This is a genomic window from Micromonospora sp. PTRAS2 (genome assembly GCF_054052245.1).
Genome location: NZ_JBSWBU010000011.1, coordinates 57,324 through 113,804, shown reverse-complemented (window position 1 = coordinate 113,804; position 56,481 = coordinate 57,324). Strand labels below are relative to the sequence as shown.

The window sequence follows — 56,481 nt, the reverse complement described above, 5'->3', positions numbered from 1 at the left end:
GCGAACTCCTGGGCGTAGCTGAAGTCGGCCCCCAGCGGGTTGCCCTTGGGCGACTGGGCGTGCAGGACCGACAGGTCGAGCTGGTTGGGCCACCAGTCGCGGTTGGTGCGGGGACGACCGCCCGTCTTCGGCGTCGGCGAGTCGATCGCCGGGTTCTCGCTCTCGCTGCCCTGCGCGGTGACGGAGTCGTGCGCGACCGGGCAGCCGGCCGCCTCCTTCTTGTCCACGCCTTGGGCGCTGACGGGCGCGTTGTCCTGGGTGTCGCTCATCGGTTTCCTTCCGGACTGGCTGGTCACTGGGCGGTGCGTTGGGTTGGCTGGGCGGTGCGTGCGGTCGCGCAGCCGGGGCAGGTGCCCCAGTAGACGACCTCTGCCTCGTCGACGTCGAAACCGTGATCGTCGGAGGCGGTGAGGCAGGGTGCATGGCCGACGGCGCAGTCGACGTCGGCGATCGCGCCGCAGGAGCGGCACACGACATGGTGGTGGTTGTCCCCCACCCGGCACTCGTACCGGGCGGTCGCGCCGGCGGGCTGGATGCGCCGCACCAGGCCGGCGTCGGTGAGCGCCCGGAGCACGTCGTAGACCGCCTGGTGGGAGACCGTGGGCTGGTCGGCCCGGACCAGGGCGATCACCGTGTCGGTGTCGACGTGCGGGTGGTCGCGCAGCGCGGCGAGCACCGCCAACCGGGGCCGGGTCACGCGCAACGAGACCGCCCGGAGCTGGGTCTCGAAGTCGGGCGTCACCCCCCGAACCTAGCTCACTGTTCTGGAATCAATCAAGTTTTCCGTCGACTCAACCCGCATATTTCGCCGCAGATCCATCCGCCGGCCACCCGCCCCGCCACGACGGTGGCCCCCGCAGCGTCGCCGTTGCGGGGGCCACCGTCGTGGCTGCCGGGGCCCCGGCTCACCGATCGGCGATGCCGTACTGGTTGGCCAGGTGCCGGACGTAGACGAGCACCCCGACCAGGAGCCCGATGTCGTCCAGGTAGATCGGATCCGGCAGCAGGTCCAGCGGGCTGAGGGCATAGACCACGCCGGTCCAGAAGGCGATCTTTCCCTTGACCGGCATCAGGTCGCTGCGGATCAGCGATCCGACCCGGACCAGCTTCACGAACAGCACTATCGACACGACCAGCAAGGTGATCAACGTGATCGCCAGCGCGACCAGCAGCAGCACCATCGACGTCCGCACAGTCCCTCTCCCTCCGTGGGCTCCTGCGGCCATCCGATCCGACGCCCGGCTTCCCGCGAAAGGCGCGCCATGCTGCGATTCCGCTTCCGGCCCGCTTCCGATGGCCGGCGCGCCGGGCACCCGGGAGCCACCGCCCCCGGCCGCCACGCGGTCCTGCGCCGACCGGGTCCGGTGCTGCCGGCTCAGCCCGACGTCGTGCCCAGATGGATGAAGCCCGACCAGGCGAACGGCTTGACCCAGCGCGGTCGCATGCTCAGCTCGCGCAGCTTCGGGGGCATGGTGCTGGGGGCGAGACGGTCAGGGTCCAGCATCCACAGCTGGGTGGCCCGCAGCGCGGCGGCCGGGGGCAGCCCCCGGTCGCGGAGGAAGTGATGGACCATGAACATGGCGAGCGAGGTGGCGTCGTCGTAGACGGCCCAGAGGCTGCCGACCACCGACCGTGCGCCGGCCACCAGGAAGGCGGTGGCCAGGCTGAACGCCTCGTCGTAGTCGGCGCCGGTGAGGCCGGTCTCGCAGGCGGCGAGCAGCACCAGGTCGACCAGCGCCGCCCGGTCCCGGCCCAGATCGAGCAGTTGCCCCGCGGTGAGGTGCTCGCCACCGGCCAGCTGGAGCCGCGACTCCCACGGCTGTTCCACCTCGACCGTGCCGTGACAGCCCAGGTGCAGCAGCCGCCGCTGCCCGCCCGCCGGTCGGGCCAGCCAGTCCCGCAGGCGGGCGACGGAGGCGTCCGGCCCCACGTGCAGCGGCAGGCCCGGGTAGAAGGCGTCCCGGACGGCCCTCGCCTCCCCGCCGACGCCCTGGTCCCCACCCGGATCACCGATCATCAGGGCATCGGGGAGCCGACGGTGGTGACCACCGACGACCGGCTCCGCGCCCTGGCACAGCAGGCGGGCCGACGGGACGTAGGAGATCTCCAGATCCTGCACTGCGTAGCGCGGCACGCCCCGGTCGAAGCGGCGGGCGGCGTGCCAGGGCACCACCCCGAGCGGGCCCATCGGCACCAGACCGATCCGGGGCACCGGTCCGCCCCGCTGCCGGCGCAGGTGTCGCATCAGCGGGTCCATGGCGGCCCGCCACGCCCAGTCGCAGAGCGACTCCAGGTGGTCCCGCCAGCGGACGGCCGCCTCGGCGCTTCGCTCCTCCGGCGCGTTCTGGCGTTCGCGCAGCGCCCGCAGATAGTCCCGCAGTTCCCCGGCCCCGCTGCGCAGTTCCGCGCTGCCCAGCACCGTGACCGCACCGTCCGCCGGCACCAGCACCAGCAGCCCGTCCTGCCGGCCCGGGCCGGGGACGAGATAGGCCAACAGGTCGAGCCGCTGCGCGCGCAGGGCGGCGCGGATCTCCGTCAGGGACGGCGGGTCGAGCAGGGCCACGGCGGCGCCCGGCGGGACGCCCGGCCGGTGGGACCCGGCGACAACCTCGCTCCCCGCCGGTTGCTGGCCCGGCTCGATGCCGGTCAACACCCGTAGCACCTGGTGCCGCAGGTCGTCCGGGACGATCCCCGCGTCCGGCGCGCCCGCGCCCACGACAGCGGCTGCCGCGTCGGTCGCCCGGTCCGCCTCCTCCCATCGCCGGGCCAGGTCGCTCCGGCCGGCCGCCCGCAGCATCGCCGGCACGGACCGCGCGGCGGTGCTGGCGTAGAGCACCAGGCCCCGCCCAGCGTCCAGGGCCCGGACCGCGTCGTCGAGGGCGCCGTCGTGGACGCACTGCACCGCCGTGTACACCGCCTCCGCGGCGGCCCGCGCCGCGGCGGTGACGGCGTGCTCGGTCCGCGCCTGCAACAGGGTCTGCCAGGCGTACCCGCGCAGCACGGCCAGTCCCAGTTCCCGGGCTCGGCGGCGGTCCGCGTCAAACCCCCGGGAGCGCAGGCGCAACGCCTCGGCCAGCCGCCGGACGACGGCCGGCCAGCGGGCGGCGTACGGCCCGCCGACGACGCCGAGCGCCCGCTCGCTCTGGCGCACCGCTTCCGCGGCGTCGGCGCGACGCCGGGTGAGCCGGGCAAGGTCCAGTCCTATCTCGGCGAGCAGCTCCACGGCCGGTTCGATCACCGCCGTGCCGGCGGAGGGGTCGTCGAGCAGCCGCTCCACCTCGACGGCCAGCTGCCGCAGCACCGTGGGATCGCCCCGGTCGGCCGTCCAGCGGCCGATCACCCCCGACAGGACCATCAGCTGGCCGAGCACCGGCACGGCCGGCTGCGCGCTGGTGGCGGCGGGTCCCGCGTCGGTGTCCACCGGCGCGGTTCCGGCCGGCCGGGTAGCGCCGCGGGCCGGCGGCCCGCCCAGTCCCGGTGCGGGGCGGGCCGGCGCGCCCCAGATCCCGAGAAGCGACTCGAGCATGTCGACCAGCAGCCGGCTCTCCTCGTCGGCGGGATTCTGCTCCGCCATCCGCCGGGCGTCGTCGAGAAGCCGACGTACCAGTTCGGGGCTACGGTCGGCCCGGCGCAGGTCCGTGATCATGGCGGCCAGTCGACCGATGGCCGGGTCGGCGCTGTCGACCAACGCCGCCTCGGCCCGGTGCTGGGCCGCCAGGTCACCGGACCGGTGGGCGTCCAGCAGGACCAGAGCCGGCAGCACTTCCCCCGCCAGACCCGAGAGCTCCCGCCCGAGTTCGCCGGATTCGTCGGTGATGCCGGCTCGCAGCAGCCGGTCCAGATCGTTGGCGCCGGCGTAGGGATCAGGCTCGCCCGGGACGGCGCCCATCGCATCGAGCAACCGCTGCCCGGTGGCCAGGCCGAGCCGGACGTTCGCCGGCAGGTCCTTCGCCCGGCGGCCCTGGTCGTGCAGCTCCCGCCAGACCGACGGCGCGAACAGTGGACGCCGCTGGAACCAGAACGGGAGGGCCGCCAGCGCCAGCACGGCGGCCAGCCAGTCGCGCGGATCGGACGGCTTCGCCGCCCGCCACGCCTGGTACGCCTCGGTGACCGCGGCCGGCCGGGACCCCACCACCGTCTGCCAGTCGGGGCCCGAGAGCATGAGAGTCAGCCGCCGGAAGTGCAGCTCCAGGACGCCCCGTGGATCGGACACGGCGGCCTCGGCCAGCCCGGCCTCGGCCAGCCGGATGCCGGCCTCCCGCAGCTCCGGCCGGTCCGTCTGGCTGTGCAGCTCGCCGCAGAGCTGGGCCAGCGCCCCGGCGAACCACAACCGTTCAGCCGGCTCCATCAGCGTCACGGCCCGGTCGACCGCAGCCAGCAGCGTGGGGCCCTGCGGCGGAGCACCGGTCAGCACCAGCGCCCAGGCCAGCTGCGCAGCGCCGAGGGCGACCACCGGTTCCGGCGGCAGGGACCACACCGGGCCGGCCAGCAGCTCCACCGCCGAGCGCAGGTCCGCCGCCTCGGGTTCGCCCACGATCAGGGCGAGCCCGAGGTGGAGGGCGGCCATGTCCCGCTCGGGTCCGGCGGGCAGCGCGGCGCAGGCGCTGCGGTGTCCGAGCAGCTCCGCGCGGAGCGCTGCGGCCTCGGCGGCGTCGTCGTCGGCCAGGGCGACGTAGCGGTGGAACAGCTCGACCACCTCGGCCAGGAGGGTGGGCCCGGCCCGAGCCGGGCCGGTCACGGCGTGCCCGTCGAGGCGTCGGCGGACTGCACCACCTCGACGGCGAGCCAGACGGTGAGCGCCACCAGGGCGAGCAGGGTGAGGACCTGGACGACGATAAGCACGGCCCGGCCGCTGCGGTAGCCGGGTGGGATCGGTTCGGTGGACATGTCAGCTCCTGTGGTCGGTGCGGACCGGCCCTTGGTCGACAGAGGCCGGGCCCGCGATGGTTACCGTCAGGTCAGCGCGATCCGTTCCCGGCGCAGCAGCCAGCCGATCGGGGCCAGTGCTCCCTGCCGGCCGGTGTCCTTCGCGTTGATGCAGAAGTAGCGGACCTCGGCGAAGTCGCGTTCGGCGGTGAGCAGCAGGTTCTCCATCTGCCGGTCGACCAGCCAGCGGCGCACCGCGGCCGGGTCGTCGTAGCCCGGTTCGATGCTGGCGCCGACCGGCAGCTTGGCCAACAGGTCGCCCTTGGTGAGCACGAACGCGATCCGCTGCTGCTCGGTGGCCACCCCGTAGCGGCGCAGCCGGTTGACCGTGCCGTTGTAGGAGTCCTCGGCATCGTGCCGCGACGCGTTGGCCTGCCGCTCGATCTCCGGGAAGGAGGACAGTTGCTCGCCGACCTCCGGGATGGCGAACGGGTCGAGGACGAAGACCAGCGTGCGGGCGAAGTCCAGGTATCCGTACCCGGCGTTCCTGTTCGGGTCGGTCAGGTTCTCGCCCGCCGCGTCGAAGAGATGCAGCAGCGCGTCCCGGCCCCGGTGCTGCAGGAGCAGGGTGGTGGCGAAGGGCGCCCAGTCGGCGGGGGTCTTGCGCATCGCGGCGGTCCCCTCGACGATCTGGACGCTCTGCCGGTAGGTCCGCTCGCTGTCGCGGTCGGCCAGTTCGACCACGGTGTCCCGGGTGCCGGAGAGCGCGGTGAGCCCGACCAGGGTGCTCGTCAACAGTTGGGTCTTGCCCGAGGAGGTGGCGCCGAAGACCGGGATCCGGACGTCGGTGACCGCCGCCGCCCCCCGGTGCAGCGGATGGCCGCAGAGCTGGCACAGGGCCGTCAGTTGCTGGCTGGCCCGCCCCCGGGTGACCGGCAGCGCGGCGCCACAGGCGCAGGTGCGCCGGAGCAGGCCGAGCCGGCCGGGCCGCAGCGCCCGGTGCAGGTCGCCGCCCTGCGGGTGCGCGCCGGGGCAGCGGTAGGCCGGCAGCCGGGAGACGTGGTAGCAGGCCGGGCAACTCGCGGCGGCGCGCAGCCGAAGCTGCCGAAGCCGCTCGTAGAGCCGCAGCAGCCCGGTGGTCACCACGCCGAGCAGCAGCATCACCACGGTGGCGAGCAGGTTGGCTGCCACCGCCAGCACCACCCCGAGCGCCATGCCGACCCCGATCCCGATCGCGCCGAAGATCGCGAAGAGGGGCCAGAGCAGCAGCAGCTTCTTGCGGTTGCTGACGTCGAGGCGTCGCCCGGTGAAGCGCATCAACGGCAGCAGGTCCCGCACGACCCAGCGGATCGCCTCCCACTGGTCGATGAACACCTGGCCGACCCAGTAGCTGGGCCAGGCCGGGTCGACGGTGAGGTACGGCCTGCGCTGCCGACGCCGGGCGGAGCGGGCCGCCTCCCGGTCCGGGGTGAAGAGCGGCACCGGGCGTCGTCCCGCGAGCAACATGATCGTGCGGATGATCGCCCAGCCGGCCCCGCCGGCCATCAGCACGGGCACCGCCACGGCGGTGAACTGGAACAGCGCGAGGAAGAGCAGGGGGAGGCAGAAGAAGAGGTAGACGCCGACCGCCGCGAGGACCAGCAACCACTTCACGGTCTCCCCGTCGAGGAGCGGACGGCGGTAGAAGGGGTCGTAGGGGTCGTAGTAGTAGCCCATCGGTCACCCTTTCCGTTGCCAGAGTCGGGACAGCAGGCCCGGTTTGCGGGCGTCGGCGACCACTTGCTGCCACCGGCTGGTCAGCCGGGGGCGGCGCAGCCCCGTCACGAGTTCTTCGGCGGCGGCCAGCGGCCGCTCCTCGGCCCTGCCCAGCCAGCGCCGGACGCCCCGGGCCAGCTCGCTACGGAGGTCGGGGTCCAGCTCGGGCGGCGCGCCGGGGTCGGCGGCCAGGGCGAAGGCGACCGCCACGTGCCACGGCTCCCCGGGCCGGCGGACCAGGGCGGGCAGGCGCTGCGCGTAGGCCGCGGTCAGCTCCGGCAGCGCCGTCAGGTGCTCCAGCACCCCGGCCGGGTGGCGGTTCACCAGCAACGCGGAGAGCAGCTCGGCGTCGTGGGCACGGACCACGGCGCGGGGCAACGCGGTCAGTCGGGACCGCAACCGCCCGTCGGCTCTCCGCGCCCGGGTCAGGGCGGTTGCCAGTTCCTCGACGGCCTGGTCGGCCGTCAGCAGCTCGACCAGCTCCGGATCCGGCGGCAACAGCCCCTGGCGCAGCAGCCGCTGCCCCAGCGCCAGGTCCTCGGTCGGCAGTCGTTGGGCGGTCAGCAGGCTCTCGCGCAGCCCGGCGACCGCCTCGGCCGGCAGCACGGTGCCCGGCGGCGCCTTCCGGGCCAGCAGCCCCAGCTCGTGCGGGTCCGCCGTCGCCCGCCGGAACAGGATCCGGGCCAGCCGTTCGACGGTGTCCGGCCGCCCCCGCTGCGCCGCGCCGAGGAGGAAGTGGTCGACCAGTTCGTGCCGCTGCGCCGCCGGCAGGTGGCGGACGGCGGCGGCCACCACCGCCTCGTCCAGCCGGCTGTCGATCGCCGTCAGCCCGGGCTCCAGCACCCGCCACCAGGCGTCGGCGATCGCGTCGGCCTGGTCCGGGTCGCGCCGCACCCGCTCGCGCAACACGTCGTTGCGGAGGTCCACCAGGGCCTCCCCGTCCGGCCAGTCGCCCGGGTCGTACCCGTGTTCGGGGTGCTCGGCCCAGTCGACGGCGAAGGCGTGGGCCGCCGGGCGTACGGCCGGCAGCGGCACCGCGAGGCGGCAGCGGCGGGCGGCGCGCAACAGCGCCTCGAAGGCCGCCGGTTCGGCCCGGCCCAGCTCCTCGGTCAGCCGTCGCTGCGCCGTGTGCTGGTGTGCGCCGGTCCAGACCCGCGGCGGCAGCGGATCGAGCTGCCCCTTGGGCACCTGCCCGGTGTCGACGGCCCGGCGCAGCTCGGCGGCGATCAGGGCCTGCCGGACGGCGGCGACCCGGTCGGCGGCCCACAACGGGCTGCCCGGGTCGGCCCGGTTGCCGGTGTGGGCGATCTCGTCGAGCAGGGCCAGCGTCTCCGCCGGCCAGCGGGTCACCTCGGCGACGAGGGTGTCCAGCACCGGGCCGCCGTGGTCGCGTACCTGCCGGGCCGGGCCGCCGCGCAGCCAGCGGACCAGCGGTTCGGCCTCCTGCGGGGTCGGGGGTTGTCCCAGCACCGCCACGGCGGCCACCGCGGCGGCCTGCTCCGGCGGCAGCCCGGAGTCGGCGGCGACCTCGACGGCGTCGACCACGTCGTACGGGTCCGCGGTGAGGAAGAGCTCGGCCCAGCGGCGGGCCGTCGGAGTCGCCTCGACCGGGGTACGCATGTCGCGGGTCAGGTCCACCACCACGAAGCCCTGGTCGTTGTCGACGGCGGGGTGGGGGGTCTCCCACTCCGGATGCACGGCGAGCACCGGCTGGTTGGCGTGCATCGGCCGGGTGGTGAAGACCTTGAAGCCGATCGTCAGCGCCACCCGCTGTGGCAGCAGCAGGGTGGCGGCCGTGATCCAGCCCAGCACCAGCGCCGGGTCGGGGCAGACGAAGAGCACCCGGACGGCGTCGGGTCGGTCGAGCCGGCTCAGCACGGTGACCAGGTCGGCGAGCAGGTCGCGCCCGCCGGGGGTGGCGCGGACCAGGTCCCGGACCCGGGCGACGTCCAGCGGCCCCGGCTCCCATTCCTCGCCGGGCGGCGGGCAGCTCGTGGTGGGGGCCGGCTGCCGGGTCCAGCAGGAGGCGCCGAACAGTTGGGCGGGACGCACCGGCCCATAGGCGTCCGGGTCGGTGGTGAGCAGGGCGTGGGTGAGCTGGTTGCCCTCCCGGTTCCCGTTGGCCTCCCGGCCGAGATAGCACCCGGCCGCCGTGGCGTAGCGGTGGCCGTCGTGCACGTGGGACAGGGACGACGGGTACCGGTCGGCGGGGCGGCGTTCCCCCATCCAGTTCGTCGGGGGCTCGTAGAGCAGGTTCCCCTCGACCAGGGCCATGTCCTGCTGGTCGGCCCCGGCGGAGCGGGCCTGGAACTGGAGTCCGGCGGTGCCCTGCAACCCCTGGCCGGGACGGCAGTCGGTGTAGACGAGGGCCTCGAAGCCGCTCTCCGGCGGCGGACGGTCGGGGGTCATCGACGCCTCGTTTCACCACGGACCACGCCGAAGCGGCTCAGCAGCCACAGCAGCGGCTCGGCCACCCGGAAGGGGCGCACCCCGCCCGGGTCCACCTTCTGGTTGGCGTAGTCCGGTGGTGCGCCCAGCGCCGAGACCACGAAGTAGCGGAAGTTGGTGTAGTTGGTGCTCAGGTGGCTGTCGATCTCGTCCCCGCCGAACTCGTGCAGCAGCGCCCGGACCTGTTCGTGGGTGTCCCGACCGGCGGTCTCGTCGTAGTGGGCGGTGGACTCGTCGGGCACCTCGAAGAGCGGGTTGTCGCTGCCGAGCGCGTCGAAGAACGCGTCGATCTTGGCGAACGCCACCGCCACCGGCAGTCGGATCGGCTTGTCGCCGGGGATGCTCCGGCTCTCCCGCAGCGTGTCGGTCACGTTGCCGAGCACGGTCTTGGCCGATTCCCGCGTCCCTTCCTTGTCGTCGTCGGGCGCGACGATCCGGTCTGCCGCCTGCGGCAGGGTGAACGGGTCCAGGAGCACGATCAGCGCGTCGGCGGCGTCGAGGTACCTCAGGTCCCGGGACCGGCCCTGGCTGCTGAGGTCCTCACCGGCGGTGTCGTAGAAGGAAAGGTAGGTGGTGCGGAAGCGCAGCCCGGTCAGGGTCCGCCGGCCGGCCTGCCGCCACTCGAAGACCAACGCCTCCTGCCGGCCGGCGCTGCCCGCCGAGGCGGTCTGCGCGAACAACTGCCCCCGCTGGTAGACCCGGTTGACGTTCCTCTCCAGCCAGCGCAGCGGGGACTCGGCGCCGCCCTGGGCGTCACCGGTGAACCGCACGTCGGCGTGGAAACGACGGCGCAGCGTGGTGCGTAGCTCGTTGGCGAGCACGGTCAGGTACACCGTCTTGCCGGTGTTCTTCGCCCCGATCATGGCGATCAGCGGGCTGTGGGACCGGTCGAAGCCGACCGGGAGCGGGGTGTGGCAGCGGGGGCAGACCCGGATGCCGGTCGGCGACCCGCACCCCGGGCAGCTGGCCTGGCGGGGGAAGACCGGCCGCACCCGGTGCCAGCCGGGGCGGAAGGAGGGGCGGACGATCCCCTTGAACCCGGTCCCGGTCTCCCGCGCCTCGTCCCGGGCGGCCGGGCAGCCGGGGCGGTTCACCGAGCCACGGCCGTTGCACTGGTACCAGAGTCGTTTGGCGGGGATCCGGTGGTAGCAGTAGGGGCAGGAGGTCTTCCGGCGCATCACGTCACACCTTCAACTGGTCGACCGGCGGGTCCCGCAGGACCGCGCCGGAGGGGGGATCGACGAAACACCTGATCCAGTACGGGCGGGACAGCTCCCTGGGCAGGTCGAACTCGAACCGCCGGGTCTGCCCGGCCCCGAACTCCACGTCGGAGACGCGCAGCAGCTCGCGGCCCTGGTCGGGCCGCACCGGCAGCACCGGTCCGGCCCGCGCCACCACCACCAGGTGCGCGACGGCGCAGTCCCGCTCGGCGGTGACCGCGAGCGCCCGGCGCGGGGAGAACCGGTTGCGCAGCCCCGCGAGCCGCTCGACGGTGTACGCGAGGCGGCCGGGGCGGCCCGGCACGTCGCAGCAGACCGCCGGGGACCGGGACCGGCCGCCCGGTCCGACCGCGATGCCGACCACGCTGACCCTGGCGGGTCGGTCGTCGGCGGTCAGCCGGCAGCCCTTCTCGTGCAGGTAGCGGCTCCTGCTGACCTGGAACACCTCGTCCGGGCGGCCGTCGCGGGAGTGGGTCACCTCGGCCAGGCTCACCGTGTCCGGCCACACCCAGGAGATGCTCACCTGGTCGCCGGCGCGCTGCGCACGCAGCCGCTCCACCGGCGCGGCCGTGCCCTGGGTGACCGGCCGCCCGACGATCGTGCCCTCGCCGCCGACGGCAAGCGGCAGGTAGACGTGGAAGCCCTGGGGCACGTCGGCCTCCAGCACGCACCGTCCGTCGGCGTCGGCGGGTGCCCCGGTGACCTCGACGCCGTATCCGTCGAGCGCCGGCTCGTGCACCGTGGCCCCGACCGGCCACCGCGGCGGGGTGTCGGCCCGGCGGATGCGGACCCGGACGCCGGGCTGGGGCAGCCAGGAGAGCCGGACCCGGACCCGGTTCCCCACCGCCCGGACCGGTTCGACGGTGAGCGACTCGACCGGGTGGGCCCGGGGCCGCGGCGCGGCGGTGACCACCACCATCGCCGAGGCGACCTGCCGGCCGGCCGGGTCCCGGTAGACCGCGACCAGGCTGTAGTGGTAGTCGCGTCCCTGCTGGACCGTGGTGTCGGTCAGCCCGGTCGGCTCGGCGCGCAGCGGCACGCCGTCGTCGGCGGAGTCGGGGCGTCGGGACTCGGTCCGGCGCACCCGCACCGCGACCGTCGCCGGGTGCGGACGCCAGGCGAGGGTGACCTCGTGCGGGGTCGCCAGCACCGTCGCCTCCCCCACCGGCGGGGTGAGCAGGGCGGTCGCGGTCACCGCTCGGGACCAGGCGCCCGACTCGCCTGCGGCGAAGACCGCGTAGCCGCAGCGGGCACCGACCGGCGGCTCCGGGTCCGCCGCCGTCGGCTCGGTGGTCTCGGCGACCAGCGTTCCCGCCTGCGGGGTGGCGGGCGGGTCCCCGTCGCCGCGGACCACCCGGTAGCGCAGGTCGGTGCGTTCGGTGGCCGGCCGCGCCCAGCTCAGCACCGTCGGCGCGCCAGGATGCACCCGCAGGTCCTGCGGTGGCGGGGGGCGCAGCCGGCGCAGCCGGGCAGCGAGGGCGTCGTCGTCGGTGGCGACGGCCAGCGCCTGCCGCAGGAGCTGCTCCGCCGCCTCCTCCCGGTCGGCGGCCAGCGCCTGGTCGACCTGGTCCAGCAGTTCGACGACCCGCTGCTCGGCGGCGGCGATCTCCCGCCGCAGCGTCTCCCGGTCGGCGTGCTCGGCCGGTACGGCGGCCAGCCGCTGCGCGGCGGTGCGCAGCTCACCCTGGCCGAGCAGCTCCCGCACCTGGTCGGCCGCGGTGGTCGTGGCGGAGACGGTGGCCGGCATGCTGAGCACCAGCAGCTCGGCGTCCTCCGGGGTCAGACCGAGATCGACGGCGGTGCGGACCAGCAGCCGGTCCGCCAGCCCGGCGGCCCGGCCCTGCCGCACCTGCTCGGCCACCTGGAACAGCGCGATGCCGGCCAACGCGACGCCACGGTCGGCGGCGGTACGCAGCGCGACCAGCGCCGCCTTGCGGGCCCGCACCACAGGCGAGTCGGCGGCGGCGTTCTCGGCGGCGCTGCGCGCCCGCACCACCTCGGCGGTCAGGGTCAGTTCGGGTCGGCCGGGCACGGCGAAGCCGGCGCAGAGCCGGAACGGTTCCCGCAGGTCGGGGTGGAGCAGGTGCACGATGGTCGACGCCCCGGCGATGCCCAGGTTCTCGGTGAGGGTGCGGTAGGCGGTCCGCTCCATCCCGCTGTCGGCGGGCAGCTCCACCGGCTCGACCACGACCAGCTTGGCCTGGCGGACCGCCTGGTCGAGCTGGGCGTGGTCGAAGGTGGCCTGATGGTGGGCGACGATGGCGGCGAGCTGCCCCGGGGTGACCCGGCCCGAGCCGCCGTAGGAATCACGCAGGTCACGGACCAGCCCGTCGAGGGCACCCTGGGCGCGCTGCCGGTACGCCGTCGCCTGCTGTTCCCACCAGGCCGGGTCGAGCATGGCGCCGCCGGCGGTGCGCTTGAGCTCCTCGTCGGCGGCGAGCAGCCGCTTGCACACCCCGGTCGCCGCCTGCGCGGCCGGCCCGCTGGCCTTCTGGTTCCAGTAGGTGCGCACCTTCCGCAGCCGCTGTTCGAGGGCCGCCCGGTCCATGCCGGGCGCGACGGCGTAGCGCACCCGCAGGTCACCGTCGGGCAGCCGGCCCCGACGCCCGCGCAACGGGCCGATCACCTCCCGGTCGTACCGGGCCGGGTCGAATTCCATCGGCTCAGGACCTCACCGACATCGCCGACACCTTCGCCCGCAACTGGGGGATCTCCTCCTCGGGCAGGACGCTGACCCGGACGGCGATGGTCAGGTCCTTGCCGGAGGTGGGCTCGACGGCGTGCACGGTGAGCAGGCCGTTGTCGTCCACGGTCATGCTGATGTCGATCGGGGAGCCCTGCGGCAACGGCGGCAGCCCGGTAATGGTGCCCGCGCCACGGTCGACCGCCTTGTTGGCGAACAACTCGGCGCTCTCCACGGTGCCGGCCTGTTCGTAGACCTCGATCCTCAGTTCCTGCTGGTTGTCCACTACGGTGCCGGCCACCAGGGGGTGCGGCCCGGAGGGCAGCGGGTCGTCGGCGTGCACCAGGTGCTCGACGTAGGAGGCGGCCTCGGTGTCCTCCTCCCAGCCGGGCTTGTTGGTGTCGACCAGCTTCACCCCGAACGCCTTGGGCAGCACGGTGGTGATCCGCTTGTGGGAGACCGCCGCGATGGACTCGGCGCTGAGCCCGGTCAGGTTGGCCAGTTCGTTGACCCGCTCGGCCCGCTCCTCGGCGGTCGGGGCGGACTCGGCCGCCGGGTCGGCCGCCTGCCAGACCGCGCGGCTGAGCGCGTAGCGGGCCGCGCCCTTGGCCACCGCCAGGTCCGGGTCGTGCAGTTGCGGGCGCCAGCCGTACGCCTCGGCGAGCCGGGCCGTCACGGCGGGCATCTTGGTCGAGCCGCCGACCAGCAGCACCTCGTCGACGAGCTGTCGCGGGTCGCCGCCGAGCTTGTCGCGGAGCTTGTCCAGCGTGCGGTCGGTGATGGCGATGGTGTTGTCCAGCAGGTCCCGGGTGATCTCCTCGAAGGTCTGCCGGGTGATGGTGATCATCGCGGAGGCGCCGGCGAAGCGCAGCGGGACGGTGCGCGAGGTGGCCTGGGAGAGCTGCCGCTTGACCTGCTCGGCGGTGAGGTAGAGGTCCTGCATGAACTGGGCGTCCTCGGCCGGTTCCTCGGCCGGCGCGGCCGCGGCGACGAACTCCTGGAGCAGGTGCTGGGCCAGGCGGTCGTCCCAGTCTGCGCCGCCGAGCTCCTGGTCGCCGTCGGTGCAGATCACTTCCACGGCGTCCGCGCCGACCCGGATCACCGTGGTGTCGAAGGTGCCGCCGCCCAGGTCGTAGACGAGCACGGTCCGCTCGGCGGCCCCGTCCATCAGGTCGTACTGCAACGCGGCGGCCACCGGTTCCGGCACGATGCCGAGGACGTCCAGCCCGGCCAGGACCCCGGCGTTGCGGGTGGCGTCGCGTTCCAGCATCCCGAAGTACGCCGGCACGGTGATCACCACCTGCCGCACCTCGCGCTGGGTGTACTCCTGGGCGTACTCGGTGAGCCGGCGCAGGATCAACGCGGAGATCGACTCTGGGGTGTGCGTCTCGCCGAAGAACTCCCACTGCCGTTCCCGGCCCATCTGACGCTTGACCCGTTCGACGACGTGCTCGGGGTCGACCCGGGCCATGTTGCGCGCGTTCGCCCCGACGACCACGTTGTCGGCGCTCTCGAAGTAGACCACCGAGGGCATGGTGTCGCTCTCGGCGATGAGGTCCCGGATCACGGTCGGGCGGCCCGTCTCGTCGATGTAGGAGATCGCCGAGTAGGTGGTGCCCAGGTCAATGCCGAAGTAGGTGAGCTGCTCAGTCATCTCTGTCCCCTTTGTCCTCGAAGCCGTCGTGCGGGTGGTTCGCTGGTCGACGTCAGTGCGCCGGGTCCGCCGGGCCGCCCGGTGCCGGCGGCGTCGGGATGCGCACCGGCGTCGGGGTGGCGGACCGGCGGCACACGACGACCGAGGCGGGCAGCAGCACCCGGTCGGAGACGACGTCCCGGTAGCCGTCGGCGAGCGGCTCGGCCACCGTGCCGTCCTGTGCCGGGTCGTCCGTGCAGACCACCCGGGCCACCCGGTGGGATCCCGGTTCGAAGGGGGTCCCGGCCGTCGCGCGCAGCACCTGGACGCCGGCGCGTTCCAGGGTCAGCTCGATGCTGTAGGCGAAGCTGCCGAGCAGCTCTGCCACGGTCGGCACCGTCACGGGGTCACTCAGGGTGGCCGCCTGCCGCAGCAGGTCGTTGCGGAGGCTCTGCAGGTCGGTGACGAGCGGCCGGGTCACCGACCGGTACTCGCCGGACCGTAGCCGCAGGTTCTCCTCGTGCAGCCGGTCGATGACCCGCTCCCGGGCCGCCGCCCGTTCGTTCTGTCTGGCGAGCTCGTGCTGGATCGCGGCGAGCGCCGCGCTGATCTCCCACAACCGGTCGGCGGTGGCCTCGGCCGGCTCCCCGCCGGGCAGTTCCTCCTGCACCGACCGGGTCTCCTCGTCGCCGTCGGCGGTCGGCCGGGCGTCCGGCCCACCGTCCGCCGGGTCGCTGCTGTCGTACGGGGCTTGCGTCATGGTCTCCACATCCGTCTCGGAGGTCTCGGGTGGCCGGGCGGGGCGGGCGGCGGGTCGTCGATCACACCGTCGTGGACCGACGCGCGACGCCGATCCCCGCCGGCGGGTCCCGCGGGGCCGGGTTCGGCCCGTCGGCGTCGGTAGGCCCGGCGGGTCGCCAGGGCGAGCCAGGTCGTCAGGAATGCGCCGGGCACCAGCACGGCGGCCCATGCCCAGCCCGTCGGGACAACGTTGGCGAGCCAGGCCAGCCCGGCCCACAGGACGGTGGCGACCAGCGCGGCCAGGGCCAGGTGCTCGACGAGCGTGGTGCCGCCCCGGCGCGCCGAGGCCAGTCGGATGACGGCCAAAGGCAGATAGAAGGCGACCGCGCCGAGGCCGATGACCACCGCCGGTTGGACCCGGGTCGGCAGCGGCACCTGGTAGCGCAGGGCCTGGATCGCGGTCAGCACCATGAGGACCGCGCCGACGAGTGCGGTCTGCGCCAGGGTGTAGCGCTCCCGCCGGGCGGCCTCCCAACGCCGCACGGAGCGGTCGAGCAGCACGCCGACGCTGGTGGTGCGCGCCAGCGTCGCCCGCAGGTAGGTGAGGTCGTCGTCGAGCTGCTGGTCGAACCAGGTGGTCAGCGCGTGGTCGTCGGCGAACGGGCCGTCCCGGTGTGCGCCGGCCGGTGACGGCACGAGCGTGGCCATGTTGGTGGTGGCGATCTGCACCGTGCGACGCAGGCCGCTCAGCTCGGCGACCGCGTCCAGCAGTCCGGCCTCGTCCGCGACCAGCTGGCCGAGCCGGCGGGCGTACCGGTCCCACTGCGCCGGGTCGGGCTGGTCCTCCTCGGCGGCCTCGTCCAGCAGCGGCAGCAGCCGGGCCAGCCGGGCGTCGACCCGGTGGGGCAGCGACCGGGTCTGCCCGGCGGACCAGACCCGCAGCTCGTAGCGGGCCATCGCCGCGTACAGCAGGTACCGGGTCAGCGTCGCCGGTTCGGCCCGGCCGCTGCTCCAGACCCATTCGCTGAGCTGCTCCTCGGTGCCTTTCGGCGCGACGACCACGAGCCGACGCAGCCGGCGGTCGTCCGGCAGCCCCGACGCCTCCCAGACCACGAACCCGCCGGACGTCACGGCCACCCCCGGCGACGGCCGGTCGGCCCCGGGCGGCAGCCGCCGGCCTGACGCGCCCTGCGCCGGCCCGGGCCGGTCGGGTCCGTCCAGTTCGGCGCGCAGCGACGCGTACGCCTGGGCAGTCGCGCTTGCGGAACCCCACCGGGAGCGCCGGTGTCGGGCCAGGCGTAGCCGCACCTCGCCCAGCACCGCCGGGTGCTCCCCACCCCGGGCACGCGCCCAGTCGGCCTCCAGCGCCGGCCAGCTCGTCGCCTGCCCCGGGGCCAGCACGACCGACAGGCAGAGCATGTCGTGCCGGCGGTAGGCGAACATCTCATGGACTCCCCCGCCGCTGCGCCGGGCCGCCGCGACCGGGCCGTCCCGCGGAGGCAGGCCGTCGACATCGCCCGGCAGGTCGGTCGGCAGGCCGAGCGGGGTGGGCTCCACGATGGCCAGCAACTCCCGGCAGCGCCGCCACACCTGGGCGAGGTGGGCGTGACCGTGCGGGTGGTGCGGCCCGGTGAGCGGAACGAAGACGTGCGCCACCAGTTCGCGATCAGTCAGCGGTGCGGCGCGCATCCACCCGCCCCCCGTCGTCATTCCCCCGGCCGCGCCACTGGTCCGCCCGGTGGATGAGGATGGCGACCCGTTCGCGCAGCTGGTACGGTGCGGGCTGGCTCGGCTGGGTGCCCAACGGGGTGGCCCGCACGGCAAACGACGCTTCGATGAGGGCGGATTGCCGAGCGAGTTCGATCAGATCGCCGCAGGACAACGCCCGATCGGCAGCGATTACCAGCAACTCGATCCGCTGCCAACTGGCCATTGGCAGGAATTGCTCCAGCAGATCGGTCAGCACCCCCTGGAGTTCGTATAGAATGTGCTCCTCGTCGACCTCTCGACCCGCCACCACCACGCACCTTTCCGACCCGCCAAAACAGCCTTTCATCAGCAACATCAGCTGATCAGCGGCATCGCTTCCGCAACAAGTCCCGGACTGCTGAATGTCGGCTTACCGACCGCTTCCGGTTTGCTTCCGGTGAACGTGTTCTCTACCGTGGTGGCCTGTCGAAAATGGCCGGGGAGGGCGCGGATGGCAGTTCGGGTGCGACTGTTCGGGCGCACGACCATCGAACTCGACGGCGTCGCCACGCCGCTTCCACCCACCACCGCGACCGTATTGATCCGGCTGTTGCTGGCGGCCGGCGAGCCGTTGACGGTCGACGAGTTGTTTCGCGATGTCTGGGCGCCCCGGAGCGGGCCGGTCGACAGACCGGGCAAGATTTTCGTCCAGAAACGGATCCTCGAACTACGGAAGCTCCTCGACCCGCTCCGCCCCGGCGAACGGTCCGAGATCCTGCGCACGGAGCGTGGCCGGACGTCGGCCTACCGCCTGGTCATCGACCCGGACCAGGTCGACGTCTTCCGGTTCCGCCGGCTCGTCCACGGCTCGCACCACGCCGACCCGGCGACCGCGATCGACACCCTCACCGACGCGCTCGCGCTCTGGTCCGGACGCCCGCTCTTCGACGCGGAGAGCTTCCCCTTCGCGCGGCGGACGATCGAGCAGCTCAGGGAGGCCAGGGAGGCCGCCGAACGCGCCCTGCTGCACGCCTACCGCGACGTCGGGATGTGGGACCGGGCGTTCGAGTTCGGGCAGGGCCTCCTGGCCGAGCGGCCCGACGACGCCGCGCTCGCCGCGCTGATGGACCGCATCCGGCGCGAGGCTCAGGCGCTGCCCCGCAACGTCGTCCAACGGGTCTTCACCTCGCCGCGCACCACCGTACGGATCCTGACCGGCGACCTGTTCGGGCAGGAGGACGCGCATCTCGTGGTCGGGTTCAGCGACACCTTCGACACCTCGACCACCGGCGACATCGTGATCAACAGCGACAGCGTGCAGGGGCAGTTGCTGCGACGCGAATACGGTGGCGACCGCGCCTGGCTGGATCGGGAGCTTCGGCGGGCGCTCGCCGACGCGCCGAAGGTGGCCACGGAGACCCGGGCGGCCAAACGCCGGGGGAAGCTGATCCGCTATCCCGTCGGGACGGTGGCCGTGCTCCGTCAGCCCCGCCGACGGATCTTCGGCGTCGCGTACAGCCGGATGGGCAACGACCTCGTCGCCGAGTCCAGCGTCGCGGAGCTGCGGGTCAGCCTGGACCGGGTGTGGGACGCCGCCGAGCGGCACGGGCAGCTCGGCGTTCTCGCCATGCCACTGATCGGCTCGGGTCTGGCCCGGCTCCCTCCGGTCGGCCGGGAGGAACTAATCAAGATCATTCTTCGGTCCTACGTCGACCGGTCCCGGCAACGGTTGTTCTGCCCGGAGTTGCGGATCGTGCTCCGGCCGGCCGACGTCAGCCAGGTCGACATCCTCGACGTGGCGGCCTTCCTCCGCCAGCTGTGAGCCCGTGCCGGGCCGGGACGCCGGCCGGAGTCGTCGCGCGCCCGCCCGGCCGCACCGTGCCGGGCGGCCCGGGTCACGACCGGGCGTGCCGGTTGTACGCCTCCAGCCCGGCGAAGCGCCCGGGGGCCAGCCAGTCCGATCCCGTGTCGTCCACCGCGCAGCCCGCCTGCCGCAGCCTGGAGGCGATCTTGCGCTGGCAGTCGGGGCTGTCGGTGAGCCGAATGAAGTTGAGCCCCCCGAGGTCGGCCACCGGCCGGGTCTCCCCGACCTGGATCACCAGGGTCCGATCCGGATAGGTCGCCAACGCCATGCCCAGTTCCAGCAGCACGTTGGGGCGGGCCTGCAGGCCGGGCTGGGCCTCGGCGCTGGTGTCGGCGGGCAGTCTCAGATCCGGATGAAGGCTCACCTGGTCCTCGGGGGTCAGCAACACGACGGCCGCCTGCGCGTGGGTGACCCCCCAGCCCACCACGTCCCGCAGGTAGGGTGCGGTGCTGCCGGTCGCGGTGACCAGCGGCTCCCACTCCATCGGACGCAGGTCCAGCGCGCGGAGAAAGTCGAACATCCGGTCGCGGACCTGGTGGTCGCGGCCGTGCACGACGAAGACGCGGCGGGCCACCTCGGGGTGGGTGGCGGGGCCGCGCCTCGTCGCGGGGCCGGCCTCCCGGCCGGCGTCGGCGTGCCGACCGAGCGCACCGCTGCCCGCCGCCCCGGTTGCCGCGGCCGGGGAGACGGAGGCCGCGACGCCCGGTGCCGTCGGCGGCCCGGCTCCGGCCTGCAGCCCGAGGCCGATCTCGCCGACCCGGCGCGCCCGCTCGGCGTCCACGGTCAGGTAGGCGTCGTCGTCGGCGAGCTGCTCCGCGAACCACCCCGCCAGCGCGAGATCGTCGGCGAACGGGCCGTGCCCGTCGGCCCGTCCTGCGCCGAGCCCGGGCACGCTGGTCATGTTCGCCGTCGCCACCTCCACCGTCCGGCGCATCTGCCGGAGCGCGGTGCTGGTCAACACCGCCGCCAACTCCTCGGACCGGACCGCCGCCAGCTCGGAGCCGGCCAGCGGGCCGACCGACGCCGCGCCGCCCGCGGTCTCCGGGGCGCCCAGCACCCGCCGCAGCTCGCCGGCTGCGGCGGTCGCCCCGTCCGCCTGGCCACGCGGGTCACGGTCCCGCCGCCACACCCGGAGCTGATAGTGGATCTTGGCCGCGTGCAACAGATAGCGGGCCAGCGGCGGGAGCCACACCCCGCCGTCCGACCAGAGCCAGGCGCTGAGCGAGCCCTGGGCCCGCTCTTCCCCGACGATCAGGAAGCGCCGCCGGACGCGCCCGTCCTGCCTCGGTGTCGTCTCCCAGACCACCAGCCCGTCGTCGACCGGCACACCGCTCGACGGCCATCCGTCGTCCTCCTGCTCGGGGGGTAGGAACCGCGCCAACTGGCGGCCGAGCCGCTCGATGCCGGCCCCGTCCACCGGGACGGAGCCCGCGACGACCGCCACGCAGAGCACCGCTTCACCCAGCGCCGCCCCGGACCGGCCCGCGGTTGCCAGTTGCCAGCGCCGGTCCAGGTCGGCCCACCAGAGCGCCGGCTCACCCGCCGCCGGATCGACGACGACCCTGCCATCGGCGTCGACCACCCGCGGCGCCAGCGCCACCGACAGGTCGAGCACGTCGTGGCAACGCCGCAGGATCGCCTGATATCCGCTGTCGGGCCGTTCCTGCGCGGCGAGAGCGGCCTCCTCGGGCACGCCCCGCCCGGCGGCCAGCACCTCGGGCAGGTGGGCCGGCAGGTTGGTGCCGTGGATCGGGCCGGTCATCCCGAAGGAGCGTCGGCAGGCGGCCCACAGCTCGCGTAACTCCTCGCCGGCGGCCTCGGCCTGCGGACCGTCGGTCGGGAGGAAGCGGTGCACGACGATGTGTTGCTCAACAATGGGATGGTCGGTCACCAGCGGCCCCTCCGGCGCGGCCGCCGGACGGCGGCGACAACTGGTGCACGAGACGATTGAGTCGATCACGTAACCGCGGCGGGACGGGTTGCGGCGTCGACGCGCCTATCCGCGTGATGCGCACTTCCCCGGCCACTTCCAGAGTGTCGATCACCCGACGCAGAGCGGCGCCGTCCCCGCCAGCGAGGGCCTTCTCCACGTCCTCGACCAGGCGGCCCACTTCCTGCCATTTCCCGTCGGTGAGCCGCCAACCCTGCGCTTCCCGCAGCATCGAGATCAAATCTCTGATCATTCGTGGGTCGAGGCGCGCGGCGGACGCCTCCCGCTCTGGGCCATCCATCACAGCCCGATCCTAGTTCCGTCCCGCTCAGTCCAAGAAGGGCAGTCCGGGTCGGGAAATCGAATCGATCGGCCCGGAGGAAATGCCGTTGGATCGGCGCTCGACGGACTCACGGGAGCGGTTCAGCGGGCACAGGGCCGACCGACGTCGTCCGGCCCGCCGGGCGGGCGGCCCTCCCCCGAAGGCCGCCCGCCCCGTCACGCTATCGGCGGCTCCACTGCTGGTTGGTCTGGCCGGTGCAGGTCCACAGCACGAGCTTCGTGCCGTTGGCCGTGCCCACGTTGTACGGGTCCAGGCAGAGGCCGGACTGCACGCCGGTGATGGTGCCGTTGGAGTTGACGTTCCACTGCTGGTTGGCCCCGCCGTGGCAGTCGTAGATCGTGACCAGGGTGCCCGGCGAGGTGCCGTATCCGGCGGCGTCGAGGCACTTGTTGCCGTAGACCGTCAGCGCCTTGCCGGAGGTGTACGTCCACTGCTGGTTGGCGCCGCCGTGGCAGTCCCACAGCTGCACCTGGGTGCCGTTGGTGGTGGTGGAGCCGGGGACGTCGAGGCACCGCCCGGACAGGGTGCCCACGAGCGCGGTGCCCTGGCCGGTGCCGGTGCCCGGGTCACCGATGCTGCCCGGCACCGACTGCAACGCGGAATACCAGCGGGCGGCCATCTTGTCGTAGCCGCCGGCGGTGGGGTGGATACCGTCGATCAGGTCGGCGGTGGTGAGGGCGCTCTGCATGTCGACCAGGCGCACCCGCTTGCCGGCGTTCACCTTGCTCTGCACGATGCCGGGGATCGCCGCGTTGAAGGTGCGCGCGGCCGCCGCCTGGTTGCTGTTGGACAGCGTGATGATCTGCGCGACGAACACCTCGGCCGTGGGCACCGTGTTGGTGATCTTGTCGATCAGGCTGGAGAGCCGGTTCGGCGCGGTGCTCACGTTGTAGTTCTGCAGGATGTCGTTGGTGCCGATGTGCAGCAGGACGCTCTTCGGCCGCTGGGTGTTCAGCCAGCCGACGATGTTCGCGTCGATCTGGTCGATGCGCCAGCCGGGGTGCCCCTGGTGGTCGTGGTCACCCAGGCTCGCCGGCCCGTTGAACTGCGACCCGACGAAGTCGACCGTGTAGCGGCCTGCGGCGAGGCGCTGCCAGAGGCCGATGCGGTAGCCGCCCGGCACCTGGGTGCCCTCGGTGATGGAGTCGCCCAGCGGCATCACGCGCACCCCGCCGTTGGACTCCGCGCTGGCCGGGCCGGCCGGCGCCGCCAGCACCCCGGCGACCGCCACCCCGAACGCGGCGAGCGCCGCGAGCCACCTTGCCCTCGTTCGCATGGATTCCTCTCCCTGGATCAATCTCTGTCGTCGGTCACGGGCTGGTGCACGTCGCCGTCACGCACCGGTGCAGGTCGGCGTCACGGGCTGGTGCAGGTCGGCGTCGGCGCGGGTGGCGTGCCGGAGCCGAGGAAGCCGAAGGTCGTCGAGCCGGCGGCGGCGAGCGACCCGTTGTAGGCGACGTTGCGCACGGTCGCGGTCGAGCCGCTGGTGCTCAGGGTGCCGTTCCAGACCTGGCTGATGCTCTGGCCGCCGCTGAGGTCCAGGCGGACGGTCCAGCCGCTGATGGCGGCGCTGCCGGCGGTCACGATGACCTCGCCCTGGAAGCCGCCGGACCACGAGCCGACGGTGCGGTAGGTCGCGGTGCAGGCTGCCCCCGAGGGCGGCGGGGTGGTCGTCGGCGGCGGGGGGCTCGTCGGCGGGCCCGTGGGCGGCGGGGTGGTCGTCGGCGGGGTGGTGGGCGGCGACGTCGGCAGGCCCGGCGGCACCAGCGGGCAGGTGGAGTTGTAGCGCGAGACGCCGGTGCTGTCCGCCAGCGGGCAGAGGAACTGGGTGTACCGCGTGTCGTTGTCCAGGAAGATCTTGAGCCAGGGGATCAGGATCCGCGTCTCGGTGGGGTTCGGCCGGGTGAAGGAGAGGTGGTCGTTGCCGGCCAGCTCCGCCCAGGCGTGCTCCACCGAAGCCGGCAGCGTGTTGTAGATGCCCTGCACGTACGACGGCGTGACCGTGCCGTCGTTCTGCCCCGAGATGAGCATGGTGGGCACCTGGGTGGTGGACATGTTCAGGCTGTTGCCGGGCGCGCCGGGCGCGAGGCCGACGGCGGTCTTCAGCGACGGCCGGCGCAGCGCGGCGAGGAGGGTGCCGGCCCCGCCCGCGGAGTGGCCCATGACGCTCAGCCGGTTGGGGTCGACGCGGTCCCGAACCGGGCTGGACCGGGTGAGATAGTCCAGCCCCGCGAGCAGCTGGGTGGCGCGGGCGTCGGCCCCGTCGGTGCGGCTGTTGGTCTCGATGCCGAGCACCACGAACCCGAAGGACGCCAGCCAGGGCCCCATCCAGGCTTCCTCGTTGGCGAACAGCGCGGAATAGCCGGGGACGATCGCCACCGCACCCCAGGTGCCCAGGCTGGTGTCGGTCGGGTAGTAGACGTACCCGCCGTTGAAGCCGTTGCCCGGCGGCACGGTCGCCTGCGTCGTGGCGAACGGGCCCCGGCTGGCGGCCACGCTGGCCAGGGTCGGGTCCGGGCCCCGCTGGTACGGGTTGTCGGCGGCCGCCGCGGGCGGTGTGGTCATCGCCATCGTCAGGCCGAGGACCGCCGCGAGCCCGACCGCGAGCCAGGTGACGATGCCCGACCGGGGCAGGGAGCGCGCACGGGCCCCGCGTCCCTGCGGCGAGGGCGGGTCTGTCGGCAGCTTCACCGGCTCCTCCTTCGATCAGGCAAGGCCCGCACGCGAGCTCGCGATGTTATCGCTCACATTACGTCCGTGATTCATGTCGGTCAATTAATCCGCACGGTTTCGGCCGTTCGGGGCCCTGCCGTCAGCGCGGCGACGGCTCCGGGTGGGTCGCGCGCAGCGACGCCAGCAGCCGCAGCCGGTCCGCGTCGGCGCTGCCCGGCTCGGCGGTGAAGACCAGCAGGACCGGGCCGGGAATGCCCGGCAGCGGGTACGTGTCCCAGGCCAGGACGATGTCGCCGACCTCCGGCACCCGGAACGTCTTGGTGCCGCTGACCGACTCGCGCACGTCGTGCCGGGCCCACAGCCGACGGAACTCGGCGCTGCGGATGCTCAGCTCGCCGACGACCGCGGTGGCGCGCGGGTGGGTGGGGTCGGCGGCGACGGCGACGCGCATCATGCCGATGTAGTCGAGGGCCTGGCGCTCCCAGTCCGGGCAGCTCCGTCGCCCGGTCAGCGCGTCGTCGAACATCAGCAGCAGCATGTTGAGGCGCTCGGGCGGGTGGCCGCCGGGGTCGCCGAGCAGCGCCTGGGCCAGCGGGTTCCAGGCGAGCAGGTCGAGGTGCCGGCCGAGCACGACCGCCGGGGTGTCCAGCACCCGCAGCAGCCGCCGGGTGCCCTCCGGCACCCGCTCCGGGCCGTGGTCGGCGCGGGCGGGCACCGGCCGGCGGGCGGCGCGGGCCAGCGTGAACAGGTGCCGGCGTTCCCGCTCGTCGAGGCCGAGCGCACCGGCGATCGCGGCCAGCACGTCGTCGGACGGGCGCACCTCCCGGCCCTGCTCCATCCGCTGGTAGTAGTCGGTGCTCAGCCCCGCCAGCAGGGCCACCTCCTCGCGGCGCAGCCCGGTCACCTTGCGCCGGCCGCCCGGCTCCAGGCCGACGTCGCGCGGGCGCAGCCGGCCGCGCCGGGCGCGCAGGAAGTCGCCCAGCTCACGGGCGTACGGATGGCTCATGCCGCCAGTGTGGCGCGGCCCGGACCGCCGAGGGTAGGTCCGGCGAACCTAGGCAACCGGGAACGCCGGAGCCGGCCCGCGCCCCGCCTAGCGTCTGCCGCACCGACGCTTCGAGGAGCCGCAGATGACCGCATGGACCGCCGACCACATCCCCGACCAGCGCGGCCGGGTCGCCGTCGTGACCGGCGCGAACTCGGGCCTCGGCCTGGTCACCGCCACCGAGCTGGCCCGCCACGGCGCGCGCGTCGTGCTCGCCGTCCGCGACACCGCCGCCGGCATCGAGGCCGCCCGCCGCATCGGCGGCGAGACCGAGGTACGCGAGCTGGACCTGGCCTCCCTCGCCTCCGTGCGCGCGTTCGCGGCGACGCTGGTCGCCGACCACCCGCGCATCGACCTGCTGGTCAACAACGCCGGTGCGGTGCTGCTCGGCCCCCGCCGCACCTCCGCCGACGGCTTCGAGCTGCACCTCGCCACCAACCTGCTGGGGCACTTCGCGCTGACCGGCCTGCTGCTGGAGAGCCTGGCGGCGGCGCGGCAGGCCCGGGTGGTCAGCCTCAGCTCGCTCACCCACCGCACCGCGCGCCTCGACTTCGCCGACCTGATGTACGAGCGCAACTACCGGGGGTCGGCCGCCTACGGTCGGTCCAAGCTCGCCACCACGGTCTTCGGCGTGGAGTTGGACCGCCGGCTGCGCGCCGCCGGGTCGCCGGTCGTCAGCGTGCTGGCCCATCCCGGGCTCACCCGCACCAACCTGACCCCGCGCGCTTGGGCGCACCGGGGCCGGGCCGGGCGGGCGGTCGCGCGGCTCGGCCTGCTGACCACCCAGCCGGCGCAGCAGGGCGCGCTGCCGCAGTTGCACGCGGCGACGGCGCCGGGCGTGCGGGGCGGCCAGTTCTTCGGGCCAGCCCGGCTGTGGGAGACGTGGGGGCCGGTCGCCGAGGCCCGGCTCGGTCGCGGGGCCGCCGACCCGGCGGCCGGGAAGCGGCTCTGGGCGGCGGCCGAGGAGCTGACCGGCGTCGGCGGCCCGCTCGCCGGCCGGGACCGTCAGTAGCCGCGGAAGTTGTCCTTGCGGATCTGCTTGCGCCCGATGCCGAGGTCCTTGAGCGCGGCGCTCGTCTCGGCGATGAACTGCGGCACTCCGGAGACGTAGTAGGTGGCGGCGGGGGCGTTCGTGGCGACCTGCTTGAGGTCGACCGCGAAGCCCTCGCGGTCCCGGTGGTAGCGGGCGTCGCTGGCGAGTTGCTCCGTCTCGGTCTTGAACGCGTGCCCGTCCCCGACGTGCAGCAGCGTGCTGCGGACGCCGAGCCCGGCGGCGGAGATGTGACGCAGCAGGGAGCGGAACGGCGTGATCCCCACCCCCTGGGCGAGGAAGACGACGTCGTCGCCGGCCCCGTCCAGGGTGAACTTCATGATCGGGCCCCGCATCGTGACCCGGTCGCCGGGTCGCAGCGCCGCGAGCGCCTTCTTGAACCGGCTGCCGGATTCGAGCCTGGTGGCGAGCACGACCTGGTCGTCCTCCGGCGCCGAGGCCAGGGAGAACGGCTTGGCTCCCCCGCCCTTGACGGCGAAGAGGCCGTGCTGTCCGGCGATGTGCCGGAAGGGCCTGGAGGGAGTGAACGCGAAGACCGCCACGCCGTCGTCCTCCGTCCAGCGGTCGGCGAACTTGAGCGGGGTGGACGAGAGAAGACCCATGACTCCTCCTGGGGGTGCGGCAGGACGCCTTTCGTTCAACGTAGCAGATCGTTGAGGTTCCACAACTATCCGACCGCGCCGATGGTCAGCGGAATGGTAGCTTCGTGGCGTGACCTCCGCCTCGAACCCGGAGCCAGGCGTCCCCCTGCCGGTGCTGCTCTCGCAGGCCGGCGAACGGGCCCGGGAGCTCCTGCAACGCCAGCTCGCGTCGTCGCGGCTGCGGCCCCGACACGCGAACGTCCTGCTGCTCCTTGAGCGCCGGGGCGCCGCCGGGCAGCAGGAGCTGCTGGAGCAGCTCAACGTCGATGCCAGCGTGCTGGTGGGCCTGCTCAACGACCTGGAGGGCGACGGCATGGTCGAGCGCCGCCGCGACCCCGCCGACCGCCGCCGGCACATCGTCACCATCTCCGCGCACGGCAGGACGGCGGTCGCGGAGGTCCACGCGTCGATCGACCGGATGAGCGAGGCGCTGTTCGGGGCCCTGACCGACACGGACCGCGACCACCTGCGGCGGATCCTGACGGCAATGTCGGCCGGCAACCCGCCCACGGAGTCGACCTGCCCCGACCATCCGTGAGGCCGACCACCCGATGCGTGACGCGCACAACATGCAGTTGGTGAAGTCTTTGCACTGAGTGCAACATTGGCTGCATGACCAGGACCGAAGGACTACGCGAGCGACGCCGCCGTCAGACGCACCGCGAGATCCAGGAGGCCGCGCTGCGGCTCGCCCGCGAGCGGGGCTTCGCCAAGGTGACCGTGGAGATGATCAGCGCCGAGGCGGGCGTCTCCACCCGGACCTTCTTCAACTACTTCCCGAGCAAGGAGGCGGCGGTCATCGCGATGCCGCCGATGCCGCCCGACGACGACGTCGCCGCGTTCACCGCCGCCGGCCCCGCAGAGCCGGGCGACGTGCTCCTGGACCTGGTCGGCCTGCTCCTGCGCGACATGGCCCGCCACCCACCCGAGCGCGGTGGGCTGCACGCGATGTTCGCCCTTGGCCAGGAACATCCCGGGGTCCTCGCCGCCATGCTCGCCGGTTTCGAGGGATTCCAACGGCAGCTGGCCGTGACCGTCGCCGCGCGCACCGGCGACCAGCCGCAGGACGAGATGCCCCGCCTGATCGCCGGCCTCGCGATGGCCGTCGTCAGGACCGGCATGGAGAACTTCACCACCGGCGAGGACGACGACCCCGTCCCGTACGTCGAGCGCGCCGTGACCACGCTGCGCGCCCTGCTCGCCCGCTGACCTCACCCCTACCCGGAGACCCGGAGACCCCGATGACCGACACCGAAGCGCCCACAGCGACCCGGGAGCGTGGATCGTTCACCCTCCCGCCGCACTTCGCCCTGATCTTCACCGGCCTCATGGCCACCATGCTGCTCGCCTCGCTCGACCAGACCATCGTGTCGACCGCACTGCCCACGATCGTCGGCGAACTCAACGGCGTCAGCCACATGGCGTGGGTGACCACCGCGTACATCCTCGCCGCCACCATCGCCATGCCGCTGTACGGTCGCTTCGGCGACCTGATCGGCCGCAAGACCCTGTTCCTCAGCGGCATCGGCATCTTCCTCGCCGGTTCCCTGATCGCCGGCGCCGCCTCCAGCATGACCATGCTCATCATCGGCCGGGCGGTGCAGGGGCTCGGCGGCGGCGGACTGATGATCACCTCCCAGGCGATCATCGCCGACCTCGTCCCGCCCCGGCAGCGCGCCCGCTACATGGCCCCGATCGGCGCGGTCTTCGGCCTCTCCTCCGTGGTCGGCCCCCTGCTCGGCGGCTACTTCACCGACCACGCCGACTGGCGCTGGGCGTTCTGGATCAACCTGCCCGTCGGTCTCGTCGCCCTGGCGATCTCCGCGTTCGCCCTGCGCCTGCCGCGCCGGAGCAGCCAGGTCTCCATCGACTACGTCGGCATCACCCTGATGGCCGCCTCGGTCACCGCCACCGTCCTGGTCGCCGTCTGGGGTGGCACGCAGTACGCCTGGACCGACCCGCTGATCCTGGGCCTGGCCGCCGGCGCCGCGCTCGGCTGGGTGCTGTTCTTCCTGTCGCAGCGCCGGGCCGCCGAGCCGATCATCCCGCTGTGGCTGTTCCGCAGCCGGATCTTCAACCTGGCCACCCTGCTCAGCCTGATCACGGTCGGCGTCGGCATGTTCGCCGTCATCGTCTACCTGCCGACCTACCTGCAGATGGTCTACGCGGTGAGCGCCACCGAATCCGGCCTGCTGCTCATCCCGATGGTCGTCGGCATCATGGGCACCGCCCTGCCCTCCGGGCAGCTCATCAGCCGGACCGGTCGCTACAAGATCTATCCGATCATCGGCACCGTCCTGCTGGGCGTGGCGGCCCTGCTGCTGTCCACCCTCGACGTGCACACCTCCCTCTGGGCGGTCTGCTCCTACATCTTCCTGCTCGGCGCCGGGCTCGGCCTGATCATGCAGAATCTCGTCCTCGCCGTGCAGAACGACTTCCCCGCCGCCGCCGTCGGCACCGCCACCTCGGCGAACAGCTTCTTCCGGGAGATCGGTGCCACCCTCGGCAGCGCCGCCGTCGGGGCGATCTTCACCAGCCGGCTCAGCGACCAGCTCGCCCTCCGGCTCTCCGGCGGCGCGGCCGGCGCGGTCGGCAACACCGACTCGCTCACCCCGGCGGCCGTGCACTCGCTGCCGCCCGCGGTGCAGGAGGCCGTGGTGGCCGCCTACCAGCACGCGCTGACACCGGTGTTCGGCTACCTGATCCCCCTGTTCGCCGCCGGCCTGGTGCTGGCGCTGCTGCTGCCAGAGAAGAAGCTCGCCGCCACCCACACCGAGACGGGCGCGGACACCGCGACCGGCCCGGACGACGCCGCACGGCCCGTGGCGCCCGCACCGGCCCTTTCGGCCTGAGCGGGCGACCAGGGGACATGTCAACAAACGCTAGGCTGGCCGCATGGAGCACAACTGGCTGGACGAGCGCGAGAGCCGCGCGTGGCGGGGCTTCCATCACCTGCGCGCCGCGTTGACCGCTCGGCTGGCCCGGCAGCTCAACCAGGAGTGCGGGCTCACCGAGGCCGACTACGCCGTCCTGGTGAACGTGTCCGAGGCACCCGGCCAGCGGATCCGCTCCCGGGACCTGTGCCGCGCCCTGGACTGGGAGCGCAGCCGGTTGTCCCACCAGATCGCCCGCATGCAGGCACGCGGGACCGTCGAGCGGGCCCCGTGCCCGGACGACGCCCGGGGATTCGACGTGGTGCTGACCGCAGCCGGGGCCGCCGCCATCACGGCGGCGGCGCCGATCCACCTGGCCGCGGTGCGGCACTGCTTCGTCGACCTGCTGACCCCGGAGCAACTGGACGTCCTCGGCGACATCGCCGACGTCGTCACGCAGCACCTGGCCGCCGAGCACGGCGAGGCGACGGGCGACGACGACACCTGCCCGACCAACCGCTGAGCTGCCCCTTACACCGTGGGTGGCGGCCCCGGCCGCCACCCACGGTGTGTCGTTCGCCAACACCAGTTTTGTTGACGTATCACGGCAAGGTCCCTAGCTTTGTTGACATGACAACATCTCAGGTCGGGCTCTCCCCGGTCGTGGCGGCCGAGCAGCGGCGCATACCCGGCTTCACCTCGCTGCTCTCCGTCGACCTGGAGAAGCTGGGCGTCGCCGCTTCGCCGGTCGCCGTGCTGGACGACTTCCGGGTCGACGGCCTTCCGTTCTCCCCGCACCCGCACGCCGGATTCGCGGCCGTGACCTACGTGTTCGAGGACTCGCCGGGGGACGTGCGCAGCCGCGCCTCCTCCGGCGTGGACCTGCGCGTCGGCCCCGGCGGCATCGTCTGGACCGACGCCGGCAGCGGCGTCATCCACGAGGAGGTTCCGGCGACACCCGGCCGGGAACTGCACGGGCTGCAGATCTTCGTCAACCTGAGCGCCCGCAACAAGCTCTCCCCGCCCCGGGTCCACCACCTGCAGGGCGCCGACGTCCCGCAGTGGGTCGGGGACGACGGCACCCGGGTCCGGGTCGTGGTCGGCTCCTACGCCGGCGTCGCCTCGCCGCTGTCCCCCACCGAGCCGTTCACCCTGCTCGACATCCACCTGCGCGGCGAGATCCCGTTCGACCTGCCGGCCGCCCACCACGCGATCGCCTACGTGCTGGACGGGACCGTGACCGCCCGCACCGCCGACCGGGTCGTGCCGGTCGGGGGCACGCACGCCGTGGCGCTGACGGGCGCCGCTGGCCGGGTGACGCTGGCCGCCGCCGAGCCGGCGCACCTGCTCGTCATGGCCGGCGCAGAGGTGCGCGACCCCGTGGTCACCGCCGGCCCGTTCATCATGAACGACCACGCCCAGATCCAGGCCGCCGCAGCCCGCCACCGGGCCGGCGAGATGGGCCGCCTCGCACCGATCGCCGACACCGACCGCTAAGGAGAACGACATGACCAGCTCGGCCAACATCGACCTCGTCCGCGAGCTCTACGCGAACTCCGGCTCGCCGGACGTCGCCGCCAAGCTCATGGACCCCGACATCGTCGTCGACATCACCCCGGGCTACCCGTACGGCGGCGTCTTCCACGGCTACGAGAGCCTGATGGGCGACTTCTTCGGCCCGCTGTTCCAACTCTTCGGCTCGATGCGCGCCGAGGCCGACGAGATCTACGCGGACGACCAGGGCCACGTGTTCGTGCTTGGCCACTACCACGCCGTGACGAAGGAGGGCGTCGAGGTGACGTCGCGGTTCGCCCACGTCTGGACGGTGGAGAACGGCCGCCTCGTCCGGGAGTGGCAGACCGCGGACACCGCCGTGCTCACCCAGGCACTCAAGAACTGAGCTGGCGGCCCGGGAGCTGACCGGCGTCAGCCACCGGTGAACTCCGGGGCGTGGGCGGTGACCCACTGGCGGAAGGTGCGCGCCGGCCTGCCGAGCAGGTCGGCCACCGTGGAGGTGACGTACGCCGGTTGTCCCGTCGCGGCGCGCCACGCGGCCAGGAGCATGTCCACGGCCGGGCGCGCGGCCTCCGGGGCGGCGCGCCGGAACTCGTCGGGCGTCATCTCCTCGAACGTGAGCCGGCGGCCCAGCGCGTCGCCGACGATGCGCACCTGTTCGGCCTGGGTCAGCGACTCGGGTCCGGTCAGGACGTGGTCGCCGCCGACGTGGCCGCCCTCGCGCAGGATCCGCGCGACGACCTCGGCCACGTCGCCGTCATCGACCGGGGCGGTCTCGGCCGCGCCGTACGGCCACCGGACCACGCCGTCGCCCCGGATCGCGGCGGCCCACCAGGACAGGGCGTTCGACGCGAACATGCCCGGCCGGATGATCGTCGCGTCGAGCCCGGCGGCCGCGATGAGCCGCTCGTTTTCGGCGTGCAGCGCCGCCATCGGGTTCGGCTGCTGAAAGAACGGGTGCGGGGTCCGGTGCGGCGCCGACAGGTAGACGACCCGGCGCGCGTGGGCGGCCAGCCGGTCGACGACGGCCGGCGCGGTCTGCGGCGGGGCCGTCCAGACCAGGAAGACCGCGCCGACGCCGGGCAGCGCGGCGTCGAGCGACGCGGGCGCGGTGAGATCGCCGGTGACGACCTCGACGTCGGCGGGCAGCGTCGCCGCCGACTCGGCGCGGCGCACGAGGGCGCGGACCGGCACGCCCGCCCCGGTCAGCAGATCGACCACGGCGCTGCCGATGCGCCCGGTCGCCCCGGTGACGAGCACCGGCGGCCCTCCTGCGGATCTCACGTCAGCATGCTGTCCCATGCGCCCATTCAAACGTTACCAAGTTACAAAAGCAACCCGGTAACAAAGGTTACGCTGGCGCGGTGAGCGAGCCGGTCGGGCTGCGGGCCCGCAAGAAGGCACGGACCCGGGACGCGATCGCCGACGCGGCGATCTCGCTGTTCCTGGCGCGCGGGTTCGACCAGGTGTCCGTGTCCGACATCGCCGCGACGGCCGAGGTGTCGAAACCCACTCTGTTCCGCTACTTCCCCACCAAGGAAGACCTCGTCCTGCACCGCTTCGCGGACCACAACGGCGAGGCCGCGCGCGTGGTCGGCGAGCGCCGCCCCGGCACCGCGCCGATCGCGGCCCTGCACCAGCACTTCCGCGCCGGCCTCGACCGTTTCGAGCCCGTCACCGGCCTCAACGACCACCCCGAGGTGGTGGCGTTCCACCGACTGGTGTTCGGCACCCCGAGCCTGGCGGGACGGCTACTGCAGTACATGCGCGACGACGAGGACGCCCTGGCCGCCGCCCTCGACCCCGGCGTCCGAGGCCGGCTGCTGGCCGCCCAGGTGATCGCGGTGCAACGCGTGCTCGCCCGCACCAACTGGCAGAAGATCGCCGCCGGGCGCACCGCACGCGACGTACACCCGGAGGCGGTCGCCGACGCGGACCTGGCCTTCGCCCAACTGGGCCGCGCCACGAGCCACCTCTAAACGGCTCCCGGGGAAGGAGGGCGGCAGCCGGGCGGGCCTGGTGGCGGTCGCCCGTGCCCGGCCTGCGGCCCATCAGGTGGCAGGAAAGTCGGCTCCTCGGGAGAGCGCGGCGGAGCCGCGGATGTCGTCGAGGGTGCCCTCGAGCGTGGTGACGACCGCGTCGAATCCGGCACTGCCCAGGACAAGTCGGCGCGGCGGGGTGTCCTGACCCATCGCGGCGATCACGGCGCGGGCTCCGCGCCGCGGGTCACCGGGCTGCTTCCCGTCCTGATCGATCATGGCGGTGCGGACCTTCTCCAGCATCGGCAGGTACGCCGGGATGCTCTCCTCGACAGCTTCGTCGGCGAAGCCTGCGTAGGCGCGGGTGCGGAACGCGCCCGGCTCCACCGCCATCACCTGGATGCCCAGCGGGGCGACCTCTGCGCGGAGCACCTCGGTGACGGCTTCGAGCGCGGACTTGGCGGCGCTGTAGTACCCGAATCCCTCGACACCGCGCAGCCCGGCCACCGAGGACATGTTGACGATCCACCCGCTGCCTCGGGTACGCATGCCGGGAAGGACGGCACGGATCACGGTGAGGACGGCGAAGAGGTTCAGCTCGAAGATGCGTCGGACCTCGGCGTCGGCCATGCCCTCGATGGAGCCGTACCAGCCGCGGCCCGCGTTGTTGACCAGCACGTCGATGCCGCCGAGGTGTTCTTCGGTGGCACGCACAGCCTGCTCGACGGCCTTCTGATCGGTGACGTCGGTGGTCAGGATCAGGACGCGGTCGCCGTACTGCCGTGCCCACGACTCCAGTTCTTCGGGCCGTCTCGTCGTCAACGCCACCCGGTCGCCGTCGTCCAGCGCGGCCTCGGCGTACGCCATGCCGAACCCACCCGGGGTGCCTCCGGTGATGAACCAGGTCTTCATGCTCGTTCCGTCCCTCGTCCGGCGCCTGCCTGTCTTCGTCCCACCCTCGGCCCTCTCCTCGGGAGAAGGTCCAGGGGCGGCGGCTGTGACCACGGTCGCCCCAGGCTCCGGTCCGGTCAGGATCACCGGACCGTCAGGCGGAGGCCAGGCGGAACACCGGCCACCCGAGTTCGGTCCGCCACCGCTCGGAGTGCCCCGTGTCGCGCGGCCCGACCAGGTACGTCTCGTGGACGGGCCCGTCGACGCCCAGGGCGTGGGAGGCGACCCAGGCGCCCAGGCGGCCGTAGGTGACGTCGATGTCGTCGTGTGGCCCCCGGTGGACCGCGACGGCGAGGTCGGCGGACGGCAACTCGACAACCTCGATCCGGCCGCTCGCGCGTGGGCTGCGAACCGGGCGGAAGACCGTCATGAGGCCGATGCCGTCGGTGAACAGCTCGTTGGCGTACCGCCCGCCGGGGGGCCCGGTGCGCTCGGCCGGCGGGAAGGCCTCGTCCAGCTCGGTCATCGCCGTGTCGAACCAGGCGAGCGCGTGCTCGTGCCGGACCTGGGCGCGGATGGCGACCACGGTCCGGGCGGGAACGGAACGCAGTTCGATCTCGAGCGCGGCGGCGTCCGGACGCAGCAGCTGGCGGAGCGACACGACGGCGGCCCGCGTGCGGTCCAGTTCGGCCTCAAGTCGCCGCAGGTGGCCCGCGACGAGTTCGGTGCGCCGTTGCGGGTCGTCGGTGGCGAGGATCGACTTGACCTCGGCCAGGGGCACGTCGAGCTGCCGGAGCCGGTGGATGACCTGCGCGGTCGCGATCTGCTCGGGTTGGTAGTACCGGTAACTCGTGTGCGGGTCGACCGCGGCCGGCGCCAACAGCCCGGCCTCGTGGTAGCGGCGCAGGGTCCGCACGCTCAGGTGGCTCATGGTGGCGAACTCGCCGATGGTCAGGCCTTTCCGCATCGTCACAGCATCCATCTCACACGACGTTCTGAATCTCCTGGTCAGTGGTGCTCACGGGGTTGCTTCCTTCCGACGTGGGGCTCACGGTTCGATCGTGAGCCGGGTGATCAGGGCGCCGTCCAGGACGAATCGGTAGCGCAGGTCCGCAGAGCCACCCGGAAAGTCACCTTCCAGATGCTGCACCACGTCGAAGCGTGCCTCACCCACCCGGTGAGCACCGACGAAATCCGTGGTGTACGTGTACCCACTACCCCCGTTGACCAGCCAGTTTCGGACCTCCTCCGTCCCCCGGTAGCTACGGCCCTCGTCCGTCACCACCGCGTCCGCAGCGAACGCGCCGGCCGCGGTCTCCGTCTCCCGGGCCTCATGCGCGGGGAGAAAGCCCCTGATCACCGCCGGCAGCTCCGGCCAGTTGATCGCGGTTCCTCGCTTCGAGTTCAGTTCCATGCCCCAACGATCAGGTCTCCCGCAGGGGGAGGGTCAACTCTCGGCGCGCCGGTCGGATCGGGTGTCATCCCCGGTCATCCGGTCTGCTGAGGGTCGTCCCGGTCCGGTGCGGCTGGCCGGGTTGCTGCACTTCGCTGCCGCACTTCCCCGGCGGCGTCGATGACGTTGCGGGCGGCGGCGGCCACGGCGCATCCCGATCTCCGGCAGATCGGGCAACGCCCGTCGGGCCCGGGTCGGTGCGCGCGCAGGACCCAGCGGGCGGTGAGGATCAGCCGGTTGCGGATCTGCGCCAGGGACAGGAACGGCGCGGTCATGCTCAGGTCACCCCGAGGGCGGCGGCGAGCTGGACGACCGTGGCCGGGGCGTGCGGGTCGCGGGCGACCTGGGCCACGATGTCGCGGGCGGCGGGGCGGTGGCGCACCTCCGCCGGCGCGACGCGCTCGGCCTCGGCCAGCGCGCGGGCGGCGCGGGCCGGGTCGTCGGCGTGCAGGTAGGCGCGGGCGGCGTCGAGCAGGTGCGCGGCCCGGTGCTCGGCGGGCAACCACCGCCACCCGTCGCGCGCGATGCTCTTCTCGTGCCAGGTGACGGCGTCGTGGGCGTGGCCGAGGTCGAGGGCGGCGACCACCCGGGCCAGGTCCACGGCGGTCGGCCCGAACGCGGTCCGATGGTGGTCGTGGCCGTCGCCGACCCGGGCGGCCATCGCGGCGGCCTCGTCGAGCAGGTCGGCGACCGTGCGGTCGTCACCGTGGCGGGCGGCGGCCAGGGCCCCCTGCACCAGCAACGTCCCGCACAACGACAGCTCCGCCGGTGACGCGTCGTCGGGGTCCGGCGGGGCGATCCGGTACGCGGCGGCCAGCGCCGTCGACAACGCCGACCGCACCCGCCCCGAGGCCCGCATGACCTGGCCGAGCTGCACCGTGACGGCAGCCACCAGCACCGGATCGCCGGTCGAGGTGAGCATCGCCCGGTCGGCGGCCAGCCAGGCAAGCTCCGCCTCGCCCAGCTTCACCAGCAGCGACGCGGTCAGCCGGTACGCCTCCACCACCGTCGCCCGACCCCGCCCCGGATCGTCGGCGTGGGCGCGCTGCGCGCCGGCCAGCAGCTCCGGCAGCAGCTCGGCCACCCGCGGATACCGGGCGTGCTGAAAGGTGATCCAGGCATGCCCGACATCCCGCGCCACCCGGTCCGCCGGCACCCCCGGGCAGCCGACCACCGGGCGTCCCACCGCAATGTCGTACGTCGACAGCGCCTCCCGGATCCGCTCCACACCCTCGATCCGCCCGGTCACCTCGGCGGGCCGGGCGTCGCGGCCGAGCAGCACCGCCGCCTCGATCCGCAACACGGCGGCGACGTCGTGCAGGGTCGACACCCTGTCCAGGGAGCGGACACCCCGCTCGACCTTGTCCACCCAGCTCTTCGACTTGCCGAGCCGATCGGCGAACACCTGCTGCGACAACCTCCGCCGCCCCCGCCAGTAGGCGACCCGCCGGCCGACGGGTAGCGACTCAAGACTGTCCACGACGCCACCGCCGGTCGGGTATCGCCTTGGTGGTCTCCTCGGCCGGTATCCGCTCGGCCTCGGCCTGCGCGAGGAGCCGTTGCTTGGCGGCTTCGTGCTCGGCCGCCTGGATCTGCTCACCCCGACTTTGCGCCGGCTTATCGTCCTGATCCCGCATCCCCACCTCCGTTGGTAGGGGCGCGACGGCAAGCTCTTGGAAGGACCGTCGCCGTCGCGCCCGGCGTCGGTGACAGCCATCAAGCAACAGCCGGTCACCTAGCTGTCACAGATTGGCGTGGTCGCTGGTGAGCACACAGGTGCGGTCAGTGCGAGGCGGAGATCGCAAACTATCGACTCGGACGCGCCGTACCAGTCAGCGCGCGCAGCCCATCAGGTCGACCAGGTTCGTCAACTCGTCCGTCATCGCCCGACGGCGACCCGCTGCGATCGACTCCACGATGTCCCGGGCGTACCGCTGTTGCCGTAGCCAGGTAGGCGCTGTGCCGCGCAATTGCGTCAGCACCGCTGTCGCCTTCCCGTACCGTCGCAGCTCTGCATACGCCCATGCCAGATCCAGCCGATGCCGCCGCCACGCCGACTTGCTGATGGTCGGCACGGGCGGAACCAGCGCAGACAACTCCAACACTCGCCCCGCATCGCCGGCCACGGCCGCCGCCTCCGCCCGCTGCATCTGCACCTTGGCGGTGTCGAACCCACCCACCAGCATCAACTGCTTCTCCGCCGGCACCCGCTCACCGATTCGAACCGCAGCGGCGGCGGCGACACTGATGAGGTCGGCCGCCTCATCCGGTCGGTTGTCCCTGGACCGCGCTGCAGCGGCACTCAGCAGTAGCCACCCCCATGCGGCCAGGTCAGCCGGAGTCGCCCGGGACAGTCGGGGCTCAACCTTGTCAGCAGTGACCACCGCCAGCTCCGCAGCCTCACGGATACGGCCCTGACGCATCAACAGCCAGCACATCGTCCGGATGACGGTGGCTGCCACCACCAAATCCCCCGACCGCTGCGCGGTGTCAAGCGCTTCCGACAGCGCAGTCTGCGCCAAGTCGTCGGAGCGCAGTTGGATCAGCAGACCTCCCGCCAAATGCTGGGCACGAGCGAGCAAGTCATACGCCTCAGCCCGCCTCTCATCACCAGCGAGATCGACTGCAGCGCGCATGTTCACCAACAACGGCGGCACGACCCGCAACGCGACGGCGTAGTCACCAGCGTTGTAGACCCGATCGGCAGCGTGCAGATTCCCCCGCAGCGCGTCAAGGCCGGGCGGCTCACCTGCCGGCATCATGAGCGGAGCACCATCGATCCCCCGCACAGGCGCAATCACCCGGCGAATCTCCGCCAACGACAACTGCCGATGACCCGGTTCTCCCTGGGCAGCAGCCTGCGACGCATCACCCAGAAGCGCGGACGTCGCCACCCCGAGGGCACGAGCGAGCGCATGCAGGGTGTCGAGTCGAGCCGTACCCCGGCTGCCCTGCTCCAGCTTCCGGATCACCTCGACGCTGACGCCGGACCGCTCGGCAAGCTGCTCCTGCGTCAGCCGCGACTCTCGGCGAATCTCCGCAAGGCGATCCCCGACGGTTGGCCCGGTCATACCATCTCCCGCTAGCGCATCCAGTGACCGCCCACCGGCATCACCCCGACGAGCTCCCACTTCGGACGGTACACCCGACCCAGATCGCAAACAGTGTCCCGACGCCTACGCGGCGATCAATTGGGCACGGAGCCCTTACGCCGTCCAGCCAGCCGTGAGGACCTCGGATGCTCAGTGGGCGGAAGCCGACGACGTCCGCCACTCCCGACTGATCAACCCGTACACCCACGAGTCAGTGGCGCGCTTGCCGACGGCTCACTGCGGTTCATCCTCATCCCCCTGAACAAAGGGAGGCTGGTTCATCCGCCTTAGGTCGTCGACAGATCGAGACAGCCGGTAAGCGTCGATCACATCACGACCTACCAAGATTGCCTCCGGTTGACGGCGGAGAAGCCGCCTCCACGGGCGTAAGCGCTTCGAGCCCGGAGCAGACTCAATCTTGCGCCACCGCTGATTGCCTCTCACTTGCCGGCCCGCTGCGGCCAGTCGCCAAGTGAGCCGCACTGCACGCGCCAAACCGTGACGACGTGCAGACCGCCATGCAGTTGCGAGTCGCTTCCGATCGTTAAGGCCATGCCCGGGAGGCGGATTGCCGAAGTCCTGAAAGCCTGCATCAAGATCACCTACTCGCACCCCATGGGCCAACAGGAGCGCGAGGAAGAGGTCAATCCTCTCCGCAGTACCTCGCGCAACATCGAGGAACTCGCCCCAGCCGATTCGACGTGCGACCTGCTCAGGCCCTAACTCCCGCCAGGTATCCCACTCCCAGTTCTCGGAGGCTGGGCAGTTCGATCCATGACCGAAGCTTGAGCGGAGCAGATTGGACAAATCGCCCTCAGCACGGATGACGTCCAGGCCGAATGCCTCGTAGGCGGCATGCAGAGAAAGCCGCCCACGTAGGACCAGGCTGGAGACCTGGGCAAGGTGAGTAATGATCCGTCGGGCCGCACTTCGGTAGGCGGCCAGCCCTTCTGCCGCCGACATCTGCTCTGCATGTGCCTTGTCAAAGTCGCCCGCGACCTCGCCGAGTGAGATGTCGCGATAGGCGACGGACGTCTCCCTGTAGCGCTCCACCGCGTCAAGGAACTCAGCCGCCTTCGCTTGCGTCACACCGAATCGGCCAACCGCGGCCGTACCGATGGTGGCAAGCAGAGCGAGATCCCAGCTGTCCGCGAGCTCAGCCCAGGCTTTCGCCTGCTGTCGATGCGCCTCGGCCTCCTGCAACTGGCCTTGGCGCCGCTGGACGCGCAACTGCCCCAGCACGATCAAGGCGCTTACGGTCGCTACGGCTGCCGCCGCCCAAGTCGCTAACGTCTGCTGATCCACGTCAAGCCTGTCTGGTGAGGGGTCCTCGGCTACACATGTGACTACACCAGGTACGCAAACCGCATCCAACGAGTCCCTGGAAGGCCCCTGCCCCGGTATCGGGGAGGGCGACGAGCAATGCAACGATCGCCATCCGCGACGCCTGCTGTCGGTACGCAGCCAGATTCGGCCGCCTCCTCCCAGACCCATCTCACTTGGCTAAAGGATGTCTCGTAACTCGGCGGCTGGTCCATGGTGGATCATGTTGTGGTGCAGGTGATCACGGCGTCCCGCTCGGAGTGGATCTTCCCGTTCACCGGGCTGCAGCCCGTCCAGTTCCGCAGGCTGGTCCGGGTGGTCGCCGAACGCGGCGGGGACACAATCGCTGACGGGCGGCCCGGACGGCAGTGGTCCCTCGACCTCGCCGACCGGGTGCTGCTGGTCGCCGCGTGATGGCGCACGAACCTGACCATGCGGCAGATCGGTCCGCTGTTCGGGGTGTCGCACTCCGCCGCTTACCGGGTCATCGACACCCTCGGCCTCCTGCTCGCCCTGGCGCCGGTACGCCGGCGTCGGGTCGACCAGATCGCGATCGTCGACGGCACCCTGATTCCGACCCGGGACCACCGGCTGGCCGCCCCGAGCAAGAACTACCGCTACTCGGCGAACCTGCAGGTAGCGATCGACGTCCACACCCGCCTGGTCGTCGCCCTGGGCGACCCGCAGCCGGGCAACCGCAACGGCACCGTCGTCTCCCGCGGCTCAGGTATCGGCCAGAGGCTGGCCGGACGGCCGGTCATGGCCGACGGTGCCTACCGCGGCAACCCCGAGGTGATCATCCCGTACCGCAAACCCATCGACGGCAGCGAACTACCCGACTGGAAGAAGGACCTGAACCAGCACCACCGCACCGTCCGGGCGCAGGTCGAACACGCCCTGGCCCGCATGAAGACCTTCAAGATCCTGCGCGACTACCGACGCGCCGCCCGCACATTGGCCGACACCGTCTCCGGCATCGCCCACCTCCACAACATCATCCTGCGTGGGTGACACCGACACCGCTGACCGGCAACGCCATCACCGAGTTACGAGACATCCTTTAGGTCGACCGTCATCATCAGACGACTTGCTCACCGCTACCCAGAAGAGCGCTAGGGATCCGGCCGCTGGCTACGGGTCAGGTCCGCTTGCGGCTCGCGATCTGGTCAGAGAGCTGCTGCACACGGGCGGGGTCCGCGTCCCGGGCAAGGGCGACGTAGTGGTCCATGACAGCCGGCCGGTAGCGCACGGGCAACGTCTGTCCTGGGGCGAGTCGGGTGAGCTCGGTGATCGTGAGGTCTTCGTCTGCGATACCGCGGAACGAGACGCCCTCGGCGGTCTCCACGTCGAACATCAGGACCACGCGAGGGTTGCTGTTCACCTCCCGCCAGTCGACGAGGACGCCGAGCGCAAGCGCCCCCGTGCGCAGTTCCGCATTGCGCTTCCGGGCATCACTGCTCAGGAGCGGGTTCGGGGCGACGCCCGGGAAGTCGGGCCCGACGCCGAGCGATTCCCGACTCAAGTCGGGCCTGAGCTGCGCCATCAGATCGTTGAGCTTCTTCGAACCGAACATCCTGGCCCCTCCCTCACACCGGTGCCGGAATCTCGGCCTGACGCTTCGCCCGCACCGCGACTGTACGTCACGGTCATTCTCGACCACCGTCGCAACGCCTCCGCCGATCACCGGTGCTGACCGCCACTTCGGGCACGCACCGCGCACGCCGGTCCGCCCGACTGGCAAGAAAGGCCCGCCCGGCAACGCATCCAAGCCCCTGCCCAAATTTACACAAAAGCCGATCATCGGATTATACGGATGTTCGACGCCTTACCCAAGAATTCACAGTTTTCGCCCGAGGACTACCTCAAGCTAAGCAGAATCAGCCTTGGAGAGCCATTGCAGGCTTTTCCGACTCCTCACAAGCCACTTACGTAGCGCTGGCCGATACCGCTGAGTAATCGAACAGGCGCCGTGGTCGACTAGTTGACCGCGTCAGCATCGTTGCTCACCAGATCTACAGTCCGGCCATGCATCGCCGACGGCCAAACCGAACCCTTCTGCGGGCGTTCTCGACGTTCGGTCTGGTGTTCACGACAGTGTTAGCGGCGCTAGCAGCATGGTCGATCGCAGACGAGCATCGGGGATCAGGGGCAGTCGCTGAGGTGCTGGACGTCGAACAGCGCGGAGCGAAGACGTTTCTGACAGTCCAGTTCAGTACAAATCATGGCGAGGTGTGTCAATCGCGCCTGCGCGTCGCAACCAGCGCGAACCGAGCAGTGAGTGCCGGCCAGCGCATTCGGGTCCACCATGCCAAGAGCGACCCATGCCTCAGGGTGCGGGAGGATGGCGATCAGTCCGGATGGTTGATCGTCCTGGTCGCGGTGGCACTTCTGATCGTGTTCGGCATCATGACCTACGTTGCATGGCGTCGACCCCGCCCACCGCTCCCACTCCGATACTCGGGCATGCCCTGACGAGACGGACGAGGTCGGCCCGCGCAAGTGAGCTGGGGTGGCTGACAAGGGGGAGGTCGAGCGGGTTGAGGCTGGCCGCGATGGTGGGACCTGAGGGCGGAACCGCGTTGGGCCGGTTGTTGACGCATCGATGGCCGGAGGTTGCCGCGACAGCGGGTTCCCTGCGGCCACAACTCGATGCTGTGCTGACCGGCGGCCCCGCCAGCCCTTCGTTGGTGCGAGAACTGGCGCCGATGCTTGGCATGCACGTGGCGGATCTGTTCGTGGTCGCCGGACTCGATCTGCCGCAAGACCTGACGCCTGCCAGCACCAAGCCTTGGCACGTCGGGACGGTGCTGGAGTTGGCTGCCAAGTTGGCACCGCAGTCACTGCGGCGGTTGCACGAGTTCGTCCGGTCGCTACCCGAACATCCACCAGCGTGGCCGCCAGAGCCGCGCTACAGCTCCCCGCCGGGGCCTGGCGAGATGATGTTGCGGCTACTGCGGAACCGCAATATCCGGCCGTACAGCCCGAAGGTGTTGTACCTCATCGGTGACGGGCCAATGGTGTCGAGCTCCACCGTGGCGATGCTCGGACCTGGTCGCACGAAGTTGACGCCGCAGTACGTGACCGCGTTCGCCACGGTCTTGGGCTTTCCCGCCGACGACTTGGCCGCCGTGGCTGGAGTTGCCGCGGCCACCGATCCACGTCTGCACCGCAGCCACGTCGAACTTGCCGGGTTGGCATGGGATGCCCGCCGCTTGACCGGCGACCAACTGTCCGAGGTGCTCAACCTGGCCAGACGGTTGCGGTAGCTGAGTTCACAGCAACCTGCCGCCATCCGAACATGGGTGAGGACCTTGATGCTCACCGGCGCGGTCGCCATCCCAGGCCAGCCCCATCGGACACCGTCACCGGATGGCAACGCTTCGCCGCTTTCCCGCTGCCCCCCGACCAACATTGATCGACAGAACGAGTCAAGGCCCCTCGATTGAGGGGCCTTGAGCTTGCCGTATTCAGTGTGGGCGATACTGGGATCGAACCAGTGACCTCTTCGGTGTGAACTCGCGGCACGCTGGTCGGGTCGGGTGTCATCCGAGGTCATCCGGTCTCCTGGGGTCGCCTCGGGTCGGGTTCGGTGGGTGGGGTTGCTGTACTTCGCTGCTGTACTGCTCGTCGACGAGGAACTGCCCGAAGTGGGCGCGTCGCTGTAGCCAGTGCTGGCGGTCGTCGCAGGGGTGGGGTCGGCCGCAGCGGCACAGGTCCAGGGCCGATTCGGCGTGCTTGGTCAGCAGGATGTCCGCGTGGGCAACCTGTGCTCTGGCGTACTCGCGGAAGGCCGCCGAGGTGTAGAGGGCTCCCACCGGTCACCGTCTCGGCCTGGGGGTGTGGCGGCGGTGCCAGAGGGCTTCGGCGACGGCGTCGACGGGGTCGATGTCCCCGGCCGCCAGGCGCTCGCGGGTGACGGCGATCCAGGGCGGTGAGGCGGGGGTGGCCTGACCGCAGGCGGTGCGCATTCCCTGCTGGGCGAGTTGGGCCAGGCGGCAGGGGTCGCGTTGGTTCTCGTGCCAGCAGCCGGCGACCACGCAGAAGCCGAAGCTGTCGGGTCGGTGGGCCTCCCAGAGGGCGCGGGCCAGTCGCCACAGCAGGCGGTGCTGGCATTCGGCGGGTGGTTCCACGGGCGGGTTGTCGATATCGAAGGACATGCGCTGACCATCCCGGCCGGCGGCGGCCGGTTCCATGGCCAGCGGTCATGTCACGGTGACATGGGACGGCTCGACCAGCGCGAACGGTCGCCCTAGGCTGTCGACCTGGACACCTTGAGTAGTCGGAACGCGACGCTGGGAGCTGCCGTGCTGCTCGATCCGCTCGATCCCCTTCGGATTCCGGAGGATGCGTGGTCGCACGGCGAGGTGCTGACCGTGCTGGCCGCCCGCGACATCGGCGGGCTGTTCCGCTGGATCACGAGTCTTACCGGGGCGAGTCAGAGCCGGATCGGCGCCGCCGTGGGGCTGGAACAGGGCTACGTCAGCCGGATCATGGTCGGACGCAAGGTCACCTCGATCGACGTCCTCGAACGGATCGCCGACGGATACCGGATGCCCGACCAGGCGCGTACCACGATGGGCCTGGCACCCCGGCAGACCGCACCACCAACCGACCCCGGGCGGCGCGTTCCCGGCGAGCCGCCGTCGCAGCGGACCTGGCGCGACGACGTGCGTAGTGCGGCAGAGCTTTGGCGAGGTGACGTGAACCGTCGAGACGTGCTCCGGCAGGTGGCCTTCAGCTCCGCCGGCTACACCCTGCCGGCGCTGCGCTGGTTCACCGCCCCCGACCCGGCCCCGGTCACCCAACCCGGACGCAGCGCGGTCGGGCAACCGGAGATTGACACCATCCGGGCGATGACCTCGACCTACCGCCAGCTCGACAACCAGTACGGCGGTGGGCACGCCCGCGACACCGTGGCCCGCTACCTCCACCAGGAGGTGACCCCACTACTCACCGACGGCCGGTACGACCACCCCACCGGGCAACGGCTGCTCAGCGCCGCCGCCGAACTGGCCCAGCTCGCCGGCTGGCAGGCGTACGACACCGCCGAGCACGGCATCGCCCAGCGGTACCTGACCCTCGCCCTGGACTTCGCCCACGCTGCCGGAGACGACGGCCTCGGCGCGGAGATCCTCGCCGCGATGAGCCACCAGGCCACCTACCTCGGCCACACCGCCACCGGCCTCGACCTCGCCCGCGCCGCCGGTCAGACCGCCCGCCGCGCCGGGGTACCCGTGCTGACCGCCGAAGCCCACGTCATGGAAGCCCACGCCCTGGCCAAGGCCAACGACGAACGGGCCTGCGCCGCCGCCCTGCACCAGGCGGAGCAGGCCCTCGACCGGGCCGACCGCAGCGCCGACCCGCAGTGGCTCAGCTACTTCGACGAGGCATACCTGTCGGCCAAGTTCGGCCACTGCTTCCACGCCCTCGGCCGCAACACCCACGCCGAACGCTTCGCCGCCCGATCCCTGCGGATGGACAACCGCTACGTACGCGGCAAAGCCTTCAACCTCGCGCTGCTCGCCAGCGTCCACGCCCAACAGGGCGAACCCGACCGGGCCTGCGCCATCGGCACGGAAGCCCTGACCCTGACTGCCGAGCTTCGCTCCGCCAGAGCCGTCCGCTATCTCCGTGACCTGCAAGCCCAACTCGCCCCACACCGGCTGCTGCCCGCCGTCCGGCACTTCACCGGCCGCGTCGACGCCACCCTCGGCCAGCGGCGCTGACCGTCACAGCTCCCCGCGTGCCCTCCGCGCGACCAGCTCCAGCACCGCAATCACCGTGCCGGCACCGACGATCTCACCCCGGGATACCAGCTCGTATGCCTCGTCGAGCGGGATCCAGGCGACCTGCTCTGCCTCGTTCACGTCCACGGGTGCGCCGATGTGCTCGGCCTGCCGGGCGAGGAAGAGCAGGTTCTCGGCGTCGGCGGTGCCGACCCAGGGTTGGAAGGACAACAATGGCTCGACCTTCTGGGGTCGCCAGCCGGTTTCTTCCTCGACTTCCCGTACCGCGCACTGCGCCGGCTGCTCCTGGTCGTCGACGTAGCCTCCGGGCAGCTCCCATACCCACCGGTCGAACACGAACCGGTGCCGCCGCATCAACAACAGGCGCTCCTGATCGTTGAGCACGGCGACCATGGCCGACCGGGGAGCCCGAATCACGTACTGCTCGAAGCGCACCCCGTCGGGCAACTCCACCTCGGCGATGCTCAGCCGCGCCCGGCGGGTGTCGTCCACGACCCGCTCGCCATGGATGGTCCACCGGGTCAACTCCGTCGCCTGCTCCTCCACCACCCCGCCAGTATCCGCGTCGAACCCCTCACCGTGCGCGAAAGGCGGCAGCCGCTGGCCGCACCACCCCGCTTCTGCCAAGTCGCCCGACCCCTCGCTTGTAAGTTCTGGGCGCTCCGTTCCGGCGGGGTCCGTCCACGTCTGCGACCTCGGGCGGCTGTCCGTGATCGGCCGCCGGCGGTTGCCCTCGTCCCGGCCGGTTGCTGTCAGCGCTGCTGTCGGTGCCGGGCCCCATGCCGGTCAGAGTGTCAACCTGCCGGCGGTGGGGGCAAATCTATGCGTCGGCAGGCAAGAGCTTCAACGCCGGGCGCGCTTCCGCCGATAGCCCTGATCGAGCTGGCTCGGGCCACTCCGGGAGATCGTTCAGGTCACCACCGAAGGCCAGCACCGTCTGGGCAGATAGATCGCAGGCGGCTTGGATGAAACCTTCTGCGCCCATGAGCCGCATCGAATACCCCCCGTTCGCCAGCGTCCACAGTGCGCCCGAAGCGTTCGACGCCGCCCGCGGGTCCCGACCGTGGCTGAGCAGGTCGCGGAGTTTCTTCATGTCCGCCAGGTAAGCACCGAGGGACTGCTTGCCGGCGAACACAGCCCACCTGGATCGATTGCCAGCTCCGGTTCCCTGGACCCGCGTCCGCACGCCCCAGTCGTTCGTGAAGAGCTTGACGCCATATAGTTCGCCAGCTTGGAGAAGCTTGTCCGGATTCAGCGGCAGCGCGCGCGGACTCGTGGGATCGCGGAGGACGTCGTTGAAGAACGCTTCGATGGCCGCATAGGACATGGTGAAGATCGCCCAGCGGAGCGCGTACTGCTTGGTGGAACGCCCCAGCCTGCGACCGTCGAGGCCGCTCAGCTCATCGATGTCACGGTGCAGTGTGACGAGCAGCGTCGGATTCGTCAGTCCTGCGGCAAGCGACTCCGCAGCTTTGATCACGAGGGAGAGGCGCGCATGAGCAGGCACGCCTTAACACTATCAACGACACCGGCACCCAGCCGGAAGCGCAGTCTCACGGTGATGAGGAACTGTCGTCGATCCTGCCTCCGCAGCCGCAGGACGATGACGGTGATCTTGACTGGCTTCCCGGGTTCGGGCAAGAACCGTCATAGTCCGGGGCACCAATCGCCATCCCGACGCTCCCATGGATGTCAAGCTTCGCCAGGCCGATTGTCGGCGGACCTTGACCGCCCCTGTGTAAAGGAACCACCACTAGCTGCAGAGCTGAGCGATCAGCTGCGCTGAGCCGGTCAAACAATCCAGCGACGTCCACCACCGTCCGCCGTAGCTCGTCGCCGTCGTCACCCAGTTCGTCACCCTGCCATGGCCTGAGCCCTCCTTTCCCGATGGAGCTCTGGCCCGTCGTGCAAGTCCCTGCGCCCGCCGTCCCCGCGCACAGCCAACGGGAGACCCAACTACTTCGATCAGTCTTCCTGGTATTCCTCTCGCTGCCCCTGAAAGTGTGCGTAGATCTTCACGTCCTTAAGAGGTGATTCAGGGAGCGGAATATCCGCGTTTCTGTTTCGCATCAATCGACCGTCTACACCTCTCCACCATGAGAGCCCAGCCGAGTCGTCGAATAACACAGCTACCCGACCCAACTTGAACGCATCGACGCCCACCCTCAGCAGCAGCGTTGTCTTAGGATCCACTTGCACCGTTTCCCCCGGCGGAACCGTCGGAAACGCGTAACTCTTCACCACCTTATACTCTCCAGCGTCGGGAAAGCAGTAGTGGATCGACAGGTTATAGATTGGCAAGTCATGCAAATTCTTGACCTTAATCCAGAAACGCTCTACTCGCTGTCCACTCAAATTTACATTTCTTTTCTGAGACTCGGTCCATGCGGTAACCCTGGATGCTTGGGCACTCAGCGACTCCTCATGACGTTCTCTGCGCTCCTCCTCCGCCAACCTGTCACGCCGAGACTCAATGTGGTACACCGATTGAGCGGCGCGAGCGGCAACAGCCGCGAACACGAGAGCCAGCGTGGAGACAGCCGCGCTGGCAGCTGCGAAGAGCGCGCTGACCCATGCCGGCATGTCACCCCAGTCGACATCTCCCGACAGAAGCAACGGCAGTAGCCATTCGATCACGGTGGGAAATGTTAGAGGGTCGACGCAACCGTAGCTTCAGTGGTGCTGCTGTCCATGCTGAGCCGCCCGGAACCGGCAGCTCAGCATGGACGGGACGGTCACGTAAGACACAGCGTGATGCCCGCAGCCAAGCTCTCAGCCATCCCGTCTGCCTTCGACCCGCACTTCTGTGGAGCGGGCCGCCGCCCGGCCCGCCACGTCAAGACGGCCTTGACGGCTCGTACGGACGCTGGCGGGTCGGGCGGTGGTCTGCTCGGCTCGCCCGGGTCGACGGTGGGCTGGATGGCTCCCACCGCCACCACCCACGGACCGCAAGCCGCCGACGGACCCCCGGCCATCCTGGAGCCGGAGCGCCCCCGCCGGAGGCGCAGTAACCGCAACCCCGCCACCAACCCGGCAGCCGCCGACGGACCCGGCATGCGCTCCCCTACGCCGCGCGGTGCTCGCCGCGCGGCCCGGCCGGCTGCCGGCCCCACCACCCCACCGGCAACGGCCTGTCGTCATCCGGCGGCCCACCGGGCTACCCGCCCTCCGCGCCAGCCCGCCGGGCGTGTTGCGTGACCGGAGTCGGAGCGTCAGCGGAGCGAGGGGCGCGCGCCCTGGCGGCGGCGCGTGCGGCCCGTTCAGGGCCGCCTTGATAGGTGTAAGGAAAATCCTCCCACAGCCGTTGGCCGGCCGGATCTACCTTGGCAAGATGGCGGAGTGGACCGTTTCGAGGGCCGCTGTTGGCTGGACTGGTGGGCAAATCCCATAACGTTGCTTGGCAGCGTCGAAGTGGACGTCGTAATCACCGCCGCCGACGATGGCACCTGGGAGGCAAGCGGCAACGCGGTCCTCGAAGACGACGAGAATCGAAGCGGCTTCGCACTGCTTTGCGACCTCGACCCTGCCTTCAAGCTGCGGTTCGCAGACAGAAGCACGATCGATGTCATCGTGCGCCCTACCCACAAGGGCCGCAGCTTTGTCCTCACCGAAGACACCTGACGTCTGATGGCACCGGCCCGTCCAACGCATCGTCCCCGATGCGCGTGACATCACCTCGGCTCACTACGAGATCAGCTCCTCAGCAACTGACTCACGGCGGGTTGACGTGTCGGCACCCGGTGCTACTCTGGCCCTCGTTGAGCACGCCAGCGCGGCCTTCCCGCCGGATCGCTGAACTCGACTTCGGAGTTGCCGAGCGGCCTTCCTGCCGCTGGCGCGGGTCATATCCCGCCGGCTCTCGATCGCACCGGCCACTGTGCCGGCCCGGAATCCGCTGAGCGGCTCAGCACGGCCTTCCCCGCCGTCCACGATGGCCCTCGGATTCGCGCACCTCGACGGGTGGGGATCGCCTGCGGCAACCAGCCGGTAGCCGACGACCAGGCACCCCACCCGTCCCGGCATCACCCAAGATCCAGGAACCCAGCTCAACGGCGGTACGCGGCCCGATGGCCAACCCCGCCCTCCGGCGTGAGCCGCCCTCTCCGGCGGTGCCAGGAGACACCACGAACACCACCGACGGACACCGCCCCGGCGTCCGGTGGCAGTTCGTCGCCCGTCCCCTGCCACCCCCTTGAGGAGAAAACCATGCCCACCCTCACCGCCGGCCGTGACGCCCAGGCCCTGCACCGCGCCGCCGCCCCGGACTACTTCGGCTGGCTGGAGCACACCCGCGCCGCCGGAGGCTGCACCCGCCCGATCCGCCTGACCGGCACCCTCACCGCCGTCGAACCCGACACCGGCCGGGTCCTGGCCGAGCGGCACACCGACGAACTGCCCGACCGGACGCTCTACAAGGCGTGCGGCAACCGCCGTGCCGCCCAGTGCCCCGACTGCGCCTGGGTCTACGCCGGTGACGCATTCCAGGTCGTCCGCTGCGGCCTGACCGGCGGCAAGACCATCCCCGCCACCGTCAGCGCGCATCCGGTCGTCTTCGCCACCTTCACCGCGCCGTCCTTCGGCCCGGTCCACCACCGGCACATCCCCCGACACACCTGCGCCGGCCGGCGGTGCTGCGACTGCCGTCCCGCACCCTGCCGCGCCCGGAGCACCGCCGGTACCTGCCCGCACGGGCAGCCCGCGGCCTGCTTCGCCCGCCACGACGCCGACGATCCGCAGCTCGGTCGGCCGCTCTGCGTGGACTGCTACGACCACGACCACCAGGCCGTCTGGAACCACTTTTCGAGCGAGCTGTGGCGGCGCACGAAACAGGCCATCGAACGCCACCTCACCGCCCTGTGCCGGCGACGCGGCATCCCCCACGTCCAGGTCGTCACCGACTCCGGCCGGATCCGGCGGGTGCCTCCGGTGCGGGTGTCTCACGGCAAGGTCGCCGAGATGCAGCGCCGGGGCGCGGTGCACTTTCACGTCCTGCTGCGCCTCGACGGCATCGACCCGCACGACCGGCACGCCCTGGTGCCACCGCCGGCCGGCATCACCGTCGACGACCTCGCCGCCGCCGTCCAAACCGCCACCCGACAGATCAACCTCACCACCCCGCCACACCCCGACCGGCCGCAGGGCTGGCCGATCGCCTGGGGCGAGCAGATCGACGTACGCCGCATCGGCACCAGCGACGGCGACGTGACCGACGCCAAGGTGGCCGCCTACCTCGCCAAGTACGCCACGAAGTCCACCGAGGTCACCGGCCACTGCTCCACCCGACTCACCCCGGACACCGTCGATGCCTACGCCGACCCAGACGGCGACCACCTCGCCCGCCTCATCGACGCCTGCTGGCGACTCGGCCGCCCCACCCACGCTCCGAGCACCAGCACCGCCGACACGACCGGCAAGCGTCAAGCCGTCCTTGACACCACAGCGAACGAATACGCCGGGCTGCGCCGCTGGGCGCACATGCTCGGATACGGCGGCCACTTCCTCACCAAGGCCCGCCGCTACTCGGTCACCTTCGGCCAGCTCCGCGACAACCGCGCCGCCTACCGCCGCATCGAGCACACCGACACCGCCGACACCGTCACTGTCGGCACGCTGGCCTTCGTCGGCTCCGGCTGGCTCACCGACGGGGACGCCCTGCTCGCCAACACCGCTGCCGCCCAACGCCGCGAACACCAACGCATCGGCCGCGAAGAACTCGCCCACGAGGCGTGGTCGGGGGTGGCGGCATGACCCGACCTCTCACCCCGCGCTGGTACTCACCCGCCGAGGTCGCCGTCCTGCTCGGCTTCGGCATCTCCAAGGTCAAGATGAAGATCGCCACCGGTGAGCTGCGCTCCATCAAGGACGGCAAGTACCGCCGGATCCTCCCCGAGTGGGTCGACGAGTACATCCGCGACCAGGTCGACCGGCAGGAGGCCGCCTGATGCCCGCCCGTACCCGCGCCAACGGCGAAGGCTCGATCTTCCCGTACCGCAACGGCTTCGCCGCGTACGTCTGGGTCACCAAGCCCGACGGAAAGCGCACCCGCAAGTACGTCTACGGCAAGACCCGCGACGCCGTGCACGACAAGTGGATCAAGCTGCACCAGCAGGCGAAGCAGGGACCGGTGGCGACCAGCGTCCCGACCGTCGGCGGCTTCCTCACCTACTGGCTGACCGAGATCGTCCAGCCGAACCGGGCACCGCTGACGTACGCCACCTACGAGACGTTCGTCCGGCGCTATATCGCCCCCAGCCTCGGGGGAAAGCGGCTCGACCGGCTCCAGCCCCGGGACGTGCAGACCTGGCTCAACCAGGTAGCCCGCACCTGCCAGTGCTGCGCCCAGGGCAAGGACGCCGCCCGCCGGACGGAGAGGCGTCGGTGCTGCGCGGTGGGCCGCTGCTGCCAGGCCGCCCCGTCGCCCCGGACGGTCAGCGACATCCGGGCCGCGCTGCGGGCCGCCCTCACCCACGCCCAGGCCGAAGACCTCATCACCCGGAATCCGGCCGTGCCGGTCACCCTGGCCACGGTCCGCCGCCGACGGGGCAGGTCCTGGTCGAGCGACAAGGCCCGTCGGTTCCTCGAATCGGCCCGCGCCGACGAAGACCCCCTCTACGCCGCGTACGCCCTGGTCCTCGTCACCGGCCTGCGCAAGGGCGAAGCCCTCGGTCTGACCTGGGCGGACGTCGACCTCGACGCCGGTGAGCTGACCATCGGCCGGCAACTGCAACGGGTACGCGGGCAACTCCTGCACCGCGACACCAAGACCCAGGCGTCCGACGCCACGCTGCCCCTGCCCGACATCTGCGTGGCCGCACTGAAGCTGCGACGCGTACAACGCGACGAGGCACGGGCGGCCGCCGGGAAGGCGTGGCATGAGAACGACCCCGCATTCACCACCCGCTACGGCACGCCCATCGAGCCGCGCAACTTCCAGCGTTCCTGGCAGACGCGGTGTGACCGGGCGGGCGTCCGGCCGATCACCATTCACGACGCCCGCCGGACCTGTGCCACCCCTCCTGGCCGACCTCGACGTGCATCCACGGGTTGCCATGCAGATCCTTCGGCACGCCCGGTTCTCGGTGACGATGGAGATCTACACCCAGGTCTCGTCCACGGCGACCCGGGAGGCACTCAAGCGCCTCGGTGAGTCACTCGGGCACTGACGAGAACTGCTGTACTTCGCTGCTGTACGGGCAGCAAAAAGGCCACTCCCATCAATGGGAAGTGGCCTTTAACCTGCGTGGGCGATACTGGGATCGAACCAGTGACCTCTTCGGTGTGAACGAAGCGCTCTCCCGCTGAGCTAATCGCCCTCAGCGACGATGACTCTACCTGATCGAGGGACCGGACCGCGAATCCGGGGTCAGTGCGTCGCGAGGTAGTGCAGCGCCCGGGCCACCAGGTCGATGCCGAGGCTGTACTTGAGCGACAGCCAGACGACCGTGGCGACGAAGACGAGGCCCACGGACCCGAGGACGAGGCGCACGGGCAGTGACCGGCTGGTGGCCCAGCGGGTCCAGGCGTGCACGTGCCGGCGGGTGAAGGCGAGCAGCCGGCGGGCCCAGTGGAACTCGACGGCCCAGACGCCCAGCCCGGCGATGACGAGCAGCCAGCCGGGGCCGGGCAGCGGGATGAGCGCGATGCCGACGGTGACGACGATCGCACCGGCGACGGCGATGAATATCTTGAGGGCGACGCGGCCGGTGGGGTTGGCGCGGATCAGGTCGAGGGTGGTGCTGATCCGTTGCCGTAGGCGTCCGCCGCGCCGTTCGGCGACGGCCGTCCCACCCCCGGTCGTCGCGTCGCCGGGTGCTCCCGGGCCGCGCCGGCCACGCTGCTGCTTCGGCACTGCGTACCCCCGCCTTTCGGCTGCCCGGACCCCGCCGTTCGGGTTTCCGGACCGGGCCGCGACATCCATTGAGGATCGGTTCGTGGTCATTTCGTCCCCCAGTGTCGCCGTGGCCCGTCACTCCATCGGACCACTGGACGTTACCGGAGTAAGTCGACGTCTGAACCAACCCCGACGCCGGGCGGGATCAAGCATTGGGCAAAACCGGATATCGTACAAGAATTTTCACATTCTAGCGGCGTTTCCGACCCTCTTCCCACCACAGGGTGAAGTCAGCGTATGGCGGAGCGTAGCCAGAGGTAGCACCTGAGTATGGGGAAAGCGGGACACGCGCGTTCCGCAGCGGTGCCGGGGGGAGAACGTCCATGAGTGTCATCCGACCGACGACCGTAGAGGTCGAGACGTCGCTAAGGCTCGTCGCGCCTGACGCCACCGCCTTGCCGGTGCGTGCCAGCCTGCGTTACGACCCTGCTGACCCGTATGCGGTCCATGTCCTGTTCCATGCCGAATCGGCCGGCGGCGAGGCGGTGAGCTGGTCGTTCGCCCGCGAGCTGCTGGTCACCGGCCTCGACGAGCCGGCCGGCATCGGCGACGTGCGGGTCTGGCCGTGGGCCACCCCGCGCGGGGACTTCGTCGCGCTGGCGCTGTCGTCCCCGGACGGCAACGCCCTGTTCGAGGTGCCGCGCAGCGTCCTGGTGCGCTTCCTGCGGCGCACCTACGTCGTCGTCCCGCGCGGCCGGGAGGCCGACCACCTGGACGTCGACACGGCGGTGACCCGGCTGCTCGCCGGTCGCTGACCACGCCACACCCGGGGCCGCGCGGATCTGCCGAGTCCGCGCGGCCCCGGGCTTTCACACCACGGGGTACGCGCTGCGCGTTCAGCCGTGCGTCGTGACCCCGCCGTCGACGGGGATGACCGCGCCGGTCAGGTAGGCACCGGCCCGCGAGGACAGGTAGATGGCCGCGCCCGCCATGTCGTCGGGGCGGCCGATGCGGCCCAGCGGCACCTGCTTCTCGATGGCCGACCGCGCCTCCGGGTCGTCGAGCGCGAACGCCATCATCTTGCTCTCGAACGGGCCGGGCGCGATCGCGTTGACGGTGATGTGCTCGCCGGCGAGCTGGTGGGCGAGGCTGCGGGTGAGCATGTGCACGGCGGCCTTCGTCGCCGAGTACGCGTAGACCTCCAGCCAGGGCACCCGGATCCCGTCGATCGAGCCGATGTTGATCACGCGGGCGGGGTCGTCGGCGCTCGCCGCCGCCCGCAGCTCGGGCAGCAGGGCGGTGGTGAGCCGGAAGACGGCCTTGACGTTGACGGCCCACAGCTTGTCGAAGGCGCTCTCCGGGTACGCCTCCAGCGGCGCGCCCCAGGTCGCCCCCGCGTTGTTGACCAGCACGTCGAGGCGGTCCGTCCGCTCGCGGACGGCGGCGGCCAGCCCGAGCGCGCCCTCGTCGCGGCTGAGGTCGGCCGGGATCGCCTCGCAGCGCCCCTCGGCGGAGAGTTCCTTGGCGACGGCCTCGCACACGTCGGCCTTGCGGGACGAGATGACCACGTGCGCGCCGGCCCGCACGAAGCCCCGGGCGATCATCAGCCCGATCCCCCGCGACCCGCCGGTGACCAGGACCGTCTTGCCTTCGACCGAGAACAGATCCGTCATGCCCATCCCCTCGCTGTTCGGCGGGCCGCCGGGCACCCGCCGGACCCGGGCACTACCGATCGGTAACGTAGCCCGCCGGCCGCACCCCGACAAGCCACCCGGCCGACCGGGAAGGCAAAGCGGCCCTGGCAGTCCCGCCGGGATGCGACCGTCCCGCGCGCGGGATACCGTCGCAGACGATGATCCCCTCCGGTCAGCTTCCCCCGGCAACCCGCGTCGACGCCTCCCCACCCCGACCCGACGACATCACGACGCTCGCCCTCGGCGACCTCGCCGAGGGCGTCGAGTGGCGACGCCCGGTGCTGCTCGACGCGGACCTGGTCGTCCTCGTCACCGGCGGCCACGGCACCGCCGAGCTGGACTTCCGGCCGCTGCCCTGCCGCCCCGGCACGCTGCTGCGGGCCCGCCCCGGCCAGGCGCTGCGGTGCGAGGCCACCCGGCTCGACGCGGTGGTGGTGCGCTGGTCGGCCACGGCCCTGCGGGGCCTCGACGTCGACGCCGCCGCCGACGTGCCCGCCCACTGGCAGCTCGCGGGCGAGGACGCCGATGTGCTGCGCAACGAGGTCACCCAGCTGGTGGTGGACTGCCGGCGGCAGCCGGACGTGCCCGCCGCCCGTGCGCTGGTGCGGCACCGGCTCGCGGTGCTGCTGCTGCGGCTGGCGCTGCTGCCGCCGGCCCCGACGGGCGGGGACGCGGCCGGGGCCGGGGCCGGGCCGCGCACCGAGAACGCCACGTTCCGCCGGCTCCGCCAGGAGGTCGAGCGCGGCTACCAGCACACCCGGCGGGTGGAGGACTATGCGGCCCGGATCGGCTGCTCGGTGCGTACCCTCACCCGGGCCTGCCTGGCGGCGACCGGGCGCAGCGCGAAGCAGGTGATCGACGACCGGGTGGCGCTGGAGGCCAGCCGGCTGCTGGCCGCGACCGACGAGCCGATCGCCCGGATCGGTCGCCGGCTCGGCTTCCCGGAGCCGACGAACTTCGGCCGGTTCTTCACCCGCGAGGTGGGCCTGAGCCCGGGCGCGTTCCGGTCGGCGCGGGGCGGGCCGGCCGGTAACGGCCGCCCACCGGCCCGGCGGGGATGACAGGGCGGGCATGATGAGTGGGTGCAGATCTCCGCGCGCGGCGACTACGCGGTACGGGCGGCCCTGAGCCTGGCCACCGCGTACCCTTCCCTGCTGTCGACCCAGGCCATCGCGGCGGAGCAGGACATGCCCCGCAAGTTCCTGGAGGCGGTCCTGGCGGACCTGCGCCGGGCCGGGCTGGTCCGGGCCCAGCGGGGCGCCGAGGGCGGCTACACGCTGGCCCGCCCGCCAAAGGAGATCACGATAGGGGCGATCCTGCGCGCGGTCGACGGCCCGCTGGCCGGGGTGCGGGGCATGCGCCCCGAGGAGACCAGCTACGACGGGGCGGCGGAGAACCTGCCCCGGCTCTGGGTGGCCGTGCGGGCGGCGGTACGGCAGGTGGTCGACGAGGTGAGCCTGGCGGAGATGGCCAGCGGTCGGCTGCCGGGCCACGTGCGGCG

Annotated in this window: 52 protein-coding genes, 1 tRNA gene and 2 pseudogenes (2 of these 55 running past the window's edge); 19 read left to right on the top strand and 36 right to left on the bottom strand. The window is 71.8% G+C overall.

Features of this window, described 5'->3' with window-relative positions; all coding sequences use genetic code 11:
- From katG to ACVMYR_RS26925, 13 genes are all read right to left on the bottom strand, one after another.
- Nucleotides 1-269: the beginning of a catalase/peroxidase HPI gene (gene katG, locus ACVMYR_RS26985; RefSeq protein WP_457123086.1), read on the bottom strand. It extends 2,008 nt beyond the left edge of the window; 269 of the gene's 2,277 nt are visible here — the first part of the coding sequence; its start codon is at nt 267-269; the stop codon falls past the left edge of the window.
- Between the two features lie 23 nt (nt 270-292).
- Complete coding sequence (locus ACVMYR_RS26980; RefSeq protein ID WP_043962656.1) at nt 293-742, bottom strand: Fur family transcriptional regulator; 450 nt, start codon at nt 740-742, stop codon at nt 293-295.
- A gap of 163 nt (nt 743-905) precedes the next feature.
- On the bottom strand, nt 906-1,193 hold the full coding sequence (locus ACVMYR_RS26975) for a YkvA family protein (RefSeq protein WP_144082590.1): 288 nt from the start codon (nt 1,191-1,193) through the stop codon (nt 906-908).
- A gap of 182 nt (nt 1,194-1,375) precedes the next feature.
- Nucleotides 1,376-4,738 (bottom strand): CHAT domain-containing protein, encoded by a 3,363-nt coding sequence (locus ACVMYR_RS26970; protein ID WP_457123085.1) that lies wholly within the window; start codon nt 4,736-4,738, stop codon nt 1,376-1,378.
- The gene (locus ACVMYR_RS26965) at nt 4,735-4,887 is read right to left on the bottom strand and encodes a hypothetical protein (protein ID WP_158229397.1); all 153 of its coding nucleotides are present in this window, start codon (nt 4,885-4,887) and stop codon (nt 4,735-4,737) included. Before ACVMYR_RS26965 ends, ACVMYR_RS26970 begins: the two co-directional genes overlap by 4 nt.
- A gap of 66 nt (nt 4,888-4,953) precedes the next feature.
- Complete coding sequence (locus tag ACVMYR_RS26960) at nt 4,954-6,582, bottom strand: TRAFAC clade GTPase domain-containing protein (protein WP_077936955.1); 1,629 nt, start codon at nt 6,580-6,582, stop codon at nt 4,954-4,956.
- A 3-nt stretch (nt 6,583-6,585) separates the two neighbouring features.
- Nucleotides 6,586-9,030, bottom strand: coding sequence for a GTPase-associated protein 1-related protein (locus ACVMYR_RS26955; RefSeq protein WP_457123084.1), 2,445 nt, complete (start codon nt 9,028-9,030; stop codon nt 6,586-6,588).
- The gene (locus tag ACVMYR_RS26950; protein ID WP_457123083.1) at nt 9,027-10,247 is read right to left on the bottom strand and encodes a hypothetical protein; all 1,221 of its coding nucleotides are present in this window, start codon (nt 10,245-10,247) and stop codon (nt 9,027-9,029) included. The genes ACVMYR_RS26955 and ACVMYR_RS26950 overlap by 4 nt, the downstream gene beginning before the upstream one ends.
- 4 nt (nt 10,248-10,251) lie before the next feature.
- A complete protein-coding gene (locus ACVMYR_RS26945; protein ID WP_457123082.1) occupies nt 10,252-12,948 on the bottom strand; it encodes a hypothetical protein in 2,697 nt (898 codons plus the stop codon).
- Between the two features lie 4 nt (nt 12,949-12,952).
- Entirely contained in the window at nt 12,953-14,626 is a 1,674-nt protein-coding gene (locus ACVMYR_RS26940; RefSeq protein WP_457123081.1) for an Hsp70 family protein, read from the bottom strand.
- 52 nt (nt 14,627-14,678) lie between these two features.
- Entirely contained in the window at nt 14,679-15,365 is a 687-nt protein-coding gene (gene grpE / locus ACVMYR_RS26935; protein ID WP_457123080.1) for a nucleotide exchange factor GrpE, read from the bottom strand.
- Complete coding sequence (locus ACVMYR_RS26930; RefSeq protein WP_457123079.1) at nt 15,362-17,035, bottom strand: CATRA conflict system CASPASE/TPR repeat-associated protein; 1,674 nt, start codon at nt 17,033-17,035, stop codon at nt 15,362-15,364. The genes grpE and ACVMYR_RS26930 overlap by 4 nt, the downstream gene beginning before the upstream one ends.
- Nucleotides 17,013-17,411 (bottom strand): CATRA system-associated protein, encoded by a 399-nt coding sequence (locus tag ACVMYR_RS26925; protein ID WP_457123078.1) that lies wholly within the window; start codon nt 17,409-17,411, stop codon nt 17,013-17,015. The genes ACVMYR_RS26930 and ACVMYR_RS26925 overlap by 23 nt, the downstream gene beginning before the upstream one ends.
- Nucleotides 17,412-17,546: 135 nt before the next feature.
- Here ACVMYR_RS26925 and ACVMYR_RS26920 point away from each other — a divergent pair, with 135 nt between their 5' ends.
- Nucleotides 17,547-18,857 (top strand): macro domain-containing protein, encoded by a 1,311-nt coding sequence (locus ACVMYR_RS26920; RefSeq protein ID WP_457123077.1) that lies wholly within the window; start codon nt 17,547-17,549, stop codon nt 18,855-18,857.
- A 73-nt stretch (nt 18,858-18,930) separates the two neighbouring features.
- Here the strand turns inward: ACVMYR_RS26920 and ACVMYR_RS26915 are convergent, their stop codons facing one another.
- The 5 genes from ACVMYR_RS26915 to ACVMYR_RS26895 form a co-directional block, all read right to left on the bottom strand.
- Nucleotides 18,931-20,790: a CATRA conflict system CASPASE/TPR repeat-associated protein gene (locus ACVMYR_RS26915; protein ID WP_457123076.1), complete on the bottom strand. Its 1,860-nt coding sequence runs from the start codon at nt 20,788-20,790 to the stop codon at nt 18,931-18,933.
- Nucleotides 20,768-21,061, bottom strand: coding sequence for a CATRA system-associated protein (locus ACVMYR_RS26910; protein WP_457123123.1), 294 nt, complete (start codon nt 21,059-21,061; stop codon nt 20,768-20,770). The genes ACVMYR_RS26915 and ACVMYR_RS26910 overlap by 23 nt, the downstream gene beginning before the upstream one ends.
- Before the next feature lie 271 nt (nt 21,062-21,332).
- Entirely contained in the window at nt 21,333-22,448 is a 1,116-nt protein-coding gene (locus tag ACVMYR_RS26905; protein WP_457123075.1) for a ricin-type beta-trefoil lectin domain protein, read from the bottom strand.
- A gap of 80 nt (nt 22,449-22,528) precedes the next feature.
- Nucleotides 22,529-23,806 carry a poly(ethylene terephthalate) hydrolase family protein gene (locus tag ACVMYR_RS26900; protein WP_457123122.1) on the bottom strand — a complete coding sequence of 426 codons (1,278 nt, stop codon included), beginning with the start codon at nt 23,804-23,806 and terminating at the stop codon, nt 22,529-22,531.
- Nucleotides 23,807-23,984: 178 nt separating this feature from the next.
- A complete protein-coding gene (locus ACVMYR_RS26895) occupies nt 23,985-24,851 on the bottom strand; it encodes a helix-turn-helix domain-containing protein (RefSeq protein ID WP_457123074.1) in 867 nt (288 codons plus the stop codon).
- Between the two features lie 124 nt (nt 24,852-24,975).
- Here ACVMYR_RS26895 and ACVMYR_RS26890 point away from each other — a divergent pair, with 124 nt between their 5' ends.
- On the top strand, nt 24,976-25,902 hold the full coding sequence (locus ACVMYR_RS26890) for an oxidoreductase (RefSeq protein ID WP_457123073.1): 927 nt from the start codon (nt 24,976-24,978) through the stop codon (nt 25,900-25,902).
- Here ACVMYR_RS26890 and ACVMYR_RS26885 read toward each other — a convergent pair.
- Complete coding sequence (locus tag ACVMYR_RS26885; RefSeq protein WP_457123072.1) at nt 25,896-26,543, bottom strand: ferredoxin--NADP reductase; 648 nt, start codon at nt 26,541-26,543, stop codon at nt 25,896-25,898. The two genes, ACVMYR_RS26890 and ACVMYR_RS26885, sit on opposite strands and share 7 nt — an antisense overlap.
- Before the next feature lie 109 nt (nt 26,544-26,652).
- Between ACVMYR_RS26885 and ACVMYR_RS26880 the strand changes: the two genes are divergently transcribed.
- From ACVMYR_RS26880 to ACVMYR_RS26855, 6 genes are all read left to right on the top strand, one after another.
- On the top strand, nt 26,653-27,120 hold the full coding sequence (locus ACVMYR_RS26880) for a MarR family winged helix-turn-helix transcriptional regulator (protein ID WP_077936941.1): 468 nt from the start codon (nt 26,653-26,655) through the stop codon (nt 27,118-27,120).
- A gap of 74 nt (nt 27,121-27,194) precedes the next feature.
- Complete coding sequence (locus ACVMYR_RS26875; RefSeq protein WP_077936940.1) at nt 27,195-27,791, top strand: TetR/AcrR family transcriptional regulator; 597 nt, start codon at nt 27,195-27,197, stop codon at nt 27,789-27,791.
- A 32-nt stretch (nt 27,792-27,823) separates the two neighbouring features.
- Nucleotides 27,824-29,434, top strand: a complete 1,611-nt coding sequence (locus ACVMYR_RS26870) for an MDR family MFS transporter (RefSeq protein ID WP_091284404.1) — start codon at nt 27,824-27,826, stop codon at nt 29,432-29,434.
- A 43-nt stretch (nt 29,435-29,477) separates the two neighbouring features.
- A complete protein-coding gene (locus ACVMYR_RS26865) occupies nt 29,478-29,978 on the top strand; it encodes a MarR family winged helix-turn-helix transcriptional regulator (RefSeq protein ID WP_077936938.1) in 501 nt (166 codons plus the stop codon).
- A gap of 107 nt (nt 29,979-30,085) precedes the next feature.
- On the top strand, nt 30,086-30,952 hold the full coding sequence (locus ACVMYR_RS26860) for a pirin family protein (protein WP_457123071.1): 867 nt from the start codon (nt 30,086-30,088) through the stop codon (nt 30,950-30,952).
- 10 nt (nt 30,953-30,962) lie between these two features.
- Nucleotides 30,963-31,355 carry a nuclear transport factor 2 family protein gene (locus ACVMYR_RS26855; RefSeq protein ID WP_457123070.1) on the top strand — a complete coding sequence of 131 codons (393 nt, stop codon included), beginning with the start codon at nt 30,963-30,965 and terminating at the stop codon, nt 31,353-31,355.
- Nucleotides 31,356-31,381: 26 nt separating this feature from the next.
- Here the strand turns inward: ACVMYR_RS26855 and ACVMYR_RS26850 are convergent, their stop codons facing one another.
- The gene (locus ACVMYR_RS26850; RefSeq protein ID WP_457123069.1) at nt 31,382-32,254 is read right to left on the bottom strand and encodes an NAD(P)H-binding protein; all 873 of its coding nucleotides are present in this window, start codon (nt 32,252-32,254) and stop codon (nt 31,382-31,384) included.
- Nucleotides 32,255-32,334: 80 nt separating this feature from the next.
- Here ACVMYR_RS26850 and ACVMYR_RS26845 point away from each other — a divergent pair, with 80 nt between their 5' ends.
- A complete protein-coding gene (locus ACVMYR_RS26845) occupies nt 32,335-32,949 on the top strand; it encodes a TetR/AcrR family transcriptional regulator (protein ID WP_396788104.1) in 615 nt (204 codons plus the stop codon).
- Nucleotides 32,950-33,021: 72 nt separating this feature from the next.
- Here ACVMYR_RS26845 and ACVMYR_RS26840 read toward each other — a convergent pair whose 3' ends face one another.
- The 8 genes from ACVMYR_RS26840 to ACVMYR_RS26805 all read right to left on the bottom strand — a co-directional run bounded on the left by ACVMYR_RS26840 (nt 33,022) and on the right by ACVMYR_RS26805 (nt 39,690).
- Nucleotides 33,022-33,861, bottom strand: coding sequence for an SDR family NAD(P)-dependent oxidoreductase (locus tag ACVMYR_RS26840; RefSeq protein WP_457123068.1), 840 nt, complete (start codon nt 33,859-33,861; stop codon nt 33,022-33,024).
- 133 nt (nt 33,862-33,994) lie between these two features.
- A complete protein-coding gene (locus tag ACVMYR_RS26835; protein ID WP_457123067.1) occupies nt 33,995-34,807 on the bottom strand; it encodes a MerR family transcriptional regulator in 813 nt (270 codons plus the stop codon).
- Between the two features lie 81 nt (nt 34,808-34,888).
- Nucleotides 34,889-35,254 (bottom strand): DUF4440 domain-containing protein, encoded by a 366-nt coding sequence (locus ACVMYR_RS26830; RefSeq protein WP_077936932.1) that lies wholly within the window; start codon nt 35,252-35,254, stop codon nt 34,889-34,891.
- Between the two features lie 74 nt (nt 35,255-35,328).
- The gene (locus ACVMYR_RS26825; RefSeq protein ID WP_431894494.1) at nt 35,329-35,568 is read right to left on the bottom strand and encodes a hypothetical protein; all 240 of its coding nucleotides are present in this window, start codon (nt 35,566-35,568) and stop codon (nt 35,329-35,331) included.
- A gap of 2 nt (nt 35,569-35,570) precedes the next feature.
- Nucleotides 35,571-36,773, bottom strand: coding sequence for a helix-turn-helix domain-containing protein (locus tag ACVMYR_RS26820; RefSeq protein WP_457123066.1), 1,203 nt, complete (start codon nt 36,771-36,773; stop codon nt 35,571-35,573).
- Nucleotides 36,760-36,930 (bottom strand): hypothetical protein, encoded by a 171-nt coding sequence (locus tag ACVMYR_RS26815; RefSeq protein ID WP_457123065.1) that lies wholly within the window; start codon nt 36,928-36,930, stop codon nt 36,760-36,762. Before ACVMYR_RS26815 ends, ACVMYR_RS26820 begins: the two co-directional genes overlap by 14 nt.
- Nucleotides 36,931-37,125: 195 nt before the next feature.
- Entirely contained in the window at nt 37,126-38,364 is a 1,239-nt protein-coding gene (locus ACVMYR_RS26810) for a helix-turn-helix domain-containing protein (RefSeq protein WP_457123064.1), read from the bottom strand.
- 255 nt (nt 38,365-38,619) lie between these two features.
- Nucleotides 38,620-39,690, bottom strand: a complete 1,071-nt coding sequence (locus ACVMYR_RS26805) for a hypothetical protein (protein WP_457123063.1) — start codon at nt 39,688-39,690, stop codon at nt 38,620-38,622.
- Between the two features lie 249 nt (nt 39,691-39,939).
- Here ACVMYR_RS26805 and ACVMYR_RS26800 point away from each other — a divergent pair.
- Nucleotides 39,940-40,719 (top strand): annotated as a pseudogene (locus ACVMYR_RS26800) (transposase family protein).
- 127 nt (nt 40,720-40,846) lie between these two features.
- On the opposite strand, the gene ACVMYR_RS26795 reads toward ACVMYR_RS26800, so the two are convergent.
- Nucleotides 40,847-41,281, bottom strand: a complete 435-nt coding sequence (locus ACVMYR_RS26795) for a hypothetical protein (RefSeq protein WP_457123062.1) — start codon at nt 41,279-41,281, stop codon at nt 40,847-40,849.
- Nucleotides 41,282-42,395: 1,114 nt separating this feature from the next.
- Between ACVMYR_RS26795 and ACVMYR_RS26790 the strand changes: the two genes are divergently transcribed.
- Nucleotides 42,396-42,974, top strand: a complete 579-nt coding sequence (locus tag ACVMYR_RS26790) for a hypothetical protein (protein ID WP_457123061.1) — start codon at nt 42,396-42,398, stop codon at nt 42,972-42,974.
- Between the two features lie 552 nt (nt 42,975-43,526).
- Here the strand turns inward: ACVMYR_RS26790 and ACVMYR_RS26785 are convergent.
- Entirely contained in the window at nt 43,527-43,865 is a 339-nt protein-coding gene (locus tag ACVMYR_RS26785; RefSeq protein ID WP_457123060.1) for a hypothetical protein, read from the bottom strand.
- Nucleotides 43,866-44,015: 150 nt separating this feature from the next.
- Here ACVMYR_RS26785 and ACVMYR_RS26780 point away from each other — a divergent pair, with 150 nt between their 5' ends.
- A complete protein-coding gene (locus tag ACVMYR_RS26780; RefSeq protein WP_457123121.1) occupies nt 44,016-45,434 on the top strand; it encodes a helix-turn-helix domain-containing protein in 1,419 nt (472 codons plus the stop codon).
- Between the two features lie 3 nt (nt 45,435-45,437).
- On the opposite strand, the gene ACVMYR_RS26775 is transcribed toward ACVMYR_RS26780, so the two are convergent.
- From ACVMYR_RS26775 to ACVMYR_RS26765, 3 genes are all read right to left on the bottom strand, one after another.
- Nucleotides 45,438-46,004, bottom strand: a complete 567-nt coding sequence (locus tag ACVMYR_RS26775; protein WP_457123059.1) for an NUDIX hydrolase — start codon at nt 46,002-46,004, stop codon at nt 45,438-45,440.
- Between the two features lie 271 nt (nt 46,005-46,275).
- Nucleotides 46,276-46,962, bottom strand: a complete 687-nt coding sequence (locus ACVMYR_RS26770; protein WP_457123058.1) for a hypothetical protein — start codon at nt 46,960-46,962, stop codon at nt 46,276-46,278.
- A gap of 458 nt (nt 46,963-47,420) precedes the next feature.
- Nucleotides 47,421-48,092: a hypothetical protein gene (locus tag ACVMYR_RS26765; RefSeq protein WP_457123057.1), complete on the bottom strand. Its 672-nt coding sequence runs from the start codon at nt 48,090-48,092 to the stop codon at nt 47,421-47,423.
- A gap of 702 nt (nt 48,093-48,794) precedes the next feature.
- On the opposite strand from ACVMYR_RS26765, the gene ACVMYR_RS26760 reads away from it, so the two are divergent.
- The 4 genes and pseudogenes from ACVMYR_RS26760 to ACVMYR_RS26745 all read left to right on the top strand — a co-directional run bounded on the left by ACVMYR_RS26760 (nt 48,795) and on the right by ACVMYR_RS26745 (nt 52,618).
- Entirely contained in the window at nt 48,795-49,076 is a 282-nt protein-coding gene (locus ACVMYR_RS26760) for a hypothetical protein (protein ID WP_457123056.1), read from the top strand.
- Between the two features lie 585 nt (nt 49,077-49,661).
- Nucleotides 49,662-51,203, top strand: coding sequence for a replication initiator (locus tag ACVMYR_RS26755; RefSeq protein WP_457123055.1), 1,542 nt, complete (start codon nt 49,662-49,664; stop codon nt 51,201-51,203).
- On the top strand, nt 51,200-51,397 hold the full coding sequence (locus tag ACVMYR_RS26750; RefSeq protein WP_457123054.1) for an excisionase family DNA-binding protein: 198 nt from the start codon (nt 51,200-51,202) through the stop codon (nt 51,395-51,397). The genes ACVMYR_RS26755 and ACVMYR_RS26750 overlap by 4 nt, the downstream gene beginning before the upstream one ends.
- Nucleotides 51,397-52,618: pseudogene (locus tag ACVMYR_RS26745) on the top strand (tyrosine-type recombinase/integrase). The gene ACVMYR_RS26750 and the pseudogene ACVMYR_RS26745 overlap by 1 nt, the downstream one beginning before the upstream one ends.
- A 78-nt stretch (nt 52,619-52,696) precedes the next feature.
- On the opposite strand, the gene ACVMYR_RS26740 reads toward ACVMYR_RS26745, so the two are convergent.
- Nucleotides 52,697-52,768: transfer RNA gene (locus ACVMYR_RS26740), tRNA-Val, on the bottom strand.
- 50 nt (nt 52,769-52,818) lie between these two features.
- A complete protein-coding gene (locus tag ACVMYR_RS26735; RefSeq protein ID WP_457123053.1) occupies nt 52,819-53,373 on the bottom strand; it encodes a TIGR02611 family protein in 555 nt (184 codons plus the stop codon).
- 296 nt (nt 53,374-53,669) lie between these two features.
- Here ACVMYR_RS26735 and ACVMYR_RS26730 point away from each other — a divergent pair, with 296 nt between their 5' ends.
- Complete coding sequence (locus tag ACVMYR_RS26730; protein ID WP_007075525.1) at nt 53,670-54,101, top strand: SsgA family sporulation/cell division regulator; 432 nt, start codon at nt 53,670-53,672, stop codon at nt 54,099-54,101.
- An 81-nt stretch (nt 54,102-54,182) separates the two neighbouring features.
- Here the strand turns inward: ACVMYR_RS26730 and ACVMYR_RS26725 are convergent, their stop codons facing one another.
- Complete coding sequence (locus tag ACVMYR_RS26725; protein WP_457123052.1) at nt 54,183-54,959, bottom strand: RhlG family 3-oxoacyl-ACP reductase; 777 nt, start codon at nt 54,957-54,959, stop codon at nt 54,183-54,185.
- Between the two features lie 179 nt (nt 54,960-55,138).
- Between ACVMYR_RS26725 and ACVMYR_RS26720 the strand changes: the two genes are divergently transcribed.
- Nucleotides 55,139-56,041 carry a helix-turn-helix transcriptional regulator gene (locus ACVMYR_RS26720; protein WP_457123051.1) on the top strand — a complete coding sequence of 301 codons (903 nt, stop codon included), beginning with the start codon at nt 55,139-55,141 and terminating at the stop codon, nt 56,039-56,041.
- Nucleotides 56,042-56,062: 21 nt separating this feature from the next.
- Nucleotides 56,063-56,481 carry the 5' portion of an RrF2 family transcriptional regulator gene (locus ACVMYR_RS26715; protein ID WP_043962626.1) on the top strand. The gene runs 37 nt beyond the window's last position, so only the first 419 of its 456 coding nucleotides appear in the window; the start codon lies at nt 56,063-56,065; its stop codon lies beyond the right edge, outside the window.

Excerpts from the sequence above, each read along its gene's own strand:
- ACVMYR_RS26955 (WP_457123084.1), bottom strand. The coding sequence starts at position 9,030 with ATGACCCCCGACCGTCCGCCGCCGGAGAGCGGCTTCGAGGCCCTCGTC.
- ACVMYR_RS26865 (WP_077936938.1), top strand. The coding sequence starts at position 29,478 with ATGGAGCACAACTGGCTGGACGAGCGCGAGAGCCGCGCGTGGCGGGGC.
- ACVMYR_RS26890 (WP_457123073.1), top strand. The coding sequence starts at position 24,976 with ATGACCGCATGGACCGCCGACCACATCCCCGACCAGCGCGGCCGGGTC.
- ACVMYR_RS26835 (WP_457123067.1), bottom strand. The coding sequence starts at position 34,807 with ATGCGGAAAGGCCTGACCATCGGCGAGTTCGCCACCATGAGCCACCTG.
- ACVMYR_RS26720 (WP_457123051.1), top strand. The coding sequence starts at position 55,139 with ATGATCCCCTCCGGTCAGCTTCCCCCGGCAACCCGCGTCGACGCCTCC.
- ACVMYR_RS26810 (WP_457123064.1), bottom strand. The coding sequence starts at position 38,364 with ATGACCGGGCCAACCGTCGGGGATCGCCTTGCGGAGATTCGCCGAGAG.
- ACVMYR_RS26795 (WP_457123062.1), bottom strand. The coding sequence starts at position 41,281 with ATGTTCGGTTCGAAGAAGCTCAACGATCTGATGGCGCAGCTCAGGCCC.
- ACVMYR_RS26950 (WP_457123083.1), bottom strand. The coding sequence starts at position 10,247 with ATGCGCCGGAAGACCTCCTGCCCCTACTGCTACCACCGGATCCCCGCC.
- grpE (WP_457123080.1), bottom strand. The coding sequence starts at position 15,365 with ATGACGCAAGCCCCGTACGACAGCAGCGACCCGGCGGACGGTGGGCCG.
- ACVMYR_RS26840 (WP_457123068.1), bottom strand. The coding sequence starts at position 33,861 with ATGAAGACCTGGTTCATCACCGGAGGCACCCCGGGTGGGTTCGGCATG.
- ACVMYR_RS26945 (WP_457123082.1), bottom strand. The coding sequence starts at position 12,948 with ATGGAATTCGACCCGGCCCGGTACGACCGGGAGGTGATCGGCCCGTTG.
- ACVMYR_RS26785 (WP_457123060.1), bottom strand. The coding sequence starts at position 43,865 with ATGTCCTTCGATATCGACAACCCGCCCGTGGAACCACCCGCCGAATGC.
- ACVMYR_RS26735 (WP_457123053.1), bottom strand. The coding sequence starts at position 53,373 with ATGGATGTCGCGGCCCGGTCCGGAAACCCGAACGGCGGGGTCCGGGCA.
- ACVMYR_RS26830 (WP_077936932.1), bottom strand. The coding sequence starts at position 35,254 with ATGGAACTGAACTCGAAGCGAGGAACCGCGATCAACTGGCCGGAGCTG.
- ACVMYR_RS26825 (WP_431894494.1), bottom strand. The coding sequence starts at position 35,568 with ATGACCGCGCCGTTCCTGTCCCTGGCGCAGATCCGCAACCGGCTGATC.
- ACVMYR_RS26940 (WP_457123081.1), bottom strand. The coding sequence starts at position 14,626 with ATGACTGAGCAGCTCACCTACTTCGGCATTGACCTGGGCACCACCTAC.
- ACVMYR_RS26730 (WP_007075525.1), top strand. The coding sequence starts at position 53,670 with ATGAGTGTCATCCGACCGACGACCGTAGAGGTCGAGACGTCGCTAAGG.
- ACVMYR_RS26910 (WP_457123123.1), bottom strand. The coding sequence starts at position 21,061 with ATGCTGCGGGAAGCGCAGGGTTGGCGGCTCACCGACGGGAAATGGCAG.
- ACVMYR_RS26925 (WP_457123078.1), bottom strand. The coding sequence starts at position 17,411 with ATGTTGCTGATGAAAGGCTGTTTTGGCGGGTCGGAAAGGTGCGTGGTG.
- ACVMYR_RS26885 (WP_457123072.1), bottom strand. The coding sequence starts at position 26,543 with ATGGGTCTTCTCTCGTCCACCCCGCTCAAGTTCGCCGACCGCTGGACG.
- ACVMYR_RS26750 (WP_457123054.1), top strand. The coding sequence starts at position 51,200 with ATGACCCGACCTCTCACCCCGCGCTGGTACTCACCCGCCGAGGTCGCC.
- ACVMYR_RS26860 (WP_457123071.1), top strand. The coding sequence starts at position 30,086 with ATGACAACATCTCAGGTCGGGCTCTCCCCGGTCGTGGCGGCCGAGCAG.
- ACVMYR_RS26855 (WP_457123070.1), top strand. The coding sequence starts at position 30,963 with ATGACCAGCTCGGCCAACATCGACCTCGTCCGCGAGCTCTACGCGAAC.
- ACVMYR_RS26870 (WP_091284404.1), top strand. The coding sequence starts at position 27,824 with ATGACCGACACCGAAGCGCCCACAGCGACCCGGGAGCGTGGATCGTTC.
- ACVMYR_RS26755 (WP_457123055.1), top strand. The coding sequence starts at position 49,662 with ATGCCCACCCTCACCGCCGGCCGTGACGCCCAGGCCCTGCACCGCGCC.
- ACVMYR_RS26815 (WP_457123065.1), bottom strand. The coding sequence starts at position 36,930 with ATGCGGGATCAGGACGATAAGCCGGCGCAAAGTCGGGGTGAGCAGATC.
- ACVMYR_RS26965 (WP_158229397.1), bottom strand. The coding sequence starts at position 4,887 with ATGTCCACCGAACCGATCCCACCCGGCTACCGCAGCGGCCGGGCCGTG.
- ACVMYR_RS26725 (WP_457123052.1), bottom strand. The coding sequence starts at position 54,959 with ATGACGGATCTGTTCTCGGTCGAAGGCAAGACGGTCCTGGTCACCGGC.
- ACVMYR_RS26905 (WP_457123075.1), bottom strand. The coding sequence starts at position 22,448 with ATGCGAACGAGGGCAAGGTGGCTCGCGGCGCTCGCCGCGTTCGGGGTG.
- ACVMYR_RS26930 (WP_457123079.1), bottom strand. The coding sequence starts at position 17,035 with ATGCGCGCCGCACCGCTGACTGATCGCGAACTGGTGGCGCACGTCTTC.
- ACVMYR_RS26920 (WP_457123077.1), top strand. The coding sequence starts at position 17,547 with ATGGCAGTTCGGGTGCGACTGTTCGGGCGCACGACCATCGAACTCGAC.
- ACVMYR_RS26875 (WP_077936940.1), top strand. The coding sequence starts at position 27,195 with ATGACCAGGACCGAAGGACTACGCGAGCGACGCCGCCGTCAGACGCAC.
- ACVMYR_RS26895 (WP_457123074.1), bottom strand. The coding sequence starts at position 24,851 with ATGAGCCATCCGTACGCCCGTGAGCTGGGCGACTTCCTGCGCGCCCGG.
- ACVMYR_RS26960 (WP_077936955.1), bottom strand. The coding sequence starts at position 6,582 with ATGGGCTACTACTACGACCCCTACGACCCCTTCTACCGCCGTCCGCTC.